Here is a 54,979-nt window from a genome sequence, read left to right as displayed (position 1 = left end):
GCCCCCGCCACGCGGGGGCGCCCCTCGGCTGTTCCGGTTAAGGTGAGAACCTGACGCGCTAACAACGCGTCAAGATCACAGGGCGCGCCGGGAAGTCTGGTCGGCACACGGCACACGTGTGTCCGCACCCGCCCGACGACCCAGGAGGCCCCACCCGTGGCCGCGCCCACCAGCCGCAAGTTCCTCGGCCGCCTTTCCCTCCCCGAGCGGACGTTCATCACCGACGCGCTGCGCACCGAGACCGTCGGCGGCATGATCCTTCTCGTCGCCGCGATCGCCGCGCTGATTCTGGCGAACACCCCGCTCAGCGGCGTCTACGGCGACATCAAGGACTTCTCCTTCGGCCCTCAGGCGCTGCATCTCCATCTGTCCGTCGAGTCCTGGGCCACCGACGGCCTGCTCACCGTCTTCTTCTTCGTCGCCGGCATCGAGCTGAAGCGCGAGCTGGTCGCGGGCGAGCTGCGCGATCCGAAGGCCGCCGCGCTACCCGTGATCGCCGCGCTGTGCGGCATGGCCGCCCCCGCGCTCGTCTACGTCGTCGTCAACGCGACCGGCGGCGGCAGCCTGAAGGGCTGGGCCGTACCGACCGCCACCGACATCGCCTTCGCGCTCGCCGTCCTCGCCGTCATCGGCACCGCACTGCCCGCCGCCCTGCGCGCGTTCCTGCTCACCCTCGCGGTCGTCGACGACCTCGGGGCGATCCTGATCATCGCGATCTTCTTCACCAAGGACATCAACGTCATCGCCCTCGGCCTGTCCTTCGCCGGGCTCGCCCTCTTCCGGCTGCTGCACCACAAGGGCGTACGCGGCGCGTACATCTACCTCCCGCTGGGCCTGGTCATCTGGGCGCTGATGCACGCGAGCGGGGTGCATGCCACCGTCGCGGGCGTCGCGATGGGCCTGATGCTGCGCTGCACGGTGCGCGAGGGCGAGGACCGTTCCCCCGCCGAGCGCATCGAGCACCGGGTGCGCCCCCTGTCGGCCGGGCTCGCCGTGCCGGTGTTCGCCCTGTTCGCCGCCGGTGTCCCGATATCCGGCAGCGCCGTCGCGGACGTCTTCACCCGCCCCGAGACGCTCGGCGTCGTCCTCGGCCTGGTGGTGGGCAAGGCCGTCGGGGTCTTCGGGGGTTCGTGGTGCGCCGCCCGGTTCACCAGGGCCGAGCTGAACGAGGACCTGGCGTGGGCGGACGTGTTCGCCGTCGCGACGCTCGCCGGCATAGGTTTCACCGTCTCGCTCCTCATCGGCGAACTGGCCTTCCCCGACGATCCGGCGCTCGCCGAGGAGGTGAAGTCGGCGGTCCTCATCGGCTCGCTGTGCGCCGCGCTGCTCGCGGGCATCCTCCTCAAGCTGCGCAACAACCGCTACCAGCGGCTGTACCAGGACGAGGAACGGGACGAGGACATGGACGGCATTCCCGACGTCTATGAACGCGACACTCCCGAATACCACCTCCGCATGGCCGCGATCCATGAGGCGAAGGCTGCCGAGCACCGGCGGCTTGCCGAAGTGGCCGCCGGGGGCGGCTCGGACGACGATGGTCCGGCATGATCTGAGACGCCATGATCTGAGAGGCTTGAAAGCCGCGGAACAGCGCAGAAGACCTGCACGCGCGGAAGACACGCGAAGACGACCGGAAGACGTACAAGAGCAGAGGGAGATGGCGATGAGCGCAGCCGACGACGGCGGCAACCGCAGCCTCGGCCAGCTGGTGGCCACGGCGACCACCGAGCTGTCCGCGCTGATGCACGACGAGATCGCGCTGGCCAAGGCCGAGCTCCGGGTGGGTGCCAAGAAGGCCGCGTTCGGCAGCGGCGCCGGTGTGGCGGCCGGGGTGCTGATCCTCTTCTCGCTTCCCGTGCTGAGCTTCGCCCTCGCCTACGGACTGCGTTCCTGGACCGGCCTCGGCCTCGCCTGGTGCTTCCTGATCGTGGGCGGCATCTACTGGCTGATCGCCGGGATCCTGGGCCTGGTCGCGCTGGTGAAGTTCAAGAAGGTCAAGGCGCCGAAGCGGTCCATCGCCTCGTCCAAGGAGACGGCGGCCGTCCTCGGGAACGTCAAGCCGCATCCGCGGGCCGCGGGGAACGGCGGCCGCTCCGTACGGGATGTGACACGCTCGTCGGCATGAGCGTCCCTGATATCTCCGCGTCGGTCGTTCGGCTGGACGGCCCCTGGACCCACCGGGACGTCGCGGCCAACGGCGCGCGCTTCCACATCGCCGAGCTGGGCGACGGCCCGCTGGTGCTGCTGCTCCACGGGTTTCCGCAGTTCTGGTGGACCTGGCGGCACCAGCTGACCGCGCTCGCCGACGCCGGCTACCGGGCGGTCGCGATGGACCTGCGCGGAGTGGGCGGCAGCGACCGTACGCCGCGGGGGTACGACCCGGCGAACCTCGCCCTCGACATCACCGGTGTGATCCGCTCGCTCGGTGAGCCGGACGCCGCCCTGGTCGGCCATGACCTGGGCGGATATCTGGCGTGGACGGCCGCGGTGATGCGGCCGAAGCTGCTGCGGCGGCTCGCGGTGACCTCCATGCCGCATCCGCGGCGCTGGCGGTCGGCGATGCTCGGGGACGTCCGGCAGAGCGCCGCAGGCTCCCACATCTGGGGATTCCAGCGGCCGTGGCTGCCCGAACGTCAGCTGGTCGCGGACGACGCGGAGGCCGTGGGGCGGCTGATCCGGGAGTGGTCCGGGCCGCAGCTGCCCGAGGACGAGGCGGTGGACGTCTACCGGCGGGCGATGGCCATCCCCTCGACCGCGCACTGCTCGATCGAGCCGTACCGCTGGATGGTGCGGTCGCTGGCGCGGCCGGACGGTATCCAGTTCAACCGCCGGATGAAGCGGCCGGTACGGGTGCCGACCCTGCATCTGCACGGGTCACTCGACCCGGTGATGCGGACCCGCAGCGCGGCGGGGTCGGGGCAGTACGTGGAGGCGCCGTACCGCTGGCGGCTCTTCGACGGCCTCGGCCACTTTCCGCACGAGGAGGACCCGCACGCCTTCTCCACGGAGCTGATCAACTGGCTCAAGGACCCGGAACCGGACCGCTGAGCCGACGCCGGACCGTGCGCCGGGCCGAGCCCCGAAACGCCTCCGGAACGGCCGCCGGGCCGGCCTCATGCGAACAGGTGTTTCTCGAACAGCCACTTGCCTGGCGCATAGGCCAATTGCCGCAGCCACCGGCGATTACCGACCTTGGGCCACGGGCAAAGTGCGGAGTATGGGCTGGACGCACGACTACCGTGACGCACCAAGCGGCCGCGGCTCCGAAGCCGCCGCTGCTGCCAATGCCGCACTGAGCGTTTCCGAGCGGAGCGGCTCCGGGCCTGTCCAAGGCCATGACCCCAATATCGTCGGGATTCCCCGCATCATCCGGCGCCGTGCCCGCTGGGTCTCGGCGCGGCTGCGCCATCCACGCAGCCGGTAGGCAACACCTACCGGCTCGCGTCTCCGTCACCCAGGAGCACCGGAACCGCCCGACACACCGGGATCACCGGCAATTCCTGGAACACCGGGAACGTGGGGCTAGAGGGCACACCCCTGGCTGTCCACCGGCTGATCGGCCGTACGCCCCTTCTCGGCATCCTTGCGCACCTCGTCCGCCGTCAGCGCGTACCCCGTGTCCGCGTCGTCGAGCGACTTGGCGAAGACCACGCCGTACACCCTGCCCTGCGGGGTGAGCAGCGGGCCGCCGGAGTTGCCCTGGCGCACGGTCGCGTACAGCGAGTAGACGTCGCGCTGCACGGTGCCACGGTGGTAGATGTCCGGGCCGTTGGCCGTGATGCGGCCGCGGACGCGGGCCGCGCGCACGTCGAACGCGCCGTTCTCCGGGAACCCGGCCACGATCGCGTCGTCGCCGCTGTTCGCGTCGCCCTGCGTGAACTGGAGCGCGGGCGCTTGCAGCGAGGGCACATCGAGGACCGCGATGTCGCGCTTCCAGTCGTAGAGCACGACCTTCGCGTCGTACAGCCGGCCCTCGCCGCCTATCTGCACGGTCGGGTCGTCGACGCCGCCGACCACATGGGCATTGGTCATGACCCGGTTCTGCGCGTAGACGAAGCCGGTGCCCTCCAGGACCTTGCCGCAGCTCGGGGCGGTGCCGACGACCTTCACGATGCTCTTCTGGGCCTGGCTGGCCACCGGGGACTGCGCGAGCGCCGGATCGGGCTGCGGAACCGAGGTGATCGGCTCGTTCGAGAACGGCGAGAAGACCTGCGGGAAGCCGCCCTGCGCGAGCACGGTGGAGAAGTCGGAGAACCAGGTGTTGGCCTGCTCCGGGACCACGCGCGAGACCCCGAACATCACCTTGGACTCGCGGACCTCCTTGCTCACGGTGGGCAGCGAGGTCCCGGCCACCAGGGAGCCGAGCAGCCAGGCGACCATCAGCATCGCCAGGACGTTCACCAGCGCGCCGCCGGTCGCGTCCAGGGCGCGCGCGGGTGACCAGGTGATGTACCGGCGCAGCTTGTTTCCCAGATGGGTCGTGGCCGCCTGGCCGACCGACGCGCACACGATCACCAGCACGATCGCCACGATGGCACCGAAGGTGCCGGGCGATGCCCGGTCGGTGGTGCCGTCCCAGATGACCGGCAGCAGATAGACCGCGACCAGGCCACCGCCGATGAATCCGATCACCGACAGCACGCCGACGACGAAGCCCTGGCGATAGCCGATGATCGCGAACCATACGGCGGCGAGCAGCAGCAGGATGTCCAGCACATTCACCGGGACACCGTCTCACGCGCGCCAGTCGAGTGGGACGTGCTTCGCCCGGTCCCATGGTCGTTCCCAGGCGGAGTAGTGCAGTATGCGATCGATCACTCCCGCGGTGAAACCCCAGACCAGGGCGCCTCCGACCAGGAAGGCCGGGCCCTGGTGACCACTGGGGTGCACGGTCGTCGCCCGGTTCGCCGGATCCGTGAGATCCGCCACGGGAACCGTGAAGACCCGGGCCGTCTCGGCGGGGTCCACCGGCCCGACCGGGCTCGGCCGCCGCCACCAGCCCAGGACGGGCGTCACGACGAAGCCGCTCACCGGGATGTACAGGCGCGGCAGGACGGCGAAGACCTGGACACCCGCGGGGTCGAGCCCCGTCTCCTCCTCGGCCTCGCGCAGCGCCGCATGCAGCGGACCGGCCCCGTCCGGATCACCGTCCTCGGGGTCGAGGGCGCCGCCGGGGAAGGACGGCTGGCCCGCGTGCGAGCGCAGCGAGCCCGACCGCTCCATCAGCAGCAGCTCGGGGCCGCCGGGGCCCTCCCCGAAGAGCACCAGCACGGCGGAGGGGCGGCCGCCGCCCTGCGGTGGCGGCAGGAACCGGCTCAGCTGGTGCGGCTCGATCGTCTCGGCCGCCCGTGCCACGGGGAGCAGCCACTCGGGCAGCCCCTGTGAGCTGACCCCCACGCCTCCGCCGTACGTGCTCGTCATCCGGCGGCTCCCAGCGGGGCGGCAGGGCTCCCCGGGTAGTCGGCGGGTGGGCGCAGCCGCTGCCCCGGCTGGCCGCCCATCTCGTACTTCAGCAGCTTCTTCGCCTTGTCCGGGTCGATCTCGCCCTCCCCGTACGCCGGGCAGAGCGGGGCGATCGGGCAGGCGCCGCAGGCGGGCTTGCGGGCGTGGCAGACGCGGCGGCCGTGGAAGATGATGCGGTGCGAGAGCATCGTCCACTCGCTCTTCGGGAAGAGCGCGGCGATCTCCGCCTCGACCTTCTCCGGGTCCTCCTGGTCGGTCCACTTCCAGCGCCGCACCAGCCGCCCGAAGTGGGTGTCCACGGTGAGCCCGGGCACCCCGAACGCGTTACCGAGGACCACATTGGCCGTCTTGCGGCCGACGCCGGGCAGCGTGACCAGGTCCTTCAGCCGCCCCGGCACCTCGCCGTCGAAGCGGTCGCGCAGCGCGGCGGAGAGGCCCAGCAGGGACTTGGCCTTGGCGCGGAAGAAACCGGTGGGCCTGATCAGCTGCTCCAGCGCCTCGGGGTCGGCGGCCGCCATGTCCTCGGGGGTCGGGTAGGCGGCGAAGAGCGCGGGGGTGGTCTGGTTGACCCGCAGGTCGGTGGTCTGGGCGGACAGGACCGTGGCGACCAACAGCTGGAACGGGTTCTCGAAATCCAGCTCGGGGTGGGCATACGGGTAGACATCGGCCAGCTCGCGGTTGATGCGCCGGGCGCGGCGGACGAGCGCGAGCTGGGATTCCGGCCGGGAGGGCTTCGCGGGCTTGGCCGATTTTGCGGTCTTGGCGGTCTTGGCGGTCTTGGCGGTCTTGGCGGTCTTGGCGGTCTTGGCGGTCTTCGTGGGCTGCGCGGATTTGGGTGCCTTCGCCGCATTCGCCGGCTCGGCACGCGCTTGTTCGCCCACAGCAGAATTACGTGATGCGGTCACCCGTTCGGCCCCCTTGCCCCGTGCTCTCACCGGCGTATTGGACACCCGGCCAGCCTAAGCCCCGCCACCGACATCCGGCCGGGCCACCGACGAGACCGCGCCCAATCGGACCCCTGCCGCACGGTCCGGCAGGCCAGTGCGTCAAACTTGTGATTGATCGCACTGTTTTACCGTCCGGCATCATGGGGACGACGGTCCCCTGTGCATGTCGACAAGGAGAGACTCGTGGACGACGTTCTGCGGCGCGCCCCGCTCTTCGCGGCGCTCGATGACGAGCAGGCCGCTGAGCTGCGCGCCTCCATGGGAGAGGCAACCCTCGCGCGGGGTGACGCCCTCTTCCACGAAGGGGACCCGGGCGACCGCCTGTACGTGGTCACCGAGGGCAAGGTGAAGCTCCACCGCACCTCTCCCGACGGCCGCGAAAACATGCTGGCCGTACTCGGCCCCGGCGAGCTGATCGGCGAGCTGTCGCTCTTCGACCCCGGCCCGCGCACCGCCACCGCCAGCGCCCTCACCGAGGTCAAGCTGCTCGGCCTCGGCCACGGCGACCTCCAGCCGTGGCTCAACGCCCGCCCCGAGGTCGCCTCCGCGCTGCTGCGCGCCGTGGCCCGGCGCCTGCGCAAGACCAACGACCAGATGTCCGACCTCGTCTTCTCCGACGTGCCCGGCCGGGTCGCCCGGGCCCTGCTCGACCTGTCGCGCCGCTTCGGCGTGCAGTCGGAGGAGGGCATCCACGTCGTCCACGACCTGACCCAGGAGGAGCTGGCCCAGCTGGTCGGCGCCTCCCGCGAGACCGTCAACAAGGCGCTCGCCGACTTCGCGGGCCGCGGCTGGCTGCGGCTGGAGGCGCGCGCCGTGATCCTGCTGGACGTCGAGCGGCTGGCCAAGCGCTCCCGCTGACGCAAGACGCCGCGAGGGCCCCTGCCGGAATCCCCGGCCGGGGCCCTTCGTCGTTCGGTTCCCGGACCATCCGCGCCTTCGGATCAGCCCACGCGGCGTTCTCAGATCAGCCCGTGCTCGCCCAGATAGTCCAGCTGAGCCCGCACCGACAGCTCCGCCGCGGGCCACAGCGACCGGTCCACGTCCGCGTACACGTGCGCCACGACCTCCGAGGGCGTGCGGTGACCGCTCTCGACCGCCGTCTCCACCTGCGCGAGGCGGTTGGCGCGGTGCGCGAGGTAGTACTCCACCACGCCCTGCGCGTCGTTCAGCACCGGGCCGTGGCCCGGCAGCACCGTGCCGACCCCGTCGTCCACGGTGAGCGACCGCAGCCGCCGCAGGGAGTCCAGGTAGTCGCCGAGCCGCCCGTCCGGATGCGCGACGACCGTCGTACCGCGCCCGAGCACGGTGTCGCCCGTCAGGACGGCGGCGTCGGCGGGGAGGTGGAAGGACAGCGAGTCGGCGGTGTGGCCGGGCGTGGGCACCACCCGCAGCTCCAGACCGCCGGTGGTTATGACGTCCCCCTGCTCCAGCCCCTCGTCGCCCAGCCGCAGCTCCGGGTCCAGCGCCCGGACCCGCGTACGGGTCAGCTCGGCGAAGCGGACCGCGCCCTCCGCGTGGTCGGGGTGGCCGTGGGTCAGCAGCGTCAGCCCGATCTGCTTCCCGGCCCGCTCCGCCGTCGCGATCACGTTCCGGAGGTGGCCGTCGTCCAGCGGGCCGGGGTCGATGACGACGGCGAGATCGGAGTCCGGTTCGGCGACGATCCAGGTGTTGGTGCCGTCCAGCGTCATGGGCGACGGATTCGGCGCGAGGACGCACACGGCGCGGTCGGTCGCCGGGCCGCCGATCGCGCCCCCGCGCGGCTGCCCGGGCAGGGAGGCTGCGTACGTCATGCTTCGGACTCCCCCGCGGTACCCGGGATGTGCTTGGTGAACTCGTCGTGGCCCGGCCAGCTCAGCACCAGGTCGTCGCCCTCCAGGCGGGCCTGTGCGAGCACGGGGGTCAGGTCCTGGTCCACGGCGGCCACCAGCGCGTCGTGGACCGTGCCGTACGGCCGCAGCTGGCGCAGCGTCGCGATGGTCGGCGGCATCATCAGCAGCTCGCCCCGGTCGTAGCCGTCGGCCGCGTCCCCGGGGCGGATCCAGACCGTACGGTCCGCCTCCGTGGAGGCGTTGCGCGTACGCTGCCCCCGCGGCAGCGCAGCCACAAAGAACCAGGTGTCGTAGCGGCGCGGTTCGAACTCCGGCGTGATCCAGCGGGCCCAGCCGCCCAGCAGGTCCGAACGGAGCACCAGCCCGCGCCGGTCGAGGAATTCGGCGAACGACAGGTCCCGGGCGACCAGCGACAGCCGGTCCGTCTCCCAGTCGTCGCCCGTGGTGTCCGCGACGACCGTGTGCGGGGTCGGGCCCGCGAGGAGCACGCCGGCCTCCTCGAAGGTCTCCCGGACCGCCGCGCACACGATGGCCTGCGCCTGCGTCGCGTCGCTCTCGTCGAGGCCCAGCCGCCGCGCCCACTGGGCGCGCGAGGGCCCGGCCCAGGCGACCATCCGCTCGTCGCGCGGGTCCACCGAGCCACCCGGATAGGCGTACGCGCCTCCGGCGAAGGCCATGGAGGCGCGTCTGCGCAGCATGTACACGGCGGGCCCGGCCGCATCGCCGCCGCGGTCGCCGCCCTCACCGTTGGTTCCGAACTGTTCCCCGTGCTCCCCGTCCTGCCCGCCCGGCGCACCGTCCGGTCCGTCCCGCAGCAGCAGCACGGTGGCGGCCCGGCGCGGCGTCACCGGCGTCAGCTCACCGGCCGACAACAACCGGATGCGCTCTGGCCACTCGGGTGGATACCACTGGCCATTCGTAGTGGACATGGCCGGATGCTATGCGTTTGCGGGCGGATGTTCGAGGGGCCCCGGCCGGGGCCCGGACCCCGCCAGGGGCCCTGACCAGGTACTAGTCCGCGACCTCGACCTGGATCTCGACCTCGACCGGCGCGTCCAGCGGCAGCACCGCCACGCCGACCGCGCTGCGCGCGTGCACGCCCGCGTCGCCCAGCGCCTCGCCCAGCAGCTCGCTCGCGCCGTTGACGACGCCCGGCTGCCCGGTGAAGTCCTGGGCCGAGGCGACGAAGCCGACGACCTTCACCACGCGCACGACCTTGTCGAGGTCGCCGACCACCGACTTCACGGCGGCCAGCGCGTTCAGCGCACAGGTGCGCGCCAGCTCCTTGGCCTCCTCCGGCGTCACCTCCGCGCCGACCTTGCCGGTCACGCCCAGCTTCCCGTCGACCAGCGGCAGCTGGCCCGCGGTGTACACGTACGGCCCGGTGCGGACCGCGGGGACGTAACTGGCGAGCGGCGCCGCGACCTCGGGCAGCGTCAGACCGAGCCCGGCGAGCTTCTCCTCGACGGCGGTCACGCCTTCTCCCGCTTCAGGTAGGCCACCAGCTGCTCGGGGTTGTTCGGCCCGGGCACGACCTGGACGAGCTCCCAGCCGTCCTCGCCCCAGGTGTCCAGAATCTGCTTCGTGGCGTGTACGAGCAGCGGCACGGTCGCGTATTCCCACTTCGTCATGCAGCCGACTGTAATGCCTCACTCCCGGGGCCTGGTGCGTAGGCCGTGGGGGGACTGGTTAGGCTCCCCAGTGTGAGCAGGCTCCATGTCGTCAGTGGCAAGGGCGGAACCGGCAAGACCACGGTCGCCGCCGCACTCGCGCTGGCCCTCGCGGCCGATGGCAGGCGCACGCTGCTGGTCGAGGTCGAAGGCCGCCAGGGCATCGCGCAGCTCTTCGAAACGGAAGCGCTGCCCTATGAAGAACGCAAGATCGCGACCGCGCCGGGCGGCGGGGAAGTCCACGCCCTCGCGATCGATCCGGAGTTCGCACTCCTGGACTACCTCCACATGTTCTACAAGCTGGGTTCGGCGGGGCGCGCCCTGAAGAAGCTCGGCGCGATCGACTTCGCGACCACGATCGCGCCCGGGCTGCGGGACGTCCTGCTGACCGGCAAGGCGTGCGAGGCGGTGCGCCGCAAGGGCAAGGACGGCCGCTTCGCCTACGACTCCGTGATCATGGACGCCCCGCCGACCGGCCGGATCACCCGCTTCCTGAACGTCAACCACGAGGTGGCGGGGCTGGCCCGGACCGGCCCGATACACAACCAGGCCCAGGCCGTGATGCGCGTCCTGAAGTCGCCCCAGACGGCCGTCCACATGGTGACGTTGCTGGAGGAGATGCCGGTCCAGGAGACCGCGGACGGCATCGCGGAGCTGCGCTCGGACGGCCTTCCGACGGGCGCGGTCATCGTCAACATGGTGCGGCCCGCGATCCTCGACCACGAGGCCGTCGACGCCGCCGCCAACGGCCGCCGCACCGCCGTCGCCAAGGCGCTCTCGCAGGCCGGGCTGGGCGGCGCGCGCCGCGGCGGCCTCGCCGAGCGGCTGGTCGACCCGCTGCTGGAGCAGGCGCGGGAGCACGCGGAGCGCGTCGCCCTGGAGCGGGCGCAGCGCTCCGAGCTGGCCGGTCTTGACCTGCCGCTGCACGAGCTGGAGCTGCTGACGGACGGCGTCGACCTGGCCGGGCTGTACCGGCTGGCGGCGGATCTGCGCAAGCAGTGGCCGTCGTGAGCGGCACGGGCACGGCGCGCGTCCCCGGCGGCGCGCCCCGTACGGGCGGCACCAACGGCACGAACCGCCGTACCCGCCGCATGAGCGGCACAAGTGGCACACGCCGTACGCAGGAGGCGGCATGAGCATGGACGTGGCACCCAGGCTGGAGACCGACGCGCTGCTGGACGACCCGCAGACCCGCATCGTGGTGTGCTGCGGCTCCGGCGGCGTGGGCAAGACCACCACGGCCGCCGCCCTGGGCGTACGGGCCGCCGAGCGCGGCCGCAAGGTCGTCGTCCTGACCATCGACCCGGCCCGCCGACTCGCGCAGTCCATGGGCATCGACGCGCTCGACAACGTCCCGCGGCGGGTGGAGGGCGTCGGGGACGAGGCGGGCGGCGAACTGCACGCCATGATGCTGGACATGAAGCGGACCTTCGACGAGTTCGTCGAGGCGCACGCCGACCCCGAGCGCGCCCGCGCGATCCTGTCGAACCCCTTCTACCAATCGCTGTCGGCCGGGTTCGCGGGCACGCAGGAGTACATGGCCATGGAGAAGCTCGGCCAGCTGCGGGCCCGCGAGGAATGGGACCTGATCATCGTCGACACGCCGCCCAGCCGGTCGGCGCTGGACTTCCTGGACGCCCCGAAGCGGCTCGGCTCGTTTCTGGACGGGAAGTTCATCCGGGTGCTGATGGCTCCGGCGAAGGTCGGCGGCCGGGCCGGGATGAAGTTCCTGAACGTGGGCGTATCGATGATGACGGGCACGGTCAGCAAGGTCCTCGGCGGGCAGCTGATGCGCGATGTGCAAACGTTCGCGGCTGCGATGGACACCATGTTCGGCGGGTTCCGCACCCGCGCCGAGGCCACCTACCGGCTCCTCCAGGCTCCCGGTACGGCCTTCCTGGTGGTGGCCGCCCCGGAGCGGGACGCCCTGCGGGAGGCCGCCTACTTCGTGGAGCGGCTGGCCGCGGATCAGATGCCGCTGGCCGGTCTCGTACTGAACCGGGTGCACGGCAGCGGCGCCGAACAACTGTCGGCGGAACGGGCCCTGGCTGCGGCGGAGACGCTGTCCCTGAAGAGCGCCACCGTTCCGGATCCGCCGGGGGAGGGTAGCGTTCCGGCCAACCCCGGCGAGGGCGCAGAAAATCTTGGTGCCGACGGATTTGTCGATCCCGACTCAGGGAATGCTCAAGCCCGGAACGCCTCAGCGGCGGACAATTCCTCGGTAGCGGACCCCGACGTCTCCCCCACGTCGGCGGAGCGGCTTGCCGCGGGACTGCTCCGGCTGCATGCGGAGCGTATGCAGGTGCTCGGACGCGAGCAGCGCACACACGACCGCTTCACGGCGTTGCACCCCGAAGTTCCGGTGGCCCAAGTGGCCGCGCTCCCTGGAGACGTACACGACCTGGCAGGGCTACGGGCGATCGGCGATCGCCTCGCGGCGACCCCGGCGGACCGACCCAAGCGCACGGCAGGCTGACGCCCGGCCCGCGACCGTGAGGACGGCCGACGCGAGAGCCGTCAGGGCAGGCTGACGCCTACCCAAGTGCCCAGGGCGCGCGTACGCATGGCGGCGCGTAGCCGCCGCGTGCCCATGGCAACAGGGCGCGACACCCAGCGCGGGCGTGACCCGGCATGGGTGCGGCATGGCGCGCGTACCCAAGCCGTGGCGTACCCCGTGCGTAGTCCTACGCAGGTGCGCCCGGCACGGCACACGGCCGGGACGGTCACAGCGCCCGCCGCGGATCCCCAATCGTCCGCGCCGTCGCGCTCCGCACGTCGTCGCCCATGCACGTCGTCGTCCATGGCGTGGCGGGCTGCCCCAAGGTCCGCAGGCCCCCATGCCCGTGAACCACCTCGCCCGGCCACGACCGGCCGCGACCACTGTCGCGGCCGTACTCGTGTCGTAACACCCTTCCTCGTCCCGTCGCAGATGAGAGAACAAGCTCGTGACGAGGGGTGGGTGAGATGAAGTTGTGATGCGATGCGATGCGATGCGACGTCGTCGTCACGAACCGGCCTGCCGGCCGACCGCTATCCGACGGCAGCGAAGCGCTCGTACTCTTCGTCGTCGAAGGGCAGAATGCCCGCGCTGCGCTCGTACTCGGTGCGTGCGGTCTCCAGCAGCCTTCGCCAGGAGGTCACGGTCGGGCGGCGGCGCAGCAGCGCCCTCCGCTCGCGCTCGGTCATCCCTCCCCACACACCAAACTCGACACGGTTGTCCAAGGCATCCGCAAGGCACTCGGTGCGCACCGGGCATCCGGTGCAGACCGCTTTGGCCCTGTTCTGTGCCGCGCCCTGGACGAACAGTTCATCTGGATCAGTAGTGCGGCAGGCGGCCTGCGCACTCCAGTCGGTTACCCAGCCCATGCTGGCGCCGTCCTCTCCCGAATCGGAGCTCCCCCACGGCGACAAACGGCATATTCACCGTCGCCAGTTGAGGACGTTACGGAAGGCAAGCAGGGCGCACCACACCCTCCGGGCCCAATCTTGGATGGCCCGAACGGACTATGGGTACGCGGCAGATCACCCAACGGAGTGAGCTGACGACATTTGCGATTACTGGTGCAAACCAGGGCAGTTCACCCGGCGAACAGCGGGCAGCTCATGACACGGGGCCACAATCCGGGCACGTCTCAACACTCACTCGAGTGAGGGCGGGGATGTGGTGCGATGCGGTGCGATGTGGCGCAGCAGCACATGCGTGACTGGCGTGAAACAGCGTATGCGAACACGCGGTCCCCTGTCCGGCGATTCGCCACGTAGGCTGCCTCTTATGGGTTACACGCGCTCGGGCGGAGGGCTGTCCACCGCTCAACAGGCCGCCAAGTTCCTCGGCGTCAGCGCGCTGGCCGGCGCCGTGATGGCCGGGCTCGCGCTTCCCGCCGTCGGGGCCTTCGGCCTCACCGCCAAGGAAACGGTCCAGGAATTCGACGATATTCCGGCCAATCTCAAAACGCCGCCGCTCAGCGAGCGGACGACGATCCTGGACGCGAAGGGCGGGGAGATCGCGAAGGTCTACTCGCGCGACCGCACCATCGTGAAGCTGGGCGACGTCTCCCCGTACATGCGCAAGGCGATCGTCGCGATCGAGGACGCGCGCTTCTACAAGCACGGGGCGGTCGACCTCAAGGGCATCCTGCGCGCCGCCAACCGGAACGCGCAGAGCGGCGGGGTCTCACAGGGCGCCTCCACCCTCACCCAGCAGTACGTGAAGAACGTCTTCGTCGAGGAGGCGGGCAACAGCAAGGAGAAGTTCGCCGAGGCCACCCAGCAGTCCATCGGCCGCAAGATCAAGGAACTGAAGTACGCGATCCAGGTCGAGAAGGAACTGGGCAAGAAGCGGATCCTGGAGAACTACCTCAACATCACGTACTTCGGGCAGCAGGCCTACGGCATCGAGGCCGCCTCCCAGCGCTACTTCAGCAAGTCCGCCAAGGACCTGAAGGTGGAGCAGGCCGCGCTGCTGGCCGGTCTCGTCCAGTCGCCGAGCCGCTACGACCCGGTCACCAACCCGGACACCGCGAAGGCCCGCCGCAACACCGTGCTCCAGCGCATGGCCGACATGAAGGACATCACCCCGGCCCAGGCCGCCGCCGCCAAGAAGAAGCCGCTCGGCCTCGACGTCAGCATGCCCCGCAGCGGCTGCATCACGGCCGTCAAGGGCGCGGGCTTCTACTGCGACTACGTCCGCCAGATCTTCCTCAACGACCCGGTCTTCGGGAAGACGGCGGCGACGCGCGCCAAGCGCTGGAACCAGGGCGGCCTGACGATCCGTACGACGCTGGACCCGCAGGCGCAGGATTCGGTCCAGAAGTCGATCAAGTCCCACGTCTACCAGTCCGACAAGGCCGCCACCGCCGTCTCGCTCGTCGAGCCGGGCACCGGCAAGGTCCTGGGCATGGGCCAGTCCAAGCCGTACGGCTTCGGCAGGGACCAGACCCAGATCAACCTCTCCGCGGACCACTCCATGGGCGGCTCGAACTACGGCTTCCAGGTGGGGTCCACGTTCAAGCCGATCACCGCAGCGGCCGCCCTGGAGCGGGGCACCAAGCCGTACAAGAGCTACTCCTCGCCGTACAAGATGGAGTACCCGAGCCCGGTCAGCACCTGCAAGGGCACCTGGAGCAACAACGAGGGCGCGACGGTCGAGAACGAGAACGAGTCCGAGCGCGGCCCGTACGGGATGAAGGAGGCGACCGCGAAGTCGGTCAACACCTACTTCGTCCAGCTGATCAGCGACATCGGCGTCTGCCCGGTGACCGAGCTGGCCGACAAGATGGGCGTGGAGCGGGCCGACGGCAAGGAACACCAGCAGGTGCCCTCCCTCACCCTCGGCACCGAGGGCTTCTCCCCGCTGACCATGGCCAACGCGTACGCGACCTTCGCCAACCGCGGTGTCTACTGCTCCCCGGTCTTCATCGACTCGATCACCGGCCCCGGCGGCAAGAAGCTGAAGGTGCCGCAGTCGAAGTGCTCGCGCGCGATGTCCGAGAAGACCGCGGACACGATCAACACCCTGCTGCGCGGTGTGGTCGAGGACGGCACCGGCAAGAAGGCCGGTCTCCAGAGCCGGGCGAGCGCGGGCAAGACGGGTACGACGGACGAGCGCAGGGCCGCCTGGTTCGTCGGCTACACCCCGAACCTCGCGGGCGCGGTGTGGGTCGGCGGCGGCCCCGGCGCCAACGACCTCAAGATGGAGAACATCACCATCGGCGGTGCCTACCACGACAAGGTCTACGGCGCGGACACCCCCGGCCCCATCTGGAAGGACGCGATGAGCGGCGCGCTGGACGGCAAGCCCGCGCCGAACTTCGTCAGCGTGCCGATCAAGGACCCCAACGCGCGCAAGCCCACCCCGCCCAAGAATCCGGGCCGCGAGAAGCCCGGCCGTGAGAAGCCCGGGAACGGCGGCGGCGGGGACAACCCCTGGCCGGACATCTCCCTCCCGCCGGGCGTGATCGGCGGCAACGGGAACGGCGGCGGCAATGGGAACGGTGGCTTCGAGTGGCCGCGGTAGCGGTGCCCGCGGCCCGGGCGCGGTAGCGGTGCCCGCGGTCGACTGAGCGCGGTCGACTGAGCGCGGAAGCGGAAGGGGCCCGGACGAGAGATCGTCCGGGCCCCTTTTCCGTGTCTCCCCTACCTTCGGGTCTCCCCTGGTACCTCCGTGTCGCCCCTACCCGCCCGCGAGCTGCCGCTTCACCGCGGCGGCGACCCGGCCGCCCTCGGCCCGGCCCGCGATCTTCGGGTTCACGATCTTCATCACCGCGCCCATCGCCCGCGGCCCCTCGGCGCCGCCCGCTGCGGCCTCCCGGACCGCCTCTGCGACCAGCGCGTCCAGCTCGTCGTCCGTCAGCGGCTGCGGCAGGTACCCGGCGAGCACCTCGCCCTCGGCCCGCTCCCGCTCCGCCTGCGCCGCCCGGCCGCCCTTGTCGAACGCCTCGGCTGCCTCGCGGCGCTTCTTCGCCTCGCGCGCGATGATCTTCTCCACCTCGGCATCGGACAGCTCCCGGGAGCTCTCCCCCGAGACCTCTTCCTTCGAGATCGCGGTGATCGTGAGCCGGAGCGTGGAGGAGCGCAGCTCGTCGCGCGCCTTGATCGCTGCGGTGAGATCGTCATGCAGCCTGGACTTGAGCGTGGTGGTCATGGCGTCGAGTCTGCCAGCACTGGCCTGGAATCACCCGAAGATTTCTCCCCCGGCGGCGTTCTGCGACCATGGAGACCATGCGCGCGCGATACGGAGTACCCCTGGGAATCACGGCGGTCGGCGCAGCCGGTCTCGCCTACGCCGTCGGCTTCGAAGTGCGGTCCTTCAGGCTCCGCCGCATCACCGTACCCGTGCTGCCGCGCGGCATGCGGCCGCTGCGCGTCCTCCAGGTCTCCGACATCCACATGGTGAGCGGGCAGCGCAAGAAGCAGCGCTGGCTCCAGTCGCTCGCCGGTCTCCGCCCCGACTTCGTCGTGAACACCGGCGACAACCTCTCCGACCCGGAAGGCGTCCCCGAGGTCCTCGACGCGCTCGGCCCGCTGATGGAGTTCCCCGGCGCGTACGTCTTCGGCTCCAACGACTACTACGGGCCGAAGCTGCGCAACCCCGCCCGCTACCTGATGGAAAAGGCCAGCGGCCGCCACGGTCTGAACGGCAACGCCCCGGCCGTCGGCGTTGTCCACAACCCGTGGACGGAGATCCGCGACGCCTTCGACGCGGCCGGCTGGGTCGGCCTGTCCAACACCCGCGGCCGGCTCAAGCTGGACGACATCGAGATCGCCCTCACCGGCCTCGACGACCCGCACATCAAGCGCGACCGCTACGCCGAGGTCGCCGGCGGCCCCGAATCCGGCGCGGACCTCTCCCTCGCCGTCGTCCACGCCCCGTACCTCCGCGTCCTCGACGCCTTCACCGCCGACCGCTACCCCCTGATCCTCGCGGGCCACACCCACGGCGGCCAGCTGTGCATCCCCTTCTACGGCGCCCTGGTCACCAACTGCGACCTGGACACCCGCCGGGTCAAGGGCCTCTCCACCCACGAGGCCGGGGACCACACCTCCTACCTCCATGTCTCCGCAGGCTGCGGCACCAACCGCTACACCCCCGTCCGCTTCGCCTGCCCCCCGGAGGCCACCCTCCTCACCCTCACCCCGCAGGCCCCCTGACCCACCTCCCCGCCCCGACCTGCGAGACCCCGGAAACCGGATTTCGTGTCTGGCCACAGGTCCGCTAAAGTAGAGCTCGTTGCTTCGGGGTGTAGCGCAGCTTGGCAGCGCGCTTCGTTCGGGACGAAGAGGTCGTGGGTTCAAATCCCGCCACCCCGACAGAGGCCAGAGGGCCCGGTGTGTAAGTTGCACCGGGCCCTCTGGCGTTCGTACAGCAGCGGAGTACAGCAACCGCTACGACTCTCCCTGATCTTTCTTCTTCGGCTTCCCCTTGCGGTTGCCGTCGAGCGCCTTGCCCAGCTTGCGCAGCGCCCGGCGAGTGCCGTCGGACGGCACGTGGGTGTAGACCTCCATCGTCACCGCGATCTCCGAGTGCCGGAGGATCTGCATCGCGATGCGCGGGTGCACGTCCATGGCCGCCAGCAGCGAGGCGCAGGTGTGACGTGTGTCATGCACTCGGATCGTCCGCACGCCGGCCCGGTCGCAGCGCCGGTTGAACTCGCGGTTGAAGTTCCTCGGCTCGACGGGTGTGCCGTAGCGGGTGGTGAAGACGAAATCTGACTCGGTCCACAGATCCCCGGCGGCGGCCTTCGCGGATGCCTGGTCCTTCTGGCGAAGGCGAAGAGCGGCCACGCAGATATCCGGCAGCGGAAGCACCGCCTCAGACGCTTCCGTCTTGGCCGTATCCGAGTGCAGAAGCCGCCGCCGGACGCGCTGGAGCTGATGCTGAATACGCAGTTCGCCCGCGTCGAGGTTCACGTCCGCCCAAGTAAGGCCGAGGACCTCCCCCTTGCGCAGGCCGAGCACCAACACCAGGACGTACGCCCCGTAAAGGTAATCCCGCATGGCACGGGCGTTCTCCAGGAACGAGCAAGCTTCCTCGACCGACCACGGGTCGGGCCGCTTCCTCCGGGCCCGCTGCACCTTGATCAACTGAGCGACGTTCTTCGACACGAGTTCTTCGACCACCGCATTGCCCAGCGCACTCCGCAGCACCGTGCGGGCATCGTTGACCGAGCGCTTCGAGAGGGTCTGTCGGCAGCACTGACCCTTCGCACAGCAGCGACGCTTGTTCTCCGGCCGGGCGGCATCCTTGCCCTGAGCGCAGCACTGACAGGTGTCGGCGAGCTTGTTCATCCACGTCCGGATGTCCCGCACGCTGAGCCGGTCGAGCCGCTTGGAACCGATGAGCGGCACGATGTACCGGCGGACGGTGGTCTCGTAGGTGGCAGCGGTGAGCGGCCGGAGATTCGGCTCCACCACCTCCCGCAGCCAGTAGGCGAGGTACTGCTCAAGGGACGGCACCCTGGTGGCGACCGGCCCCTTCTTGGCTTCCACCTGGAGCTTGATCCACTTGTCGTGGACGTCGGTCCGTGTCTTGCCATAGACGTACTTCCTCTTCTTCCTGCCGTCCGGAGTGGTGACCCAGGCGTACGCGGCGAAGCCGTTCTTGTAGGGGTAGATGGACCCCTCACCGTTTCCGCGCTTGCCGCTCATGCGGACCACCTCTCGGACTCGTCCTGGACGCAACGGTTGACGTACTCGTCCACCCAGGCCGGGAGGATGCGGCGGTTACGGCCGATCTTGACCGAACGGATCTCANGGAGGATGCGGCGGTTACGGCCGATCTTGACCGAACGGATCTCACCGGTCAGGACGAGCATCTTGGTCTTGGACAGGCCGAAGCCGAGCATGGCGGCGACCTCGGCCGTGGTGTGCCACTTACGCGTGATCGCGTCCGTGGTCATCGGGTGGGTTCTCCTTCCGTTCCAGAGGCGGGGGTGAGGGTGGCGGCCAACCACTCCTCGGCGGGGGTGAGGCCGGTTCCGGCGTAGGCCCAGTGGGCGAGGACGAGGGTGGTCTCGTCCTGCTCCAGCTCGGCGGCGGTTTGGGCGCGTCGCCAGGCGGCGCGGGCGTCGCGGAGGGCGCCGAGGGTGGTGGAGTAGCGGCGGGACTTGGTGGAGAAGTGGCCCCGGAAGCCGAGCATGTGAGCCCAGGCGCGGAGCCGGAGGTGTTCCAGGTCCTTGCGAGCGCCGAGGGCCCATGCGGTGCGGACGAGACGGCGGGCATGCTCGGTGATGTCGAGGTAGGCCACTTCGGCAATGAGCCGTATCGGCCGGTCCAGAGCCCCGGTCGCGGTCTCGGCGCCCTTGGTGGCGTACTTGGCGATGTACGCGGCCACGGCCCGGTCGGTCAGCTCTTGCTCGCCGTTGAGGTCGGCGCCCCGGATGGGCCTCACGTCGAGTTCGTCACCGAAGGCAAATATGTGGGCTCGTCCGTCGATGACCGGTCCGGCAACCTGTGCCTTGGGCGTGGCCGCCTGGATGGCGTCGGTCAGCAGCTCGACCGTGGCCCAGGACGGAGGCGGGCTGTCACCACCGCCGGGACCGTCGATGCGGATCACGGCATGGAAGTGGACGGCTCCGCGCTTCTGGTACTCGGCGACCTTGGCGAAGGACAGCCGGGCGTGGTCGCGGAGGGCTCGCTGACTGAGTCCGGCCCTCTTGGCGACTTCCCGCCGCAGGTAGATCGAGAAGCGCCGCCAGAGCATGCCCGCGTGGGCGTTCCAGAGCACCGCGGATTCGTAGTCGTACCTGTGCGGGGCGAGCGGCGTGCCAAGGGCGTCGTCGTCCTGGTCGTGGCGGACGCCGCACCGGCACCGACGGACCGTTCCAGCCGGACCGGTGAGCCGGTTGTGGACGGGTCCGAAGCTGGGCGCGGTGAAGGTGGCGAAGACGCGCGGGTGCGTGGCGACGTCTTCCGGGGTGCCTTTGCCGCCGCGCAGTCCTGCGGTGATCAGGTGGAAGGTGTCGCGGCGGTAGGTCTCGGCGCAGGCCGCACAGCGGGTGGTGCGGCGGTTGTTGCAGCGGACCAGGAGTTGCCCGGCGGGCAGTTCGGTGGAGTCCAGGTGACGGAGGACGCGGCCGATCTCGCCGGTGTCGCGGTCGACGTGGTGTTCGGTGCGGTGGCCGTCCAGGCGGATCGGGGTGGTGCAGCCGCCGAGGCCGGAGAGCTGACCAAGTAGCGCGGGCATGGTGCCGAGCGCCGCCAGGTTGCCGAGTTGGGGCAGCGGCGGCGGGGTGGTGCGGGTGATGATGGGTGTCACCTCTTTCGAGGGGTGGGGCTGCCGGGGCGGCGGATGCTTGGCGGTATCGAGGCCGCCCTGGCAGCCGTGTTCGTCGTGGGTCAGCGGTGGCGCTGGCTGGTGAGCAGCGAGCGCATGACGACGGCGGCCACGGCGACGGATACGGCCGTGACGACGACGGCCGCCAGGAGCGCGGTCACGACGACGCCGACCGCGAGCACGACACCGACCGTCCGGGCACTGGGCCCGAGCCACGGCGCAGCCGCAGGAGCGTGCTGGCAGGAGCAGGCCGGAGCGTGGCTGTGCTGGACCGCTGGGGCGGTCGGAGCGGGCGTGTGGACAGTCGATGGGGTGGGGGCTTCGGGGTACTTCGGTCGGAACAGGGCGATCTCCTCTTGCCTACTCGTCTAGTCGTGTTCGGGATTGACTGTGTCGACGCCAGAGCGCGTACCGGACTCCACGAAGGGCGCGAGGCCGGTGTGGGCGAGCCAGAAGCCGAACAGCGCGATGACGACGGCGACCCACATGCGGACGCCCAGGAACTTGATCGCGAACCAGGCGATGACGCCGAGGACGAAGACCAGGGGCAGACTGATGGTCACGGGCGATCTCCTTTCAGCGGACGGGGCAACGGTGGGTACGGGCGGCCAACTCGGCGGCGGCCCGAGTGTCGTAGTCGGCGGAGAAGTCGCAGCGCGGAGCGGTGCACACGGCGGTGTGCTTCTCACGGCCCCGCTGGTCGTTGGCGGTGCCGACCCGGACCGGGCCGATACGGACGACGCTGCGGAAGCGGCGAGGCGCGGGCATCAGCCGTTCTCCTTCCGGTCGGCGAAGTCGTCGCGGTGGTCGGCCAGCCAACGCCTGATCTCCGCGCATTCCTTGGAGTCGGCGGCGAGGATGGCCGGTTCGGCGATGCTCACTGCTTCGATGAACCGGCCCTGACGGTTGAGTTCGGCAGCGCGCTGGAGGGCGTGCAGGGTGGAGGGGCGCACAGGTGTCGTCTCCTTGATCACTTGAGGTGGGTGGCGATGGCGTCGGCCAGCGGCGCGGGAACGCCGAGGCGGGCGCGCAGGGTGTCGGTGTCGATAGGTGAGCCAGTACGGGTGTGGTGTTCGTCGGCGAGCTTGCGTGCATGGGTGACGAGCGCGGCCGGGACGTGCGGCGCGGGAGCCTTCGGCTTCTCGGGCTCCGGTTCGGCGGGTGGAGCCGCGGTTTTTGGTTCGGCCCGGGCCGACGCGGTTTCGGCCGTTGGTGCGGTGTGGGCGAGGAGCGTTCCGCCGAGGAAGGCCACGGCTGGCCATCCGGCGACGAGGATGCGCAGCCAGGCCGGTACGTCGGTCAGGTCGAGCAGCCCGGCGGTGGCGACGTTCGCCCCGAGCGACGCGGCCAGCGCGACCACGAACCAGCACCAGCCCGACGCCTTGGACGACCCGGACCGCAGCCGCCGCCAGGCCGCCACAAGCAGCAGGTCCACCGAGACCGGATAGGCCCACGCCTTCCACCCGTCCTGCCCGGCCGCCGAGGCCAGGTCATGCAGGTGGGCGAAGGACAGCGCAGCGGCGATGACCGCTTGCACCAGTACCGCGTCAACGCGGCCCAGGTAGGCACGCATGTCTACGCCCCCTCGCGGGTGTCGTCAGTCGGTGGGATGGCGCGTGGGCCGAGTACGGCCAGCAGTTCGGAACGCTCAGCTTCGGTACGGGCATCCCGGTAGAGGCGGTGCGCGTCGGCCAGGGCGGTTGCGTAGTCGCCAGCTCGTACGGCGGTCTCGATCTGGCGAATCGCCTGCCACATCTCGTCGTGCATGACGGACCTCCTTTCAGGCATGGCAGGGGTAGGGACTTGGCGCGATGCGGTCGCGCCGACCGATGGTCGGAGACGGGTTACTCGGTGACCGGCGACGGTTTGAGGAGCGAGGTCGAAGCACTCACCGGAACGGCCGGCACGTCGAGCCGGAACGGTTCGAGCGGGGGCAACACCGGCACCAGGTGAGCCTGTTCATGGCAGACAGCCGCAGCGTCGCCCAGCGACAGAAACGGCGGACGGATGCGGGACCAGCCGCCCGAGGAGTCCCCGGCGACGGCCAGGCCGGGCCGTTCGGGAGCGATGGCGCAGGCCGCGCCCACCGCTTCGGGCGCGATGTCGCCCAAGGCCATCTTGGCGGAGGCTTCATCGTTCACGCGGTGGCAGACCCGTCCGGTCAACTGAGCCCGAAGCATCGTCGCGCCCTTGCCCAGCTCGGCGCCGAACCGCTGCCCGCACACCTCCAGGTAGATGCCTGCCGCGCGGCCGAGTTGGGCGAGCCGGATGAGCTGGGTAACCATCTCATCCCGCCGCTCCTCATCCTTCCGTGTGGCGACGAGGAACAGCTCGGCGACCTCGTCCACGAGCAGCACCACCGGCACGGGCCGTTCCTCGTCCGGCAGGCCCCAGATGTCAGAAGTGATCTCTTCATTTGGCGTGCTGGGGGTGATGCCCTGCCGCTTCTTGATCAGGTCGTATCGGTCCTCCATCAGTTCAATCAGCACGGGCAGCAGCTCAGCCGCTTGCACAGGGTCGGTGGCCAGCGCCGACAGTCGCGGGGCGAACGGCGCCAGCTCCACACCTTGCTTGCAGTCGATCCCGACCAGCGCGACCGGCTGCCGGGCCAGCCCGGATATCAGGTGTCGCAGGAACATGGACTTCCCCGAGAGCGTCGCGCCCAGGGTCAGCTGATGCGGAACGGCCCGGTAGTCCCGTACGAACGGCGTCGCGTCCTCCCGCAGCGCCACCGGCACCTTGAGGAAGTCGCCCGCCGCCTTCCGGGGCATCCGTACCTTCCGCAGCACGTCGAAGCCGATCAGCCGCAGCTCGACCACACCCGGCTTGACCACGTCCACGTACACGCCGTGAACGCCCCAGGCATGCCGCAGCCGTTCAGCCGAAGCCGCCACGTCCGCAGGCTCCTGCCCCGGCGCCAGCCGAAGCCGCACCCGCAGCCCGGTCGATGTCGGACGGATCAGGCCCCGGCGAGGAGGCACCGGCCGCACCTCCCGATGAGTGAGCGCCTGCGTCGCCCAGGCCCGCAGCCGGGACGGCGGAACGGTCAGCCCGCACGCATCCATCACGGACCCGTACGAGCCCAGCAGCCGGGCCGTGGAGACCGGCAACCCGACCGTGGACCAGTACGCGGCCGGGTGCCGGGCCCGGAGGTAGGCGGCCCCGCCGACCATTCCGGCGACCGGACCACCCACCTCCATCAACGTCATCACGTCGGACATCAGCCTCAGGCCCCCGCACCAACCGGCATGGCGGCCGGAGCGATGGCGTCAGCACGGAAGGCGATGCCGTGCCGCTGCTGCCCGTTGAAGACGGTCTCCCACGGCCGGGCGATCAGCCCGAACAGCGTGACCGACGACCCGAGCGCCAGCCCCTCCGTCACGCCGCCTTCCGGCACGGTGACCTGGAGCAGGGAGGACTCCCCGCCGTCGATGTAGACCACGCCGAGCCGCATCAGGGTCTCGCCGCTCTGCGCGTCCTTGGCGATCTCGCCAGTCTGCCGGTCCCTGACCTTGGGCTCCGGCGCCTCAGTCAGCAGGACCGTGGCACCGGAGGTCTCGACACGGATGGAACGCAATTACTTCTCCTTCTCTCGCAACATTGCCCACCTAGTTGTCTAGATGAGTACTAGTGGTCGAACCCGAATGCGCCGGGAACGATCACCACCATGCCACATCACTCAGCCACTCGTCTATACGAGTATGCATCTGCGTGCGTACGAGTTGAGAGAAGCGGCCCGCGGCGGCTGCACAGCGCGCCATCCGGCACGCCCGTCAGGTGGCGGGAAGCTGGTAAGCCAAGACGTAGGCGTCAGCGGCCATCACGGTGTCGCAGACCTCGACCGCGCGCCCCTCGGAGTCGAAGGCGGTACGGATCAGCGAGATCACCGGGACACCGGAGGCGAGCTGGAGCGTGCGCACCTCGGCGGGCGAGGGCATCCGGGCGCGGATCTCCTCATCGAAGTGATCCAGGCGGTGCCCCAGCTCTTCCAGCCGGGCGTAGATGCCGCCGGGGCCGGGGTTGGGCTGCGCGATTGGAGTGTTCCGGGCCAGGTCCAGCGGCAGGTAGGAGGTGGCGAACTCCACCGGGTGCCCGTCCAGCAGATACCGGCGCCGCCGGGCCAGCACCTTGCGCGGCGAACCGAGCCGGGCCGAGATGTCCGGCGACGGCCGCTCTTCCTTCACCTCCAGGCCGTCGACCTCCGGACGGCTCCCCGCAGCTTCGGCCTCCACGGTGAAGGCCGCCTTCCCCTGATCACGATGCCGCCGGGCGAACCGGTCCGAGGCCAGCCGTCGCACGGGAGGTCGCGGCCGGACGAAGACCCCCTTGCCGTGCTCGGAGACCACCAGCCCCTCTTGCTGGAGGATCGACAACGAGTTGCGCACGGTCATCCGGGACACCGCGAAGTGCTCGACCAGCTCGGTCTCGGAGGGCAGCTTGTCACCCTCCCTGAACCGCCCTTTGTCGATCGCTTCCCGCAGCGCGTCGGCGATCTGCCGGAACACCGCCCGGTCGCTCGTGGGGTCCAATACACCCAGAACAGAGGTCAGGGAAGGCATATGCACATACTCCTTTAGGTATCTAGACGAGCGGCTAAGCGGTGTTGCTACGGTGGAAAGCCTAGCCAGCCGAGAGGGGCGTGGAACGTGAGCGCTGAGCGCCCGCACTCCGTGAGCGTCGCCGGAGTCATCGTCGACGACGCTGGCCGTGCGTTGCTGATCAAGCGACGGGACAACGGTAAGTGGGAACCGCCCGGCGGTGTGCTCGAACGCGAGGAAACCATTCCCGACGCCTTGCAGCGGGAAGTCCTCGAAGAGACCGGCATCAAGATCGCGCTTCCCGCGACCCTCACCGGCGTCTACAAGAACATGACCGGCCTGATCGTCTCCATGGTCTTCCGCTGCGAGGCCATCGACGGCGTCCCGACCACCGGAGCGGAAACCCGCGCCCTGCGCTGGGTCACCCGCGACGAGGTCACCGACCTTGCCGACGAGGCATACGCGATCCGCGTCCTGGACGCACTCGACAACACCAGCCCGCCGGCCGTCCGCGCCCACGACGGCGTGCGACTCGTCTAGCACTAACCCACGGTCCATAGCCCCTACCAGCACGAAGGAACTTGTATGGACGAGTATACGAGCAGTCCGCGAGTCTGGGGGCTGATGTGCCCAGGTTTCCGAGAAGAGGTGACCCGCGCCCGCCGCTGGACCCGCGACATCCTCAGCGGACACCCCTGCGCGGACGACGCCGAGCTGATCGTCAGCGAACTCGGGAGCAACGCCCTCAACCACACCGCCAGCGGCACGGACTTCGGCACCTTCCACCTCACGCTGACCCTGTCACCTCAGACCGTCGCGATCGCCGTCAGCGATTCGGGCGGAAGCCCCGAACCCCATCCCACCGAGGCTGACCCGTACGACACCCACGGCCGCGGATTAAGCATCGTCATGGCCCTGGCCTGCCGAGTCGACATCACCGGCAACCAGCACGGCCGCACCGTCACCGCCCAGCTCGTAGCTCACCAGAAGGCGGACCAATGACACACCTCCCTGAACGCAACGACGGCTGGGACCTGGACCAGCTCCACCGCGACGAGATAACCGTGGCGATGAACTGGGTGATCCGCACGTGCCAAGACATCATCCGCGAGCACAGCCACAAGACGTTCTGGACCCCCACCGGAACCAGCACCGGCACCGCCCCGACGACGGACCACCTCATCCAGTCGGCCCGCACCGACGTGCTCAACAAGCTTCGCCACCAGATCGCCGGAGCGGAGACCATCATCAGCATTGCCGAGCACGAACGAGCCAAGCACCGGCAGTGAGTTACAACCTTCTTTACGGGTTCAAGTCGGCTCGCTCCGCTCGCCGAGCGCGTCCCGGCCCCCGGCCGGGCCTGCGCTCCTAATGGCGTCGTAAGGCGTTGTTGCTGATCTAGTCGGCCGGACGTCTTTGAGTGAGCCGACAGGCGGTGATCCGTAGCCGCTCCTGAGGCCTGACCTCCCGAGACAGAGTCGGCCCCGCATGTCGGCTCACTTGTCGTTCTTCATCGTGCGGGGGTGGCGGGGGCAGCCCGCGCTCCTGCCTTCGTCCCGCACGGACTGCCCCCGCCACCCCCACCGAAGGACACAACAGCGGCATCGTTGGCTCGTGGTCCAAGCCGCCGCCAGGGAACACCTCTCAACGCTCGGCGAACCCTCAGTTCCGCAGCTGACCGAGACCCCTGACGACCGCTGGGATTGCGAACGGCTGATCGGATGACGGGCCCTTGAGCCCTGCCATTAGGAAGACGCGCAACCCCTGCCCGGCGAGGACCAGCACACCACCGCCAACCAGAGGACTCCCCTATGACCAGCGTGTTCTGCGGTATCGACTGGGCCAGCGACCACCACGACATCGCCCTGCTGGACGAGACCGGCGCCCTCCTCGCGAAGCTGCGCATCGATGACAGCCCCCAGGGCCTGACCCAACTCCTCGACCTCATGGCCCGCCACGGCGACGCCCCCGACAACCCGATCCCCGTCGCCATCGAGACCTCCCACGGGCTCCTGGTCGCCTGCCTGCGCGCAACCCGCCGACCGGTCTACGTCATCAACCCACTCACCGCCGCCCGCTACCGCGACCGCTACGCACTCAGCCGCAAGAAGTCCGATCACCTCGACGCCAAAGTCCTCGCCCAGATCCTTCGCACCGACCCCGCCGAACACCGCCCCCTGCCCGCCGATAGCCACCTCGCCCAGGCCATCACAGTCCTGGCCCGAGCCCAGCAGGACGCCGTCTGGGACCGCGTCCAGACCGGCAACCGGCTGCGCTCTCACCTACGCGAGTACTTCCCCGCGTTCCTCACCGTCTTCAGGCACTTCCGCGAAGGCCTCGCCTCGACCGTCAGCCGCACCCTCCTGGCCGCAGCCCCCACACCCACACAGGCCGCCCAGCTCACCCGCCCCCAGCTCCGGTCCATCCTCAAAAGGGCCGGCCGCCAACGCGAGATCACCAGCGAAGTCGAACGCCTCCACACCTTGCTGCGGGAACCCCAGATGCACCAACCACCACTGGTCGAACAGGCGATGGGAACCAAAACCCTCGCCCTGCTGCGGCAGTTCGACGCCGCCTGCACCAGCGCCGACGACCTGGAAGCCGCGGTCGTCGACGCCTTCACCGCCCACGAAGACGCCGAGCTCATCACCAGCTTCCCCGGCCTCGGCCACCTCACCGGCGCCCGCGTCCTGGCCGAACTCGGCGACGACCACACACGCTTCGCCAACGCCCGCGCACTCAAGGCCTACGCCGGATCCGCCCCCATCACAAGATCCTCCGGACGCAAGACCACGGTCTTGGCCAGGCACATCAAAAACCAGCGTCTCGCCTCAGCCGGCTACATCTGGGCTTTCGCCGCGCTCACAGCATCAGCCGGAGCAAGAGCCCACTACGACCGCCGCCGCACAGCCGAAGAACGCCACATCGCAGCACAACGCAACCTCTTCAACCGCCTACTCGGCTGCCTCCACCACTGCCTCACCCACCACATCCCCTACGACGAACAGACCGCCTTCCCCGACACCGCTTGACTGATCAACCGCATCGGATGTCTGTCTCCGCCCCGCTCCAGCCCGGCCGCGGGCCGGGCCACGCTCAGCGGAGAAGCCGAGAAGCAGGAACGGGGGTACTGCTCGGCGTGCAGTTGAGGTCACAACAGCGCCTCCGGCGGGGGATCGGCCGACTCCGGGATGGAGGGGGCACCAATGCCGGCCGCGGGTCCGTGAGTGGCTGAGGCGGGAGCTCCCATCCCGTCCGCCGTCGACCCAGGCAGAGCCGAGCAGACGCGGCCCATGGCGTCCAGGTCGTTCGTACAGTGGCGCGCTCCACCTGGACGCCATGAACCACGCCCGCTCCACAGACGTGTGGGTCGACGGCGGACGGGATGGGAGCTGGGTGGTATGTGGTGACGCGAGTTAGATATGCGTCACTCTACGGGACGGGAAAATTTCATGATTGCCAGGAGAGGGGCAAACCCTTTCGTGCTTTATTTTTAAGTATCTTCTGCATCCCTGGCTTATCTGCAACACGCCACATTCTTTCCCATGCGCGCACGTCCGTCAGGTAGCCGGGGATCTTAATTTCTTTCTCGCATGCACACTCGATGAGCGCTTCAACGATTGCGACAACTCGACCCCTGCTCGGGTGAGTGACTCCCTTGAGATAAGAAGAGAGCTTCGCAACTTCATACCCTGTCTTCATTGACACGATATCGAGATCGGGCGCTCCAGCGCGGCGATGCAGTGCGCGCAGCTGAGAAGCAAAGGCGAAGCGGAAATCCCGCGGGGTCGCTTCTTCTATCGTCTTACCCAGAGCCGACACCAGCAGGTCGATGGCTCCCGCTAGCTCGTAGTCCGCTTGCCGCACAGATGTGCCCCGCGTAGGCCTCGCCATGGCGATCCCGCCGCTGGTCTGACGTCGGGCCGGAACGGCGAGCTCATCTCTGTGGGATTCGCTCAGCTTATTCTTCAACGGGACGAGCACTTTATGGCCGTGCCCGGCAACAATGACCGTCTCATCGTTAACGTGCTGCCAGTAAATTTGCTCGGATTCCGGCTCGAACAACATGAGAGTGACTGGCAGTGAGTGATTCATCCAATAGGCTACATGTTTTGCGTCGCAATAGAACCACCACCCAAGATCCGTCGGTTTGGTGAATTGACTAGCGCCGGACTTGATCTGCACAGCCAACAGTCGGCCAGTTCCTAGTCCAGATGCACCGCCAGGAGCGCCGACCCCATCGACCACCTCGATGTGGGCATCAATTCCGATATCGCTAGTCTCTTGTTCACGGAAAAGCCAACCTAATTGGGTGGTAACCAAGTATGCGGCCCGAGACACTCCAGCACGATCCACCAGGTGGGTGGCAGGGACGACTGTCAAAGTTGCATCTCCTCACACCGGCTCCGGCCAACCGATGAGTCCAGCCTAGAGGGAGGGACTGACAGCTGGCCCGTAACTCGCCCTCGGCCGTCCCGGGTTGGCGTCGTTACCGAAGGTCAGACAGTTGAACGCCCCGTGCCAGATCCGTGCCAGGTTGAGCGGGGAACCACGAGGAACAGCAGTCGCTCGATCAGCCCCGTCGAAGAGCTTTCCTGCTCTCCCTCACAGGTCAACGGCCAGATCGCCCCTAGATCACCCGAGCTTCCCAAGCTCAGGTTCTGTCCAGTGCCACGCAAGGCCCAGGCCGCGCAGTGTCTAGAGCTGACGGTTGCCGAGGGGTTCGAGCAGACTGTCCATGTGGACTCGGGAATCGCAGCGATCTTGGGGGCAGTAGTTGGGGCATTGGGTACCGGCGGTGCAGCTGTTGTTACAGGGGTGTGGGCGGCCAAGACCGCGCAGCACCAAGCGGCGGCCCAAGACGCGCAGGCAAGGCGTCAGCTGCGTGCCGAACATGTCCGAGAGCGTCGCGGGCCGCGCAGCAAGGCGTACGCGGACTTCGTCGCACAGGCGCGTGTCATCGAGAGGGCGCTAGGCAGGTACCAGGACTCGCACATCCTTGAGATGGGGCAATTCAATCAAGAAGTTGACAAACTCGACTACTTGGGGGTGCAGGTGTTGCTAGAGGGGCCGCCATCCGTCATCCGTCCCTCACAAGACTTGATCAGCTGCGCCCATCGATGTATGAGGCCGCTTCGAGTCTCCATTGCGGCGCTTCATGAGTTCGGCGATGAGTCAAGCGAGTACGCTGCAGCGAAGAGCGCGGTGGGCGATGTCGGCTTCGAGCTCATCGCGGAAGTGAAGGATTTCGCTGAGGCCGCGCGGCGCGTCCTCGACGACGATGGGGCCGGACAGGCCGACGCTTCGGTCGGCGCGCAGGTCGCTACGACGGCTACCGTCGCTCGGGACGCCGTGGCCGACTCGGGCTGACATCCACGGTCGACATCAAAGGCAGCAGACAACGGCGCAATTGCGCAGATGTTGACGGAAGATCGTCGGCCAATCAGGCCCTGTCCAACTCGGAGTGACCCAGCCTGCGATGGAACTCCAAGGCGGTGGTCAGCGAGTGCTGTACAGCAGGCAAGTACAGCAACCACCCCAACCACCGTCGATCGACACCGGCCCCAGCCGACCGACTGACCAGCCGGGCAGACCTTAGCGACCACCCCGCCCGTAGTTCGGGACGAAGAGGTCGTGGGTTCAAATCCCGCCACCCCGACTGAAGGAACAGAGGTCAGGCCCGGTGCTGAGAAATCAGCACCGGGCCTGACTCGTTGTGCTTGCCCCTCGTGGCCGTCTGTGACTGTCCTACACTGTGGAAACCGCGACATCACACTTGTGGGGGGACTGATGTTTCGACGAGCGGTGCCGACACCCGGGATGTCCGAGGCGGGGACGGTGCCGACCAGTCCCCCGCGGGCGCGTCGGTTGTGTGCTTGGGCGCTGGATTTCGCCGTCGTCGTGGCAGTGGCCGTGCTGCTCGGCTGGTTCACCTTCCATCGAATCAGTTCCGAGGTGACCGACGCCACGAGCCTTGCTGGGACGAGCGCTTGGGAGGTCATCACCTCGAAGGGCGATCTGGCGGAGGCGGGTCAGGACGTCGGACGGTCGCTTTGGCGGTCTGCGGTGAGTGACATCCAGCAAGCCTTCGCCGCGCTGGTCGTGTTCACCTTCGTCTACCACTTCCTCTCGCTGGCCGTGATGAGCCGCACGCCGGGGCAGGCGTTGACGGCCCTGTGCGTCGTACGGCGCGGTGGCGCGGGGCGGCCTGGGCGGAGCCGGGTTGCGGTGCGCGCCGCGGTCACCACGCTGGTCGATGTCGGCTGGTATGCGCTGGCCTGCTACCTGCTGGCCGAGGGCGAGGTCGTCCTCTCGGTGTTGTGCTGGGTCGTCGCCATATCGTTCTTCGCCTTCAATGCGGGGCTGGCGCTGATGGGCTCCCGGAGGTCGCTGGCCGACCGGCTGGCCGGTGTGACGGTCGTTGGCGCGCACGTCCGTGCCGCGCTCGCCCGGATCGGCGGGACGGTCCGGTGGGGCGGCCGGACGGGCCCCTGACGCCTTTCCCTGGGCCGTCGTTAGCGATCATCCGCGTCCGGGGCGGCAATGCTCAGCACCGACGATGTTGTCGGCACAGCTGAACGGGGTCGGCCAACGTCCGGCGGGTGCCGTGTGAGAAGGCGATCACCTATCGGGAAGGACGTGCCCGGACCGACCCAGGCGCGGGTCTCGAAGGGTGGTCGGGCCGACCCCGTACATCTTCAGCTTGATGCAGGGCAGAAGTTATTGCAAGTAATTTGCAATAACGGTTCAGAGCGTGGAGCGGACCTCCTGGGCCGCTGCGACCAGGTGGTCCAGGGAGGCGCGGACCTCGGGCCAGGCGCGGGTCTTCAGGCCGCAGTCGGGGTTGGCCCAGAGGCGGTCGGCGGGGATGGCGGCGAGGGCCGTGCGGAGGAGGGTGGCGGTTTCGGCGGGGCCGGGGACGCGGGGGGAGTGGATGTCGTAGACGCCGGGGCCGACCTCGCGGGGGTAGTGGGCGTCGGCGAGTTCGGTGGCGACCTGCATGTGGGAGCGGGCGGCTTCCAGGCTGATGACGTCGGCGTCGAGGTCGTCGATGGCCGGGAGGATGTCCCCGAACTCGGCGTAGCACATGTGGGTGTGGATCTGGGTGTCCGCGCGCACGCCGCCGGTGGTGAGGCGGAACGCCTCGGTGGCCCAGGCCAGGTAGGACGGGCGGTCGGCGGTGCGCAGGGGCAGGGTTTCGCGCAGGGCGGGTTCGTCGACCTGGATGACCGCAGTGCCCGCGGCCTCCAGGTCGGACACCTCGTCGCGCAGGGCGAGGGCGACGTGGCGTGCGGTGTCGGCGAGGGGCTGGTCGTCGCGGACGAAGGACCAGGCCAGCATGGTGACGGGGCCGGTGAGCATGCCCTTGACCGGGCGGTCGGTGAGGGACTGGGCGTACGTCGTCCAGCGCACCGTCATCGGCTCGGGCCGGGAGATGTCGCCGGCCAGGATCGGCGGGCGGACGTAGCGGGTGCCGTAGGACTGCACCCAGCCGTGCCGGGTGGCGAGGTAGCCGGTGAGCTGTTCGGCGAAGTACTGGACCATGTCGTTGCGTTCGGGCTCGCCGTGCACCAGGACGTCGATGCCCGTCTTCTCCTGGAAGGAGATCACGTCCTGGATCTCGGCCGCGATGCGCTGCTCGTATCCGGCGGTGTCGATGCGTCCGGCGCGCAGGTCGGCGCGGGCGGTGCGCAGCTCGCTGGTCTGCGGGAACGAGCCGATGGTGGTCGTCGGCAACGCGGGCAGCCGCAGCCGGGCACGCTGGGCGGGGGCGCGCTCGGCATACGGCTCGGGGCGGCGGGTGTCGGCGTCGGTGACGGCCTCGGCTCGGGCGCGTACGGCCGGGTCGCGGGTGAGCGTGGAGGTGGACCGGGAGGCCAGGTCGGCGCGGTTGGCGGCGAGTTGTGCGGCGATGGTGCCGGTGCCCTGGGCGATGCCGCGGGCGAGGGTCGCGACCTCGGTGGCCTTCTGACGGGCGAAGGCCAGCCAGCGGGCGATCTGGGGGTCGATGTCGCGTTCGGCTGCCGTGTCGAGGGGGACGTGGAGGAGGGAGCAGGACGCCGAGACGTCGACCCGGTCGGCGAAGCCGAGCAGGGTGCCGAGCCTGGACAGGGAGGCGGCGAGGTCGTTGATCCACACGTTGCGGCCGTCCACGACGCCCGCGACCAGGCGCTTGCCGGGCAGTCCGCCGACGGCGGCGAGGTCGTCGAGGTTGGGGGCGGCGGGCCCGGTGAAGTCGAGTGCCAGCCCGTCCACGGGGGCCTTGGCCAGGACGGACAGGGACTCGCCGAGGCGGTCGAAGTACGACGCGACCAGCAGCCGGGGGCGGTCGGTGAGGGCGCCCAGTTCGCGGTACGCGCGGGCGGCGGCGTTCAGTTCGGCGGCGGTGCGGTCCTGGACGAGCACGGGTTCGTCCAGCTGGACCCATGCGGCGCCGGCCGCCCGCAGATCGGCCAGCACCTCCGCGTACACGGGCAGCAGCCGGTCCAGCAGGGTGAGCGGCTCGAAGTCCGGCGCGACGCCGGGTGCGGGCTTGGCGAGCAGGAGGTAGGTGACGGGGCCGACCAGCACCGGCCGGGCGGTGTGACCGAGTGCGACCGCTTCTGACAGCTCGGCGACCTGCTTCGCCGAGTTGGCGGCGAAGACGGTGTCGGGGCCGAGTTCGGGCACCAGGTAGTGGTAGTTGGTGTCGAACCACTTGGTCATCTCCAGCGGCGCGGCCTCCTGGGTGCCGCGCGCCATGGCGAAGTAGCCGTCCAGCGCGTCGGCTTCGACGGCGGCGCGGTGGCGGTCCGGTACGGCACCGACCATGACGCTGGTGTCCAGCACATGGTCGTAGAACGAGAAGTCGCCGGTCGGCACCTCGTCGATACCGGCGTCGGCCAGCTGCCGCCAGTTCGCCGCGCGCAGCATCGCGGCGGTCTCCCGAAGGGCGCCGGCGCCGACCCGGCCCTTCCAGTAGCCCTCGACGGCCTTCTTCAGTTCGCGGTGGTGCCCCTGACGGGGGTAGCCGTACACGGTGGCCCGTGCCGCCGCGGCGGCCGCGGATGTCGCTGTCACGTAGCTCTCCTTCGCGAGCGTGTCCCTTGGGGATCCCGGCCGGATTCGGGGGCGCGAAGGAGTGACGAACCGGGCGGATCGACCGCGCGTCCGATACGCGCGCGTCCGCCTGCTTGGTACGCCGACCCGCCCTCGAGGTCACCGGGATCTCCGCGCGCGATCGGTCGCGCACGGGCAACGGGCAGGTCTTCGGACTCGCGGGCACACCTCGTGACGTCGTGCACGTCGAGGCACCTACTGGCCGTCGCTTCCCGGGCCCGTCTCCCGGACCCAGTGCGTATGACGGCGGTCGTTCCCGCTCACCGCTGCGGGGCAGTCCCGGATTTCCACCGGGTTCCCTCTTACGACGCGCCTGCCTGGCGGGCAGGGCGAACCAGCTGCGGGGCCCAGCCTAGGCGGTGGTGCCGGATCGGGGCACCCCCTCCACAGGGGCAGGGGGTAGAAAGGGCGTATGGCGCGCCGTTCCTTAGCATCCGATGTGGTTTCCACAGCCTCCGAGGCCGGAATGGCCTCCGCGGCCCCCGAGGCCGGAGTCCCCGAGTCCGACGCCGAGGCGATGGTCACTGCCGTGCTGACCGCGTCCCGGCTGCTCGTCGCCGTCTCCGCCCGGTCGCTGGCAGCGGTGGAGGAGTCCCTGACACTGCCGCAGTTCCGGATGCTGGTCGTCCTGGACGCCGGAGGTCCGCTGAGCCTGTCCGGGCTGGCCGGGGAGCTGGGCGTCCAGCCGTCGACCGCGATGCGCATGATCGACCGCCTGGTCACGACGGGCGTGGTCGCGCGCGGCGTCTCCGCCGAGGACCGGCGTACCAGCATGATCTCGCTCACTCGGGCCGGTCGGCGGATCGTGGCCGAGGTCACCGAGCGGCGCCGCCAGGAGATCGCGCGCATCGTGGACGTCATGCCCGCCGGACAGCGCCGCCATCTGATCGAGGCGCTCCAGGCGTTCGCCGAGGCGGGCGGCGAACCGACCGTCGAGACCGGGAGCCCGCAGGCCCACGCCGCCTGGTGAGCGCGTGGGCGACCCCGGCGCCCGGCAGCCGCACCCCCGTAACCCTGCGAGAATGATCAACTGCTCTGGGAGACCGTGAGACCGGTGGGTGGCCGGGGGGACAGGGGACGTGCGATGAGGCTGCGGGACCGGCTGCGGTACTGGTTCGACGGCACGATGGACCGGGGGACGCCCGCCCTGATCGGCTGGCTCGGCCTCGCCTCCCTCGCGTTGATCGCCGTGGTCTCCACGCTGGTGGTCGCCCTCTCCCACGAGGACACCCGGAAGAGCGGCGGCTGGACGGGCGTGGTGTGGATGAGCCTGCTGCGCACGCTCGATCCGGGCACCATGGGCGGGGACACCGGCCGCCCGCTGTTCCTGGTGCTGATGCTCACGGTCACGATCGGCGGCATCTTCATCGTCAGCGCGCTCATCGGTGTCCTCACCACGGGCCTGGAGAACCGGATCCAAATGCTCCGCAAGGGCCGGTCGCGGCTGATCGAGCGCGGCCACACGATCGTGCTGGGCTGGTCGGACCAGGTGTTCACGGTGATCGCCGAGCTGGTGGAGGCCAACCAGAGCGCCCGCCGCTCCTGTGTGGTGATCCTCGCCGACCACGACAAGGTCGACATGGAGGACCAGATCCGCGACCGGATCCCCGCGACCGGCCGCACCCGCGTGATCTGCCGCTCCGGAAGTCCGCTGGAGCGGCGCGACCTGGAGCTGGTGAGCCCCGACACCGCCAAGTCGATCATGGTGTTGCCGCCGGTCGGGGACGACACCGACACGGACGTCATCAAGGTGCTCCTGCTGCTCAACAGCCGGAAGTGGAAGGGCGCGCGGCCGAACGTCGTGGCGGCCGTGGAGAGTTCGGACAACCTGCCCGCCGCCCGCCTCGCCGCCGGTACGAACGCACTGATCATCGACGCCGACGACATCGCCGTACGGCTCATCGCCCAGGCGCACCGGCAGTCGGGGCTGTCCAGCGTCTTCAACGAACTGCTCAGCTTCGAAGGCAACGAGTTCTACTTCCACGAGCAGCCCGTGCTGGCGGGTGGGACGTACGCGGACACCCTGGCCCACTACGCGCAGGGCATGGCCGCCGGGCTGCGCCGCAGCGACGGTGAGGTGCTGCTCAACCCGCCGATGGACACCGTCGTCCGCGACGACGACCAGCTGCTGGTGATGGCCGAGGACGATCTGCTGATACGGCCCGCCGAGGCCCGGCCCGAGATCGTCCCGTCGGCGATCACCACCGCGCCCGGGCGGCCGCCGGTGCCGGACCGCACCCTGGTGATCGGCTGGAACTCCCGGGCGTCGAAGCTCATCACGCTGCTGGACAGCTTCGTCGAACCCGGCTCGGCCGTGGACATCGCGGCACCGCGGCGGCCGCGGAAGGGGGTGCCGGAGGGACTGAAGAACCTGACGGTGGGCCACAAGCGGTGCGAGCCGACCCGCAGGTCGTCCCTGGAGGCCCTCGACCTCGGCCGCTACCAGCACATCGTGGTGCTGTCCGACGACACCATCGACCCCCGGCGCTCCGACGACCGGACGCTGGTGACGCTGCTGCACCTGCGCGACATCGAGGTGCGGCTCGGTGACCCGTACTCGATCGTCACGGAGATGAACGACGACAGCAACCGGGAGATCGCCCAGGTCACCAAGGCCGACGACTTCATCGTCAGCACCAAGGTGATCAGCCTGCTGCTGACCCAGCTGACCGAGAACCGCGAGTTGTACACGGTGTTCATCGACCTCTTCGACCCGGAGGGCTCGGAGATCTACCTCAAACCGGCCACCAACTACCTGGTGCCCGGGGCCGAGGCCAACTTCGCGACGGTCATCGAGGCCGCACGGCGGCGCGGCGAGACGGCCCTCGGCTACCGGCTGGCACGCCACGCCGACGTACCGCCCACCTACGGCGTCCGCCTCAACCCCGACAAGGCCGCGCCGCTGGTCCTGGACGAGGGCGACGCGATCGTCGTCCTGGCCGAGGAGTAACGCTTCTGCGGACCCGGTCTGCGGGCCCGGCTCCTACTGGCGGCTCAGGGAGCGGCTGACGCCCGCCGCGGTGGTGGTGGCCAGGATCCAGCCGGTGACGATCAGCAGGTACGAGAGCCACTGGTACCCGCCGCGCGGGGCGAACGCGGCCTCCTGCCCGAAGCCGATGATGGGGAGGAGCAGGTCGAGGGTGTAGAAGACCGGGTTGAAGTCGGGGGCCTCGCCGGATTTCAGCGGCCGCGGGTGGTGGAGCGCGAAGGCCAGGGTGCCGGTGAGGAGCAGCGCGAAGAGCCAGCCCGCGGCGCGCAGCGGGCGGAAGCCGTAGCCGACGGTGACGTCCTGGAGGTGGCCCCAGGCGCGGGCGTAGCGCGGGAGGGTACGGCGGTGGCGGCGGAGCTTGGCGAGCTGGACGGTGCGGGCGGCGGCCTCGTCGCCCGCGGCGCGGTACACGGTGGTCAACTGCTCGTAGGAGGCGGGGAGATAGCCCTCCTTCTCACGTTCCAGGAGCGGCAGCCGATCCTCGGCGGGGAGGTGCGGGGCGAGGCTGCGGTAGCTGAGGCCGTCGATCCTGACGCGATCGGGCCAGACCTCGGGGCGGATGTGCAGCAGGTCGATCTGGGAGCGGCGCAGGTTCACATCGCCCTCGATGGGGGCGGCCTCGCGTAGCCACAGCTCACCGATGACGCAGCTGCTGGCGCGCAGGGCCTGGTCACCGGGGTGGGACAGCCGGGCGTAGGTGAGGTTGAGGTGGCGGGGCACCCGGGCCCCGCTGAGGTTGACGCGTCCGCGGGCGCGCAGCCGCATGGCGCGCAGATCGTTGCCGACGGACAGGTTCTCGGCGTGCAGGGCGGTGCCGCCGGGGGCGTGGAGTTCGCTGTCGTCGAGGTTCACCTGGCCGGTGACGGTGGCCTCGTTGAGCCGTATCGTTCCGTGGGCGACGAGGTCCGCGGCCTGGACGTCGGCTCCGATGACCGCGTGGTTGAGCTGGAGCAACGGCTGTTCGCAGCGGGTGTCCGGAGTGCCCAGGCGCGCCCCGTCGAGGAAGAGCCCTCCGGTGATCTGCGCCCCCGCGAGCCGCACCGGGCCCGTCGTACGACACCTGCTCATCCGCAGGACACCCTCGGTGTGCAGGGCCCCGGCCGTGAGCTCGGGAAGGGTGGAGTCGCTGAGCACCAGGACGTGCAGCCGCGCCCCGTACAGCTGCGGGGTCCGCTCGAAGTGGCAGGACCGCAGCCGTACGGCGTGCTCGACCACCCCGTACTTCAGGCGCAGCTCCCCGGTGATGCGCGCGCCGATCAGCTTCAGGCCCGCCACCTCGCCGTCACGCGTGGGCCCGCCGAGCAGCAGCGCGCGCAGCACCTCGGCTCGTACGGTCCGCTCGGGTCCCCAGGAGCCGCCGTGTTCGGGATCGTCGTCGGCGCCTTCGCGGAAATCGACACCCTCATCGAGCGGGAAGGCCCGCCAGACGCGCCGCTCCGCCGGTGTCAGGTCCGTGATCTCCACCGGCGGGATCGTGTCGCGGGGGTGTTCGGGGTGTCAACCGCGCTGTGATTCACGGGCCTTCGGCTCGGTGGGGGCGGTGTCGGCTGCGGGGGCCGCGGCGGGCTTGGGACGGATGAGGCGGCGCGCCAGGGGCTCGGTGTAGCGGGCGGTGAGGGGGCCGATGATGACCAGGATCAGGACGTACGCCGTGGCCAGGGGGCCCAGCGACGGTTCGATGCCCGCGGTGACGGCGAGTCCGGCGATGACGATGGAGAACTCGCCGCGCGCGACCAGCGTGCCGCCCGCCCGCCAGCGGCCCTTGACGGAGATCCCGGCGCGCCGCGCGGCCCAGTAGCCCGTGGCGACCTTGGTGCAGGCGGTGACGACGGCCAGCGCGAGGGCGGGCAGCAGGACCGGCGGGATGCTGGCGGGGTCGGTGTGCAGGCCGAAGAAGACGAAGAAGACGGCGGCGAACAGGTCGCGCAGCGGGCTGAGCAGGTTGTGGGTGCCCTCGGCGACCGAGCCGGTGAGGGCGATGCCGACCAGGAAGGCGCCCACGGCGGCGGAGACCTGGAGCTGCTGGGCTATCCCGGCGACCAGCAGGGTCAGACCCAGCACCACCAGCAGCAGCTTCTCGGGGTCGTCGCTGGAGACGAAGCGGGAGATGTGGCGGCCGAAGCGGACGGCGACGAAGAGGACGAGGCCCGCGACGCCGAGCGCGATGGCCAGCGTGACGCTGCCCGCGGCCAGCCCGACACCGGCCAGCAGGGCGGTGACGATCGGCAGGTAGATGGCCATCGCCAGGTCTTCGAGGACCAGGATGGACAGGATGACCGGGGTTTCGCGGTTGCCGAGCCGGCCGAGGTCGCGGAGGACCTTGGCGATGACGCCGGACGAGGAGATCCAGGTGACCCCGGCCAGCACCACGGCTTCCACCGGGCCCCATCCCAGCAGCAGCGCCATGACGGCGCCGGGCAGGGCGTTGAGCGTGGCGTCGACCAGCCCGGCCGGGTACTGGGTCTTGAGGTTGCTGACCAGGTCGCTGGCCGTGTACTCCAGGCCGAGCATCAACAGCAGCAGAACGACGCCGATTTCGGCGCCGATCGCGACGAACTCCTCACTGGCCCCGAGCGGCAGCAGCCCGCCCTCGCCGAAGGCCAGCCCGGCGAGCAGATAGAGGGGTATGGGCGAGAACTGGAAGCGTCCGGCGAGGCGGCCCAGCAGTCCGAGGCCGAGGATGACCGCACCGAACTCGATCAGGAAGACGGCAGAAGAGTGCATCCGTCTGTCACTCCCGCCCCAATATCGCCGCGGCGGCTTCCACGCCCTCGCGCGTGCCGATCACGATCAGGATGTCCCCACCGGCCAGCCGGAAGTCCGGGGTTGGGGACGGGATGGCGTCCGCCCGGCGCAGCACGGCCACGATGGAGGTGCCGGTCTCGGTGCGGGTCCGCGTCTCGCCCAGCACCCGCCCGTTCCAGTACGAGGACGGGGACAGCTCGATCCGCTCGGCGACCAGCCCCAGCTCGGTGGTGGACAGCAGCGTGGGGCTGTGGTGCGCGGGCATCAGCGCGCTGATGAGCGCCTCCGCCTCGCCCGGGGTGAGCCGGGTGGACAGGGCGCACTCGTCGGGATCGTCCCTCCGGTACGCGCTCAGCGTCCGTTCGCCGTCGCGGTGGGCGACCACCGACATCCGGCCCTGGTCCCGCGTCGTCAGGTCGTAACGGACTCCAATGCCCGGCAACGGCGTACTGCTCAACCGCGGAACACCCACAGCCATCCCCTCGTTCGTGCGCGACTTCCCGCTGGTCGCGCGGGTCGAAGTGTCGTCCGGCCACCGTAACAAATGGTAAAGAGTAAGTAATGGGGGGAAGTGCTCCGGGGCCCGGTGGAACAATCCGCGTTCGGGTGTCCGTACCCCGGGAGACGCACGAGAAAGACGGTGATCATGATCGAGTGGCGGCAGCTCAGCGTCGGCATGAGGCCCGTTCCCGAACCCGTCGCCACTCCGGTCATCTGGTCCGCGGCCTTTGCCGGGGCGCTGCTGCTGGTGGCCGTCCTCAACTCGCTCGGCGGCCATGGGCGGCCGACGCTCGCCCTGATCGCCCTGTCCCTGTTCGCCGCCGTGCTCGGGCTGTGCGCACGGTTCGTGGCGGCGCCGGGGACGGCGGTGCTGTGCTGGCTGTTCCTCAACGGCTTCGCCATCCCGCCCGCCGGCGTGCTGACCTGGGCGGGCGGCCGCGACGGCACCTGGCTCGCGTGCCTGCTCGGCGCGACCGTCGTCGGCACGGCCTGCGCCCGCGTGGTCAACGCCCGGGCGGGCTACCGGCGCATCACGCCGCGCGACCACGGCTGACGGGAGGCTCTGGAAGCGGGGCGGGCGTCACTCTTCCGCGAAGCGGGGCCGGGCGTCACTGTTCCGCGGCCCTCGGCTCGGAGGAACAATGGCACCATGACCGAGCGCAAGCCACCGGGCATCAGCTTCGAGACATGGGCCGACCGGCAGATCCGGGAGGCGGAGGAGCGCGGAGCCTTCGCCGACCTGCCGGGCATCGGCAAACCGCTCCCCCACCTGAACAGGCCGTATGACGAACTGTGGTGGGTCAAGGAGAAGATGAGCCGCGAGGGCCTGTCGTTCCTGCCCCCGACGCTCGTGCTGCGCAAGGAAGCGGAAGACGCGCTCGCGGCCGCGGCGGAGGCACCGTCGGAGCGGGCGGTACGGGAGATCATCGCGGACGTCAACGACAAGATCCGCGAAGCGATCCGGCGCCCTCCCCCGGGTCCGCCGCTCCATCTGGCGCCCTTCGACGCCGACGAGATCGTCCGGGAGTGGCGGGCGCGGCGACCAGAAGACCAGGGCTGACCTGCGCTGACGGGTCCGGTGTAGCCGGGGCGCGGGGCCCCCGCCACACCGGACCGCCCTCGGGAGGGCTACTCCTCGTTGTCGTAAGGCCGGGTGATGATCTCCATGCCATGACCGGCCGGGTCCATGAAGTACAGCCCGCGGCCGCCGTAGTGGTGGTTGATCTCGCCCGGCTGCTTACCGTGCGGATCGGCGTAATACGTGATGCCCTGCTCCCGTATCCGCTGGAATGCCGCGTCGAATTCCTCGTCGGAGATGAGGAACGCGTAGTGCTGCATGGTGATCGACTCGGCAGGGATACTGGCGAAGTCCAGGGTGACCCCATTGCTGGTGGAGACCGGTATGAACGGGCCCCAGGCGTCCCCCACCTCCAGGCCCAGAATATTGGCCAGGAATTCGGCGGATTCCCGGTTGTCCCGGGAGTGGACGATGGTGTGATTCAGCTCGACTGACACTGTGGAATGCCTCCAATTAAGGCAATCTCACGGGCACCTCCATGCCTCACCCAGCCGGTGACCGACACGCGATGCCGTATCTCCGATCCTAGGCGTCGTCCCGCTCGCCCGTCGAGCCTCTTTGGACGGCCGCCACGCTGAAGATTCCGCCCTCCGCGTCGCGGAGCGCCGCGACGCGGCCATAGGGGGTGTCGACCGGCGGGGAAACGACGCTTCCGCCCAGCGCCACGGTGTGTTCGGCGACCCGGTCGACGTCCTCGACCCGGAAATAGGCATGCCAGCGGGGCCGCACGTTCGGGTCGGGGGCGGCCTCCAGGGCGCCGCCGCGCAGCCCGGCCACCGCCTTCCCGTCGATGTGCAGGACCACCCGGTCATGCTCGAAGCGCACGTCGCACCGCTCCCGCGCCTGGGCGTCCCAGCCGAAGACATGGCCGTAGAAGAGCGCGGCGTCGAACGCGTCGCGCGTACGCAATTCCAGCCACACGGGGGCGCCCGGTCTGCGCTCGCCCCACCAGGCGGAGGTGAGATCGCCCTCCCAGATGCCGAAGACGGCGCCGTCCGGATCGGCCGCCCACGCCACCCGGCCGTTGCCGAATTCCAGCGGCCCGACCGCGACCGTGCCCCCGCGCTCCTGGACGCGCCAGGCCACCTCGTCCGCGCTGTCCGCGGCGAAGTACGTCGTCCAGGTGACGGGCAGCGTCACCCCCACCGTCGGGGCCGACGCACCGATGCCGACCGTGGGTACGCCATCCTCGGTGCAGGCGATGGTGTAACGGCCGTGCCCGTACCGCGTGGACCGGAACGTCCAGCCGAAGAGCTCTCCGTAGAAGGTGTGCGCGCGGTCCAGATCGGCTGCCATCAGGCTCACCCAGCACGGTGCTCCCTGGACAGCGCGGAACCTCTCCCGCAAGCCGCTCACCTCACTCCGCTCACTCCGCATCCATCGCGACGCACGGCCAGGCGCTTCCCTTCCGCGCGCAGCCCTCATCGCTCGCGCGTGACGCCCGATATCTTCACTTTCCTCCGATCCCCCGCTCCGCGCCACCGCACTGCTCATGAGGCGGACCGGAGAGCGGCCGCGGCGCATCTGTGGTACATCACACCGGGACGCGTCTGCCAACGTGTGACGGACGACCCTCCGCGGCAGGGCAGTATTGCGCCCATGTCGAATCTCCGCTCGAACATCGTCACGTGGCTGGGCCGCAAGTACTTCACGAAGATTCAGAAGAACGGGTTCGATCTGTCCAAGATGTCGTTTCTCCCGGATGCCACGCTGGCACCGCTGAAGCGCGACGGACTCGACCCCGTGGCCGATCTCTCCAAAACCCGGGCAAAGGAACCCATCAGCAAGATTTGGCTCCCTTTCGGGATCAACGGCTGGCTCGTCACCGGGTATGACGAGACCAAGGCGGTGCTCGGAAAGGCGAAGGGATTCAGCTCCGACTTCACCAACCTGGCCGAGAAGGCCATCGGCGTCGCCGAACAGCAGCATCCCGGCGGCCTCGGCTTCAGCGATCCACCGACGCATACGAGACTGCGACGGCTGCTGACGCCCGAATTCACCATGCGGCGGCTCAGCAGGCTCACCCCGCGCATCCACGCCATCGTGGAGGAGCGGCTGGACGAGATGGCCGCGGCCGAGGGGCCGGTCGACCTGGTGGAGATGTTCGCGCTCCCCATTCCGGCCCTCGTCATCTGCGAACTGCTCGGCGTTCCGTACGAGGACCGCGATGACTTCCAGCGGTACAGCACGGCGCGGTTCGATCTGTTCGGCGGCGCGAACGCGTCCCTCGGCGCCATGTCGGACTCGCTGACGTATCTCCATGGAATCGTCCGCAAGCAGCGTGAATCACCGGGTGACGGGCTGCTCGGCATGCTGGTGAAGGAGCACGGCGACGAAATCGACGACCAGGAGCTCGCGGGGCTGGCCGACGGGGTGCTGACCGGCGGTCTGGAAACCACCGCGAGCATGCTGGCGCTGGGCACGCTCGTACTGCTCCAGGCCCCCGAACAGTTCGCGGCGATACGCGACCAGGAAGACGTCGTCGACCGTTACGTGGATGAGCTGCTGCGCTATCTCTCCGTCGTCCAGGTGGCGTTCCCGCGGTTCGCCCGCGAGGACATGGAGATAGCGGGCACGAAGATATCCGCGGGCGATCTGGTGCTGTGCTCGCTGAGCGGAGCGAATCGCGACGAGAAGCTGGGTCCGGACATGGAGCGGGTCGACCCGCACCGGCAGACGCCGTCCCATCTGGCCTTCGGCCACGGCATTCACCGCTGCATCGGCGCAGAACTGGCCAAAATGGAACTCCGGGCGGCCTATCCTGCGCTGGTCCGGCGATTCCCTGAGATGCGGCTGGCCGTGGATGCCGACAAGCTCAAGTACCGGAAGCTGTCCATCGTTTACGGCGTCGATGCGCTGCCGGTGACGCTGCGCTAGGCGAGCGCCGGAGGGGCATACCGGAGGGGTGGCGGGACGGGGAGAGAAGGGGGCGAGGGCGGGGAATCTCGGGGTGGATACGGGGAGATGGGGGCCGGTCAGGTGGGGACCTGACGGGGCGGGACCTGCTGCGTGGAGTTCCGCTGGGCGGGGTTCTGCCAGGAGGGATTCTGCTGGGAGGGGATCTGCTGGGAGGGGATCTGCTGGGAGGGGATCTGCTGGGTGGGGTTTCTGCTGGTGGGGGTTTCTGCTGGTGGGGATCCGTCAGAAGCGCTCGGTCAGTTGCTCACGCCCGGCCGGCGGCTCGTCCGCACGGGGCCAGAAGTCGGTGATGGTCTGGATCCTGCCGTCCGGAGCCGAGGTGAAGAAGCTGATGCCCTGCGTCTCCTCCTCCTCGTCGCTGAACCGGACCCAGGAGACCGCCTGGGTGGCGTCGGCGACCACGCGCTCGACCTCCAGGCTCCACTCGCCGAGCTGCTCGGCGTTGAAGCGGACCACGCCGTCCCGGCCGACCACCCGCTCCCGGGTCTGCGGAAGCTCGTAGCGGACGTCGTCGGCGAGGGTCGCGCCGAACGCCCTCCAGTCCCTGGCCTGGGCCGTGGCCCAATATGTCTCCACGGTCGCGGCTATGTCGCCCATCGTCGCCCCCTCCGTTACGGCTCATCTGTCCATGCCCGCCGGGAACGTTATCCACAGGCGCGAGGGGACGCCAGCGCGGATGTCGGGGTGCGGCGCAGAATGGGGTCATGACTGAGAGCACGGAGTCCATGCCGGACTGGGAAAAGCGGTTTCGGGCACCGCGAGTGGGGTTGCCGGAGTGGGCGGAGGACGCCCCCGACCGGTCGCTGTTCGTCTCGAACGCCACGGGCACATACGAGCTGTACGCATGGGATCGCGCGACCGGCGCGCAGCGGCAGGTGACGGACCGGCCGAACGGGACGACGGACGGGGTGCTGACCCCGGACGGCCGGTGGGTCTGGTGGTTCTCGGATACCGATGGTGACGAGTTCGGGGTGTGGCTGCGCCAGCCCTTCGACGGCGGCGACGGGACAGGCGGCGACGGCGGCGAGTCCGGGGAAGCGGCGGGGGTGGACGAGCCCGCGGCGCCCGGTCTCGAACCCTCCTATCCGGCGGGTCTCGCGCTCGGCCGGGACGGCACGGCGATCGTCGGCCGGTCCACTGACGAGGAGGGCTCGACGATCCATGTGGTGGCGCCGGGGGCCGAGCCCCGGGAGATCTACCGCCACCGGGAGTCGGCCGGAGTGGGCGACCTGTCGCACGACGGGACGCTGATCGCGGTCGAGCACACCGAGCACGGCGACGCCATGCACTCGGCGATCCGGGTCGTCCGGCTGGACGGGACGGCGGTCGCGGAGCTGGACGACACCAAGGGCGGCACCGAGGAGCTGGGCCTGTCCGTCATGGGCTTCGCACCGGTCCCCGGGGACACCCGCCTGCTGGTCGGGCACCAGCGGCGGGGCCGGTGGGAGCCGATGGTGTGGGATCCGCTGACCGGAGTGGAGACGGCCCTGGCCATCGACCTGCCGGGCGATGTCGGCGCGGACTGGTTCCCGGACGGCTCGGCGCTGCTGATCGCCCACGACCACCAGGCGCGCGGCGAGCTGTGGCGGTATGAGCTGGCCTCCGGTGAGCTGACCCGCGTCGAGACCCCGGCCGGGTCGATCGGGGGCGCCTCCGCGCGGCCGGACGGCACGATCGAGTTCCTGTGGTCCTCGGCGGAGCAGCCGCCGCAGGTGCGGTCGACGAGCGGGCGGACCGTGCTCGACCCGCCGGGGTTCAAAGCCCCCGTGTCGGTGCCGGTGAGCGACGCCTGGGTGGACGGACCGGGCGGGCGGGTGCACGCGCTGGTGCAGAAGCCCGAGGGCGAGGGCCCCTTCCCCACCGTCTTCGACATCCACGGCGGGCCGACCTGGCACGACAGCGACGCGTTCGCGGCGGGCCCGGCGGCCTGGGTCGACCACGGTTTCGCCGTCGTCCGGGTCAACTACCGCGGCTCGACCGGGTACGGGCGGGCGTGGACGGACGCGCTCAAGCACCGGGTCGGGCTGATCGAGCTGGAGGACATCGCGGCGGTCCGGGAGTGGGCGGTGGCCTCGGGGCTGGCCGACCCCGAGCGGCTGGTGCTGTCCGGCGGCTCCTGGGGCGGCTATCTGACGCTCCTGGGCCTGGGCACCCAGCCCGGGGCCTGGGCGCTGGGTCTGGCCGCGGTCCCGGTCGCGGACTATGTGACGGCCTACCACGACGAGATGGAGGCCCTGAAGGCGATGGACCGCACGCTCCTCGGGGGCACCCCGGAGGAGGTGCCGGAGCGCTTCGAGGCGTCCTCCCCGCTGACCTACGTGGACCAGGTGCGGGCGCCGGTCTACATCTCGGCCGGGGTGAACGACCCGCGCTGCCCGATACGGCAGATCGACAACTACGTGGAACGGCTACAGCAGCGCGGTGCCCCGCACGAGGTGTACCGCTACGACGCGGGGCACGGCTCGCTCGTGGTCGAGGAGCGGATCAAGCAGTTGCGCTTGGAGATCGATTTCGCTCAGCGTCATCTGAGTCTTCCGGGCCCGGGGCGCGGTCCGGCCGCGGACCGGGCGGAGGAGCCGCAAGCCCGTCCGGAGTGAGGCCCAGCGCGAGGTCGCGGGCGGCCTCGACCTCGCGCCGGAAGAGCCGGAACCACATGAAGACCACGAAGCCCGCGAAGACGAACCACTCACCGGTGTAGCCGAGGTTCTGGAACGCCTTGAGGTCCAGCCCGGTGCCCTCCGCCACGACGGGGGGCACCGGCCGCAGGGCCCCGGGCGCCTGGGAGGAGGTGATCCACGCGTCGTACACCGAGTACGGCACCAGGTTGACCAGCGAGGCATCGCTGATCATGCCCAGCTGACCGCGCGGCAGGGCGCCGCTCGCGGTCACCCCGCCGCTGCCCTCGTGCTCGGTCGCCTGGAGCGCTCCGGTGACCGTCACCCGGCCGGACGGCGGCGCGGGCACCTTGGCGGTGTCGGCCTTGGAGGAGGCGTCCCCGGGCAGCCAGCCGCGGACGACGGGCAGTGCCTTGCCCCCATCGGTGCGCAGCAGCGTCAGTACGTAGAAGCCGGTCCGGTCGCCGAGCCGCCGGTCGGGAACGAGGAGTTGGTGTTCGGTGTCATACCGGCCGGTGGCGGTCGCCCGCCGCCCGGAGGTCTCCGTGGTGACCGGCAGCAGGTCGCGCAGCGGCTTCGCCGCGGCCTTCTCGGCGCCGGACGCGTCCTCCTGCTGCTGCTCGTGCGTGTCGATGCGCGTCTCGAAGCGGCTGAGCTGCCAGCTGCCCATGAAGAGACAGAACGGGATCGCCACCACGGTGAACACGTTGATCACCCACCAGCGGGGTGTCAGCAGAAACCGATACACACCCCCACGGTACGGGCCCCACGGCGGGCCCCCGGCGGCGGGCCCCGGCATCACGCCGCCGCGAGGACGGGGACGGGCACCGGCACGAGGGCCGGGACGGCGCCCAGAAGAGGGCCCGCGAGCGGGTCCGGCAGAGGGCCCGCGAGGGTGCTCAGGAGGAGGGCAGCAGGCCGGTGCCGTAGACCGTCCCCGCGCAGGCACCGCTCAGGGTCACGCTGCCGACCGCGGGCTCGCCCGCCTCCGGCGTATAGCTGACCTGGACGCTCGCGGCGGGCTGCTCGCCACCACCGTTGCCCGGGGAGCCGCTCGGGTCGCCCGAGCCGGGCTGGTCCGCCGGGCCACCGGCGGCATCCGGGGTGGGAGTGGCGGTCGGGGTGTCGTCGCCGGAGCTGGGGCATCCGCTGGGGCCGCCGCCCGACGCCGGGATCCATGCGAACCGGACCTCGTACGCCTGGCCCGGCTGGAGGATCAGCGTGCCCGGCTCGGTGGCCGGGTCGGGCAGCCCGCCGGCCGCGTCCCCCGCCGTGTGATCGACGAAGAAGACCTTCCCGGGGTCCGCCGAGCCCTGCGCGGCCACGCCGAACCTGCCGTCGCCCTCGACCATGCAGGCCTGACCGGAGGTGTTCACGACGCGGAAGGAGCCGTAGATCCGGCCCTCGGCGTCCGGCGCTCCGGCCGACCCGCCGTTGCCGCCGAGCTGGGTGCGGGAGCAGGTGGGCGAGGTGGCGTTCAGCGTGCTGGAGGGGTCGGGGGCGGTGCCGCCCGAGTCGCCGCCCTGGGCATCCTTGGACGGCTTGTCCTCGTCCTTCTTGCCGTCCTTGCCCTTGTCGCCGTGGTCATCCGTCCGGGCCTTGTCGGAGGGCCCGTCGGGGTCCTTGCCGCCGCTGCCCTCGCCGCGCCCGCTGCTGTCGCCCCCCTGAGGGGTGCGGTGGCTGCTGGCCGCGTTGGCCGGGTGGTCGTTCGAGGTGTTGCTCGCGGAGGTGACGTGCACCAGGGCGGGCAGTGCGGCACCGCCGAGCACCACCGCCGCCACGGCCCCGACCAGGGCCTGGCGGCGCCGCGCCCGGCGGGCGGGCACGGCGCGCCGCAGATACTCCAGGGAGTGCGGGGGCGGCTCCAGGTCGTCCACCGCGTGGTGCAGCATCCGCCGTAGCGCCTGCTCGTCCATGTCGCCCGCGCCGCGTATGTCCCCCGCGTCGTCCGCGCCGGTGCCGTCCGCGCCCGCGACGTCCGCGCCCGTGCCGTCGGGCGCCGCTCCGTCGGGAGCGGCCTCCAGCGGCTCGCGGTCGCCCTGGCGGTCGGGGTCCTCCGGGCCCGGCGTGTCGTTCTCGTGGTTCATGCGGGAGCCTCCATGGCGACGCGGAGCGCCGCGATGCCGCGCGAGCCGTACGCCTTGACCGAGCCGAGCGATATGCCCAGCGTCTCGGCCACCTGGGCCTCGGTCATGTCGGCGAAGTAGCGCAGCACGAGGACCTCGCGCTGGCGGCGCTGGAGGCCCTTCATCGCCTTGATCAATTGGTCGCGCTCCAGCTGGTCGTACGCGCCTTCCTCGGCACTGGCCATGTCGGGCATCGGCTTGGAGAGCAGCTTCAGCCCCAGGATGCGGCGGCGCAGCGCCGAGCGGGAGAGGTTGACGACCGTCTGCCGCAGATAGGCGAGGGTTTTCTCCGGGTCGCGGACTCTTTTGCGCGCCGAGTGCACGCGGATGAACGCCTCCTGCACCACGTCCTCGCAGGACGCGGTGTCGTCGAGGAGGAGCGCCGCGAGCCCGAGCAGCGACCGGTAGTGGGCGCGGTAGGTCTCGGTGAGGTGATCGACTGTGGTCCCCGCTGCCATCGCCATCGCGTCGTCAGCGTCCTCGCGCCCTGTCGCGAGGGGTGCAGGGCGGGCGGTCGACCATGGCGCGATCACCGGCATGCCGCCTGATGTGCGCGGACGCGGGGGCCGCACTGCCGCGCCGCCGTGCCCTGGAACCGTTGCGATGCCGAATACCTCTGCCACGTCTGTTGGACACGCTGTCCCCCGTCAGGGTTGTACGCGCGAGGCACCGCTTTTGACGCTGCACCAGATCCCCCCATGCGCCCCAACTCTCCCCAATGCCCAGTTTTCACAGCGCCCACGGGTGGGCGACCAGAAAGACGCTCCCCACTCGCTGTCGGTTGCAGCAAGCAGGGAGCGGTTCGTCGGACGGGCCGTCGACCCGGACCAACTGGTCCAGGCCATTGGCCAGCTCACAGGATATTCACATTATCCGGGGCGTGCACCTCGTACGGTGCACTCTTCGCGGGGCACTACGCGGCGGTCAGCTCCGCCGCGATGACCTCCCCGATCTGCGCGGTGTTGAGCGCCGCGCCCTTGCGGAGGTTGTCGCCGCACACGAAGAGTTCGAGCGCGTTCGGGTCGTCCAGCGAGCGCCGCACCCGGCCGACCCACGTCGGATCGGTGCCCACGACATCGGCGGGCGTCGGGAACTCGCCCTCCGCCGGGTTGTCGCACAGCACCACGCCCGGCGCACCGGCCAGGATCTCGTGGGCCGCCTCCACCGTCACCTCGTTCTCGAACCGCGCGTGCACGGCCAGCGAGTGCGTGGTGATCACGGGCACGCGCACACAGGTCGCGGTGACCCGCAGGTCCGGCAGCCCCAGGATCTTGCGGGACTCGTTCCGTACCTTCAGCTCCTCCGAGGACCAGCCGTCCTCCTTGAGCGAGCCCGCGAACGGCACCACGTTGAGCGCCATCGGCGCCGGGAACGGCCCGGTCTCGCCGACCGCCCGCCGTACGTCGCCCGGGTGCGTACCCAGCTCCGTACCGGCCACCAGCGCGATCTGCTCGCGCAGGGCGTCGATGCCTTCCTTGCCCGCGCCGGAGACCGCCTGGTACGAGGAGACGATCAGTTCGCTCAGCCCGAACTCGGCGTGCAGCGCGCCCATCGCGACGATCATCGACAGCGTGGTGCAGTTCGGGTTGGCGATGATGCCGCGCGGCCGGACGCGCGCCGCGTGCGCGTTCACCTCGGGCACGACCAGCGGCACATCCGGGTCCATCCGGAAGGCGCCGGAGTTGTCCACCACGACCGCGCCCTTGCTCGCCGCGACCGGCGCCCACTGGGCCGAGACCTCGTCGGGTACGTCGAACATCGCGACGTCGACGCCCTCGAAGGCCTCCTCGCACAGCGCGACGACCTCGACCTGCTCGCCCCGGACGGTCAGCTTCCGCCCGGCCGAGCGCGGGGAGGCGATCAGCCGGATCTCGCCCCACACGTCGGCCCGCTCGGACAGGATCGAGAGCATGACAGTGCCGACGGCACCGGTCGCGCCGACGACGGCAAGCGTCGGCTTCCGGCCACCGGCGCCGCCGGCCCGGGTCATCGGCCGGTCCCTCCGTACACGACCGCCTCGACGCTGTCGCTGTCCAGCCCGAACGCGCTGTGCACGGCGCGGACCGCGTCCTTCACGTCGTCGGCGCGGGTGACGACCGAGATGCGGATCTCGGAGGTCGAGATCAGCTCGATGTTGACCCCGGCGTTCGACAGCGCCTCGAAGAAGGTCGCGGTCACGCCCGGGTTGGTCCGCATCCCGGCGCCGATCAGCGAGATCTTGGCGATCTGGTCGTCGTAGCGCAGCGAGTCGAAGCCGATCTGCGGCTTGGCCTTGGTCAGCGCCTCCATCGCCCGGTGACCGTCCGTCTTGGGCAGCGTGACGGAGATGTCGGTCAGCCCGGTCGACGCGGCGGAGACGTTCTGCACCACCATGTCGATGTTGATCTCGGCGTCCGAGATCGTGCGGAAGATGGCCGCGGCCTCACCCGGCTTGTCCGGCACCCCGACGACCGTGACCTTGGCCTCGGACGTGTCGTGTGCGACCCCGGAGATGATCGCCTGCTCCATGCCTTCTTCTCCTTCTCCCGCTTCCTGCCGATTGCGCACCCAGGTGCCCTGATGGCCGGAGAACGACGACCGTACGTGGATGGGGATGTTGTAGCGGCGCGCGTACTCCACGCAGCGCAGATGCAGCACCTTGGAGCCGCTCGCGGCCAGCTCCAGCATGTCCTCGTACGGGATTTCGTTGATCTTGCGAGCCTTCTTCACCACGCGCGGGTCGGAGGTGAACACTCCGTCCACGTCGGTGTAGATCTCGCACACCTCGGCCTCCAGGGCCGCCGCCAGGGCCACCGCGGTGGTGTCCGAGCCGCCCCGGCCGAGGGTGGTGATGTCCTTGCTCTCCTGGGACACGCCCTGGAAGCCCGCGACGATCGCGACGGCGCCCAGTTCGAGCGCATCGCGGATGCGCCCCGGCGTGACATCGATGATCCGCGCTTTGTTGTGGACCGCGTCGGTGATGACTCCTGCCTGGCTGCCGGTGAACGACAGCGCCTCGTGACCGAGGTCTTTGATCGCCATGGCCAGCAACGCCATGGAGATTCGCTCTCCCGCGGTCAGCAGCATGTCGAACTCGCGCCCAGTAGGAATCGGGGATACCTGCTCGGCGAGATCGATCAGCTCGTCCGTCGTGTCGCCCATCGCAGAAACCACGACGACCACCTGGTGGCCGTTCTTCTTGGCTTCGACGATTCGCTTGGCGACCCGCTTGATGCCCTCGGCATCGGCAACGGAGGAGCCTCCGTACTTCTGCACGACAAGGCCCACGTGCGCTCCTCGCAGATCTCAATAATGCGGTCGGCTCAGTTTACCGAGCGGCCGGAAAGTGCCCTCCCAATATCAGATAGCGAGACACACACCTCACCACCCGACCAGGACGGACCAGACGGACCCGGGCGGACCAGGGGGATCATGCGGCACAACGTCCCCGTACCGCGGATACTCCCGGCATCCCGTACCACTCGTTCAGCGACGAACCCTGCCCGCTTCCGGGCGAAGCACACGGGAACGTAACCCAGCTCACAGGGCGCACGGGTGCCCTGCGGGCCTCCGGGTGGGCTCTCAGGGGCGCAGGGAGCGCAGTCCCAGCGGCTCCGCGATCTCCGCCGCCATGACCCGGCCGGCCTCCTCCGCCAGCGCCTCGTCACCGCCCGCGCTACTGTCCGTGTCCAGCCCGTCCAGCTCGTCCAGCGGGCTGTCCAGCCGTACGTGCGCGACGAGCGACTGGAGCGCGCGCAGGGCGGCGGAAGCGGTCGTACCCCAGTTGGAGAGGTACGAGAACTGCCACCACCACAGCGCCTCGTTGATCCGGCCCTCGCGGTAGTGAGCCATGCCGTGCCGCAGATCCGTGATGATCAGGGCGAGGTCGTCGGAGATACGGCAGGGGACGGGCTCACTGCGCGGTACGTACGGGTCGAACACCTCCGAGTAGACGTCGACCGGCTCCAGCAGCCGGGCGAACCGTTCCCGCAGCTCGTCGACGTCCGGCTCGGGACCGGCGTCCGGCTCGTACCGCTCGTCCGGTACGAAGTCCTCGTGGGCGCCGAGCCGCCCGCCGGCGAGGATCAGCTGGGAGAGCTCGAGCAGCAGGAACGGCACGGCGCTGTTCGGTTCGTCGCCCTTGGCGACCTCGGTGACCGCGACGATGAAACTCTCGATCTGATCGGCGATCTGAACCGAGAAGTCGTCCGGGTCCGGGTGGGCGTCGTGCAACGTTGCGTCAGACATCGAGAAGTCTTCTCCCTTCGAAGGCACGACCCAGCGTGACCTCGTCGGCATACTCCAGGTCTCCCCCGACGGGAAGACCACTGGCCAGGCGCGTGACCTTCAGCCCCATGGGCTTGATCATGCGCGCGAGGTACGTGGCGGTGGCTTCACCCTCCAGATTCGGATCGGTGGCCAGGATCAGCTCCGTGACCGTACCGTCCGCGAGCCGGGCCAGCAGCTCCCTGATCCGCAGATCGTCCGGGCCCACGCCCTCGATGGGGCTGATCGCCCCGCCGAGCACGTGATAGCGGCCGCGGAACTCGCGGGTCCGCTCGATCGCGACAACGTCCTTCGGCTCCTCGACCACGCAGATGACCGCGGGGTCGCGGCGCGGGTCCTGGCAGACCCGGCACTGCTCGGCCTCGGCGACGTTTCCGCACACCGCGCAGAACCGCACCTTCTCCTTGACCTCGGTCAGCGCGTGAGCGAGGCGGCGGACGTCGGTGGGCTCGGACTGGAGGATGTGGAAGGCGATCCGCTGCGCGCTCTTGGGACCGACGCCGGGCAGCCTGCCCAACTCGTCGATGAGGTCCTGGACCACGCCCTCGTACACGCCTGCATCCAATCTCGCGCCGCCGCGCGGTGGCTGTACTTCATCTGAATATTCGGTTGCGTCGCTCGAAACGGGACACAGGGTCCGTCGAACGGTCTTCAGTCTCGGGCCTACGGCCTCAGAAAGGCAGCCCCGGCATCCCACCCAGCCCCTGCGCCAGCGGGCCGAGCTTCGTCTGCTGAAGCTCCTGCGCCGCGTGGTTCGCGTCGCGGACGGCCGCGACGACCAGGTCCGCGAGGGTCTCGGTGTCCTCCGGATCCACCGCCTTCGGGTCGATCACCAGACCCTGAAGCTCACCGGCACCGGTCACGGTCGCCTTCACCAGCCCACCACCCGAGGACCCCTCGACGGGGGTACGGGCCAGCTCCTCCTGGGCCGCGGCGAGGTCCTGCTGCATCTTCTGCGCCTGCTGCAACAACTGCTGCATGTCAGGCTGGCCACCACCGGGAATCACGAGTTCGCTCCTGGCTGTCGACTGCGGTTCTCTTCGATAGCCCGAGCCTACGTGCTCCCACGGCGCCTTGCCCTACGCCGTACGGAGGAGACGGCCGCACCCGTCACCGGGCCCGCCCCCTACGCCGTACGACCTACGCGCTCTCCTCGATCTACCCGCTCTGCTCGCTCTGCGCGCTCTACCCGCTCTGCTCGCTCTACTCGTTCGCGATCTCTTCGATGACCGTGGCGCCCAGCTCGCGCACGATCAGGTCGTGCCCGCTCAGCGCGGTCTCGTCCAGATCCGGGTCGTCCTCGGCCGGCATGTCGTCCTCCGGCGAGATGGGCGGAGGCTCGGGCTCCCGGTACGCGGACGCCTCGGGGGGCGGCCCCGCGTCGGCGGGCGCGGGGGCCGGGGCCGACGGCGCGGGGGCG

At 70.0% G+C, this 54,979-nt stretch carries 57 protein-coding genes, 1 tRNA gene, 1 pseudogene and 1 riboswitch; of the genes and pseudogenes, 22 read left to right on the top strand and 37 right to left on the bottom strand.

Annotated features, from left to right (window positions below):
- The first annotated feature begins 156 nt into the window (after positions 1–156).
- The 4 genes from nhaA to EEJ42_RS52215 all read left to right on the top strand — a co-directional run bounded on the left by nhaA (position 157) and on the right by EEJ42_RS52215 (position 3,424).
- Positions 157–1,548, top strand: coding sequence for a Na+/H+ antiporter NhaA (gene nhaA, locus EEJ42_RS01845; protein WP_123098279.1), 1,392 nt, complete (start codon positions 157–159; stop codon positions 1,546–1,548).
- 115 nt (positions 1,549–1,663) lie between these two features.
- Entirely contained in the window at positions 1,664–2,125 is a 462-nt protein-coding gene (locus EEJ42_RS01840) for a phage holin family protein (RefSeq protein WP_123098278.1), read from the top strand.
- On the top strand, positions 2,122–3,048 hold the full coding sequence (locus EEJ42_RS01835; RefSeq protein WP_123098277.1) for an alpha/beta fold hydrolase: 927 nt from the start codon (positions 2,122–2,124) through the stop codon (positions 3,046–3,048). Before EEJ42_RS01840 ends, EEJ42_RS01835 begins: the two co-directional genes overlap by 4 nt.
- A 169-nt stretch (positions 3,049–3,217) precedes the next feature.
- Entirely contained in the window at positions 3,218–3,424 is a 207-nt protein-coding gene (locus EEJ42_RS52215) for a hypothetical protein (protein WP_123098276.1), read from the top strand.
- Positions 3,425–3,522: 98 nt separating this feature from the next.
- Here the strand turns inward: EEJ42_RS52215 and EEJ42_RS01825 are convergent, their stop codons facing one another.
- The 3 genes from EEJ42_RS01825 to nth are packed head-to-tail and all read right to left on the bottom strand — an operon-like array spanning position 3,523 to position 6,344.
- Positions 3,523–4,722 carry a MarP family serine protease gene (locus EEJ42_RS01825; protein WP_123098275.1) on the bottom strand — a complete coding sequence of 400 codons (1,200 nt, stop codon included), beginning with the start codon at positions 4,720–4,722 and terminating at the stop codon, positions 3,523–3,525.
- A 12-nt stretch (positions 4,723–4,734) separates the two neighbouring features.
- A complete protein-coding gene (locus EEJ42_RS01820; RefSeq protein ID WP_123098274.1) occupies positions 4,735–5,421 on the bottom strand; it encodes an NUDIX hydrolase in 687 nt (228 codons plus the stop codon).
- A complete protein-coding gene (nth, locus tag EEJ42_RS01815; protein WP_123098273.1) occupies positions 5,418–6,344 on the bottom strand; it encodes an endonuclease III in 927 nt (308 codons plus the stop codon). The genes EEJ42_RS01820 and nth overlap by 4 nt, the downstream gene beginning before the upstream one ends.
- 249 nt (positions 6,345–6,593) lie before the next feature.
- On the opposite strand from nth, the gene EEJ42_RS01810 reads away from it, so the two are divergent.
- Positions 6,594–7,268 (top strand): Crp/Fnr family transcriptional regulator, encoded by a 675-nt coding sequence (locus EEJ42_RS01810; protein WP_009716739.1) that lies wholly within the window; start codon positions 6,594–6,596, stop codon positions 7,266–7,268.
- A 101-nt stretch (positions 7,269–7,369) separates the two neighbouring features.
- Here EEJ42_RS01810 and EEJ42_RS01805 read toward each other — a convergent pair whose 3' ends face one another.
- The 4 genes from EEJ42_RS01805 to sp36 form a co-directional block, all read right to left on the bottom strand.
- Entirely contained in the window at positions 7,370–8,200 is an 831-nt protein-coding gene (locus EEJ42_RS01805; protein ID WP_123098272.1) for an MBL fold metallo-hydrolase, read from the bottom strand.
- A complete protein-coding gene (locus EEJ42_RS01800) occupies positions 8,197–9,168 on the bottom strand; it encodes an NUDIX hydrolase (RefSeq protein ID WP_123098271.1) in 972 nt (323 codons plus the stop codon). The genes EEJ42_RS01805 and EEJ42_RS01800 overlap by 4 nt, the downstream gene beginning before the upstream one ends.
- An 82-nt stretch (positions 9,169–9,250) precedes the next feature.
- Positions 9,251–9,715: a RidA family protein gene (locus tag EEJ42_RS01795; RefSeq protein ID WP_123098270.1), complete on the bottom strand. Its 465-nt coding sequence runs from the start codon at positions 9,713–9,715 to the stop codon at positions 9,251–9,253.
- A complete protein-coding gene (gene sp36 / locus EEJ42_RS01790) occupies positions 9,712–9,870 on the bottom strand; it encodes a Sp36 family protein (RefSeq protein WP_003967454.1) in 159 nt (52 codons plus the stop codon). The genes EEJ42_RS01795 and sp36 overlap by 4 nt, the downstream gene beginning before the upstream one ends.
- A 72-nt stretch (positions 9,871–9,942) precedes the next feature.
- Between sp36 and bagA the strand changes: the two genes are divergently transcribed.
- A complete protein-coding gene (gene bagA / locus EEJ42_RS01785) occupies positions 9,943–10,920 on the top strand; it encodes an ATPase BagA (protein ID WP_123098269.1) in 978 nt (325 codons plus the stop codon).
- A 121-nt stretch (positions 10,921–11,041) separates the two neighbouring features.
- Positions 11,042–12,385, top strand: coding sequence for an ATPase BagB (gene bagB / locus EEJ42_RS01780; RefSeq protein ID WP_123098268.1), 1,344 nt, complete (start codon positions 11,042–11,044; stop codon positions 12,383–12,385).
- Positions 12,386–12,939: 554 nt separating this feature from the next.
- Here bagB and EEJ42_RS01775 read toward each other — a convergent pair.
- Positions 12,940–13,275 (bottom strand): WhiB family transcriptional regulator, encoded by a 336-nt coding sequence (locus EEJ42_RS01775; RefSeq protein ID WP_030829787.1) that lies wholly within the window; start codon positions 13,273–13,275, stop codon positions 12,940–12,942.
- 406 nt (positions 13,276–13,681) lie between these two features.
- Between EEJ42_RS01775 and EEJ42_RS01765 the strand changes: the two genes are divergently transcribed.
- Positions 13,682–15,925 (top strand): transglycosylase domain-containing protein, encoded by a 2,244-nt coding sequence (locus tag EEJ42_RS01765; RefSeq protein WP_123098267.1) that lies wholly within the window; start codon positions 13,682–13,684, stop codon positions 15,923–15,925.
- 156 nt (positions 15,926–16,081) lie between these two features.
- On the opposite strand, the gene EEJ42_RS01760 is transcribed toward EEJ42_RS01765, so the two are convergent.
- Positions 16,082–16,552, bottom strand: coding sequence for a GatB/YqeY domain-containing protein (locus tag EEJ42_RS01760; protein WP_009716731.1), 471 nt, complete (start codon positions 16,550–16,552; stop codon positions 16,082–16,084).
- Positions 16,553–16,629: 77 nt separating this feature from the next.
- Here EEJ42_RS01760 and EEJ42_RS01755 point away from each other — a divergent pair, with 77 nt between their 5' ends.
- Together EEJ42_RS01755 and EEJ42_RS01750 are read left to right on the top strand one after the other, a co-directional pair.
- Positions 16,630–17,559: a metallophosphoesterase gene (locus tag EEJ42_RS01755; protein ID WP_009716730.1), complete on the top strand. Its 930-nt coding sequence runs from the start codon at positions 16,630–16,632 to the stop codon at positions 17,557–17,559.
- An 85-nt stretch (positions 17,560–17,644) separates the two neighbouring features.
- Positions 17,645–17,718, top strand: a tRNA-Pro gene (locus tag EEJ42_RS01750).
- Positions 17,719–17,793: 75 nt separating this feature from the next.
- On the opposite strand, the gene EEJ42_RS01745 is transcribed toward EEJ42_RS01750, so the two are convergent.
- From EEJ42_RS01745 to EEJ42_RS01690, 11 genes are all read right to left on the bottom strand, one after another.
- Complete coding sequence (locus tag EEJ42_RS01745) at positions 17,794–19,056, bottom strand: tyrosine-type recombinase/integrase (protein WP_123098283.1); 1,263 nt, start codon at positions 19,054–19,056, stop codon at positions 17,794–17,796.
- The gene (locus EEJ42_RS01740; RefSeq protein WP_123098265.1) at positions 19,053–19,307 is read right to left on the bottom strand and encodes an excisionase family DNA-binding protein; all 255 of its coding nucleotides are present in this window, start codon (positions 19,305–19,307) and stop codon (positions 19,053–19,055) included. Before EEJ42_RS01740 ends, EEJ42_RS01745 begins: the two co-directional genes overlap by 4 nt.
- Positions 19,304–20,593: a replication initiator gene (locus EEJ42_RS01735; RefSeq protein ID WP_123098282.1), complete on the bottom strand. Its 1,290-nt coding sequence runs from the start codon at positions 20,591–20,593 to the stop codon at positions 19,304–19,306. Before EEJ42_RS01735 ends, EEJ42_RS01740 begins: the two co-directional genes overlap by 4 nt.
- 458 nt (positions 20,594–21,051) lie before the next feature.
- A complete protein-coding gene (locus EEJ42_RS01725; protein ID WP_123098263.1) occupies positions 21,052–21,246 on the bottom strand; it encodes a hypothetical protein in 195 nt (64 codons plus the stop codon).
- Positions 21,247–21,259: 13 nt separating this feature from the next.
- Positions 21,260–21,451 (bottom strand): mobile element transfer protein, encoded by a 192-nt coding sequence (locus tag EEJ42_RS01720; RefSeq protein WP_123098262.1) that lies wholly within the window; start codon positions 21,449–21,451, stop codon positions 21,260–21,262.
- Positions 21,451–21,636: a hypothetical protein gene (locus tag EEJ42_RS01715; protein WP_123098261.1), complete on the bottom strand. Its 186-nt coding sequence runs from the start codon at positions 21,634–21,636 to the stop codon at positions 21,451–21,453. Before EEJ42_RS01715 ends, EEJ42_RS01720 begins: the two co-directional genes overlap by 1 nt.
- Before the next feature lie 17 nt (positions 21,637–21,653).
- Positions 21,654–22,256: a DUF2637 domain-containing protein gene (locus tag EEJ42_RS01710; protein ID WP_123098260.1), complete on the bottom strand. Its 603-nt coding sequence runs from the start codon at positions 22,254–22,256 to the stop codon at positions 21,654–21,656.
- Positions 22,257–22,258: 2 nt separating this feature from the next.
- Positions 22,259–22,450 (bottom strand): hypothetical protein, encoded by a 192-nt coding sequence (locus EEJ42_RS01705; RefSeq protein ID WP_123098259.1) that lies wholly within the window; start codon positions 22,448–22,450, stop codon positions 22,259–22,261.
- A gap of 77 nt (positions 22,451–22,527) precedes the next feature.
- Positions 22,528–23,904: an FtsK/SpoIIIE domain-containing protein gene (locus EEJ42_RS01700; protein WP_123098258.1), complete on the bottom strand. Its 1,377-nt coding sequence runs from the start codon at positions 23,902–23,904 to the stop codon at positions 22,528–22,530.
- A gap of 5 nt (positions 23,905–23,909) precedes the next feature.
- Complete coding sequence (locus EEJ42_RS01695) at positions 23,910–24,260, bottom strand: SCO3933 family regulatory protein (protein ID WP_123098257.1); 351 nt, start codon at positions 24,258–24,260, stop codon at positions 23,910–23,912.
- Between the two features lie 196 nt (positions 24,261–24,456).
- A complete protein-coding gene (locus EEJ42_RS01690; protein WP_123098256.1) occupies positions 24,457–25,242 on the bottom strand; it encodes a GntR family transcriptional regulator in 786 nt (261 codons plus the stop codon).
- Between the two features lie 111 nt (positions 25,243–25,353).
- Between EEJ42_RS01690 and EEJ42_RS01685 the strand changes: the two genes are divergently transcribed.
- From EEJ42_RS01685 to EEJ42_RS01670, 4 genes are all read left to right on the top strand, one after another.
- Positions 25,354–25,761, top strand: coding sequence for an NUDIX hydrolase (locus EEJ42_RS01685; RefSeq protein ID WP_123098255.1), 408 nt, complete (start codon positions 25,354–25,356; stop codon positions 25,759–25,761).
- Between the two features lie 45 nt (positions 25,762–25,806).
- A complete protein-coding gene (locus tag EEJ42_RS01680) occupies positions 25,807–26,223 on the top strand; it encodes an ATP-binding protein (protein ID WP_123098254.1) in 417 nt (138 codons plus the stop codon).
- A complete protein-coding gene (locus tag EEJ42_RS01675; RefSeq protein WP_123098253.1) occupies positions 26,220–26,510 on the top strand; it encodes a hypothetical protein in 291 nt (96 codons plus the stop codon). The genes EEJ42_RS01680 and EEJ42_RS01675 overlap by 4 nt, the downstream gene beginning before the upstream one ends.
- Before the next feature lie 522 nt (positions 26,511–27,032).
- Complete coding sequence (locus EEJ42_RS01670) at positions 27,033–28,253, top strand: IS110 family RNA-guided transposase (protein ID WP_123098252.1); 1,221 nt, start codon at positions 27,033–27,035, stop codon at positions 28,251–28,253.
- A 418-nt stretch (positions 28,254–28,671) separates the two neighbouring features.
- On the opposite strand, the gene EEJ42_RS01665 is transcribed toward EEJ42_RS01670, so the two are convergent.
- On the bottom strand, positions 28,672–29,562 hold the full coding sequence (locus EEJ42_RS01665; protein ID WP_281291385.1) for a DUF4365 domain-containing protein: 891 nt from the start codon (positions 29,560–29,562) through the stop codon (positions 28,672–28,674).
- Between the two features lie 327 nt (positions 29,563–29,889).
- Here EEJ42_RS01665 and EEJ42_RS01660 point away from each other — a divergent pair, with 327 nt between their 5' ends.
- Entirely contained in the window at positions 29,890–30,591 is a 702-nt protein-coding gene (locus EEJ42_RS01660; protein ID WP_148081808.1) for a hypothetical protein, read from the top strand.
- Between the two features lie 537 nt (positions 30,592–31,128).
- Positions 31,129–31,716 carry an RDD family protein gene (locus EEJ42_RS01655; protein WP_246095957.1) on the top strand — a complete coding sequence of 196 codons (588 nt, stop codon included), beginning with the start codon at positions 31,129–31,131 and terminating at the stop codon, positions 31,714–31,716.
- Positions 31,717–31,968: 252 nt separating this feature from the next.
- Here the strand turns inward: EEJ42_RS01655 and metE are convergent, their stop codons facing one another.
- Positions 31,969–34,281: a 5-methyltetrahydropteroyltriglutamate--homocysteine S-methyltransferase gene (gene metE, locus EEJ42_RS01650; protein WP_123098248.1), complete on the bottom strand. Its 2,313-nt coding sequence runs from the start codon at positions 34,279–34,281 to the stop codon at positions 31,969–31,971.
- A 163-nt stretch (positions 34,282–34,444) separates the two neighbouring features.
- Positions 34,445–34,674: riboswitch (cobalamin riboswitch) on the bottom strand.
- Between the two features lie 112 nt (positions 34,675–34,786).
- On the opposite strand from metE, the gene EEJ42_RS01645 reads away from it, so the two are divergent.
- Together EEJ42_RS01645 and EEJ42_RS01640 are read left to right on the top strand one after the other, a co-directional pair.
- Positions 34,787–35,290, top strand: a complete 504-nt coding sequence (locus EEJ42_RS01645) for a MarR family winged helix-turn-helix transcriptional regulator (protein ID WP_123098247.1) — start codon at positions 34,787–34,789, stop codon at positions 35,288–35,290.
- 114 nt (positions 35,291–35,404) lie between these two features.
- A complete protein-coding gene (locus tag EEJ42_RS01640) occupies positions 35,405–37,270 on the top strand; it encodes a CASTOR/POLLUX-related putative ion channel (protein WP_123098246.1) in 1,866 nt (621 codons plus the stop codon).
- 33 nt (positions 37,271–37,303) lie between these two features.
- Here the strand turns inward: EEJ42_RS01640 and EEJ42_RS01635 are convergent, their stop codons facing one another.
- The 3 genes from EEJ42_RS01635 to EEJ42_RS01625 are packed head-to-tail and all read right to left on the bottom strand — an operon-like array spanning position 37,304 to position 40,532.
- The gene (locus tag EEJ42_RS01635) at positions 37,304–38,773 is read right to left on the bottom strand and encodes a membrane-associated oxidoreductase (protein ID WP_123098245.1); all 1,470 of its coding nucleotides are present in this window, start codon (positions 38,771–38,773) and stop codon (positions 37,304–37,306) included.
- Between the two features lie 33 nt (positions 38,774–38,806).
- Positions 38,807–40,033: a cation:proton antiporter gene (locus tag EEJ42_RS01630; protein WP_123098244.1), complete on the bottom strand. Its 1,227-nt coding sequence runs from the start codon at positions 40,031–40,033 to the stop codon at positions 38,807–38,809.
- Between the two features lie 7 nt (positions 40,034–40,040).
- Positions 40,041–40,532: a cation:proton antiporter regulatory subunit gene (locus EEJ42_RS01625; protein WP_184502882.1), complete on the bottom strand. Its 492-nt coding sequence runs from the start codon at positions 40,530–40,532 to the stop codon at positions 40,041–40,043.
- A gap of 168 nt (positions 40,533–40,700) precedes the next feature.
- Here EEJ42_RS01625 and EEJ42_RS01620 point away from each other — a divergent pair, with 168 nt between their 5' ends.
- Together EEJ42_RS01620 and EEJ42_RS01615 are read left to right on the top strand one after the other, a co-directional pair.
- Positions 40,701–41,108, top strand: coding sequence for a hypothetical protein (locus tag EEJ42_RS01620; RefSeq protein ID WP_123098281.1), 408 nt, complete (start codon positions 40,701–40,703; stop codon positions 41,106–41,108).
- Positions 41,109–41,204: 96 nt separating this feature from the next.
- Positions 41,205–41,615, top strand: coding sequence for a DnaJ family domain-containing protein (locus EEJ42_RS01615; RefSeq protein WP_123098242.1), 411 nt, complete (start codon positions 41,205–41,207; stop codon positions 41,613–41,615).
- Between the two features lie 68 nt (positions 41,616–41,683).
- Here EEJ42_RS01615 and EEJ42_RS01610 read toward each other — a convergent pair whose 3' ends face one another.
- On the bottom strand, positions 41,684–42,070 hold the full coding sequence (locus tag EEJ42_RS01610) for a VOC family protein (protein ID WP_063730316.1): 387 nt from the start codon (positions 42,068–42,070) through the stop codon (positions 41,684–41,686).
- A gap of 88 nt (positions 42,071–42,158) precedes the next feature.
- Positions 42,159–42,929: a VOC family protein gene (locus tag EEJ42_RS01605; protein WP_184502885.1), complete on the bottom strand. Its 771-nt coding sequence runs from the start codon at positions 42,927–42,929 to the stop codon at positions 42,159–42,161.
- Between the two features lie 303 nt (positions 42,930–43,232).
- Here EEJ42_RS01605 and EEJ42_RS01600 point away from each other — a divergent pair, with 303 nt between their 5' ends.
- Complete coding sequence (locus EEJ42_RS01600) at positions 43,233–44,510, top strand: cytochrome P450 (protein ID WP_123098240.1); 1,278 nt, start codon at positions 43,233–43,235, stop codon at positions 44,508–44,510.
- 264 nt (positions 44,511–44,774) lie between these two features.
- Here EEJ42_RS01600 and EEJ42_RS01590 read toward each other — a convergent pair whose 3' ends face one another.
- Complete coding sequence (locus EEJ42_RS01590) at positions 44,775–45,149, bottom strand: nuclear transport factor 2 family protein (protein WP_123098239.1); 375 nt, start codon at positions 45,147–45,149, stop codon at positions 44,775–44,777.
- 128 nt (positions 45,150–45,277) lie between these two features.
- On the opposite strand from EEJ42_RS01590, the gene EEJ42_RS01585 reads away from it, so the two are divergent.
- Positions 45,278–47,149 (top strand): S9 family peptidase, encoded by a 1,872-nt coding sequence (locus tag EEJ42_RS01585; protein ID WP_123098238.1) that lies wholly within the window; start codon positions 45,278–45,280, stop codon positions 47,147–47,149.
- Here EEJ42_RS01585 and EEJ42_RS01580 read toward each other — a convergent pair.
- The 9 genes and pseudogenes from EEJ42_RS01580 to EEJ42_RS52210 all read right to left on the bottom strand — a co-directional run.
- A complete protein-coding gene (locus EEJ42_RS01580; RefSeq protein ID WP_123098237.1) occupies positions 47,037–47,915 on the bottom strand; it encodes an SURF1 family protein in 879 nt (292 codons plus the stop codon). The two genes, EEJ42_RS01585 and EEJ42_RS01580, sit on opposite strands and share 113 nt — an antisense overlap.
- 151 nt (positions 47,916–48,066) lie before the next feature.
- Positions 48,067–49,254, bottom strand: coding sequence for a hypothetical protein (locus tag EEJ42_RS01575; RefSeq protein ID WP_123098236.1), 1,188 nt, complete (start codon positions 49,252–49,254; stop codon positions 48,067–48,069).
- On the bottom strand, positions 49,251–49,832 hold the full coding sequence (locus EEJ42_RS01570; protein WP_184502881.1) for a SigE family RNA polymerase sigma factor: 582 nt from the start codon (positions 49,830–49,832) through the stop codon (positions 49,251–49,253). The genes EEJ42_RS01575 and EEJ42_RS01570 overlap by 4 nt, the downstream gene beginning before the upstream one ends.
- A gap of 374 nt (positions 49,833–50,206) precedes the next feature.
- Positions 50,207–51,283 carry an aspartate-semialdehyde dehydrogenase gene (locus EEJ42_RS01565; RefSeq protein WP_123098235.1) on the bottom strand — a complete coding sequence of 359 codons (1,077 nt, stop codon included), beginning with the start codon at positions 51,281–51,283 and terminating at the stop codon, positions 50,207–50,209.
- Complete coding sequence (locus EEJ42_RS01560) at positions 51,280–52,560, bottom strand: aspartate kinase (RefSeq protein WP_009716710.1); 1,281 nt, start codon at positions 52,558–52,560, stop codon at positions 51,280–51,282. Before EEJ42_RS01560 ends, EEJ42_RS01565 begins: the two co-directional genes overlap by 4 nt.
- A 294-nt stretch (positions 52,561–52,854) precedes the next feature.
- Positions 52,855–53,520: a DUF5063 domain-containing protein gene (locus tag EEJ42_RS01555; RefSeq protein ID WP_009716709.1), complete on the bottom strand. Its 666-nt coding sequence runs from the start codon at positions 53,518–53,520 to the stop codon at positions 52,855–52,857.
- Positions 53,513–54,112 carry a recombination mediator RecR gene (gene recR, locus EEJ42_RS01550; protein WP_009716708.1) on the bottom strand — a complete coding sequence of 200 codons (600 nt, stop codon included), beginning with the start codon at positions 54,110–54,112 and terminating at the stop codon, positions 53,513–53,515. Before recR ends, EEJ42_RS01555 begins: the two co-directional genes overlap by 8 nt.
- Before the next feature lie 118 nt (positions 54,113–54,230).
- Positions 54,231–54,566 carry a YbaB/EbfC family nucleoid-associated protein gene (locus EEJ42_RS01545; protein WP_123098234.1) on the bottom strand — a complete coding sequence of 112 codons (336 nt, stop codon included), beginning with the start codon at positions 54,564–54,566 and terminating at the stop codon, positions 54,231–54,233.
- Between the two features lie 196 nt (positions 54,567–54,762).
- A pseudogene (locus tag EEJ42_RS52210) lies at positions 54,763–54,979 on the bottom strand (DNA polymerase III subunit gamma/tau); the annotation flags it as partial.

Origin of the sequence: Streptomyces botrytidirepellens, assembly GCF_003721215.1 — a bacterium.
GTDB classification, from domain to species: domain Bacteria; phylum Actinomycetota; class Actinomycetes; order Streptomycetales; family Streptomycetaceae; genus Streptomyces; species Streptomyces himastatinicus.
Note: the sequence above shows the minus strand (reverse complement) of the source record. Positions and strands in the feature narration are given on the sequence as shown.

What these genes read in the sequence shown, in the direction of transcription:
- EEJ42_RS01840 (WP_123098278.1), top strand. Translation starts at nt 1,664, where the DNA reads ATGAGCGCAGCCGACGACGGCGGCAACCGCAGCCTCGGCCAGCTGGTG.
- EEJ42_RS01835 (WP_123098277.1), top strand. Translation starts at nt 2,122, where the DNA reads ATGAGCGTCCCTGATATCTCCGCGTCGGTCGTTCGGCTGGACGGCCCC.
- EEJ42_RS52215 (WP_123098276.1), top strand. Translation starts at nt 3,218, where the DNA reads ATGGGCTGGACGCACGACTACCGTGACGCACCAAGCGGCCGCGGCTCC.
- EEJ42_RS01820 (WP_123098274.1), bottom strand. Translation starts at nt 5,421, where the DNA reads ATGACGAGCACGTACGGCGGAGGCGTGGGGGTCAGCTCACAGGGGCTG.
- EEJ42_RS01805 (WP_123098272.1), bottom strand. Translation starts at nt 8,200, where the DNA reads ATGACGTACGCAGCCTCCCTGCCCGGGCAGCCGCGCGGGGGCGCGATC.
- EEJ42_RS01800 (WP_123098271.1), bottom strand. Translation starts at nt 9,168, where the DNA reads ATGTCCACTACGAATGGCCAGTGGTATCCACCCGAGTGGCCAGAGCGC.
- sp36 (WP_003967454.1), bottom strand. Translation starts at nt 9,870, where the DNA reads ATGACGAAGTGGGAATACGCGACCGTGCCGCTGCTCGTACACGCCACG.
- bagB (WP_123098268.1), top strand. Translation starts at nt 11,042, where the DNA reads ATGAGCATGGACGTGGCACCCAGGCTGGAGACCGACGCGCTGCTGGAC.
- EEJ42_RS01775 (WP_030829787.1), bottom strand. Translation starts at nt 13,275, where the DNA reads ATGGGCTGGGTAACCGACTGGAGTGCGCAGGCCGCCTGCCGCACTACT.
- EEJ42_RS01765 (WP_123098267.1), top strand. Translation starts at nt 13,682, where the DNA reads ATGGGTTACACGCGCTCGGGCGGAGGGCTGTCCACCGCTCAACAGGCC.
- EEJ42_RS01760 (WP_009716731.1), bottom strand. Translation starts at nt 16,552, where the DNA reads ATGACCACCACGCTCAAGTCCAGGCTGCATGACGATCTCACCGCAGCG.
- EEJ42_RS01755 (WP_009716730.1), top strand. Translation starts at nt 16,630, where the DNA reads ATGCGCGCGCGATACGGAGTACCCCTGGGAATCACGGCGGTCGGCGCA.
- EEJ42_RS01745 (WP_123098283.1), bottom strand. Translation starts at nt 19,056, where the DNA reads ATGAGCGGCAAGCGCGGAAACGGTGAGGGGTCCATCTACCCCTACAAG.
- EEJ42_RS01735 (WP_123098282.1), bottom strand. Translation starts at nt 20,593, where the DNA reads ATGCCCGCGCTACTTGGTCAGCTCTCCGGCCTCGGCGGCTGCACCACC.
- EEJ42_RS01720 (WP_123098262.1), bottom strand. Translation starts at nt 21,451, where the DNA reads ATGCCCGCGCCTCGCCGCTTCCGCAGCGTCGTCCGTATCGGCCCGGTC.
- EEJ42_RS01710 (WP_123098260.1), bottom strand. Translation starts at nt 22,256, where the DNA reads ATGCGTGCCTACCTGGGCCGCGTTGACGCGGTACTGGTGCAAGCGGTC.
- EEJ42_RS01705 (WP_123098259.1), bottom strand. Translation starts at nt 22,450, where the DNA reads ATGCACGACGAGATGTGGCAGGCGATTCGCCAGATCGAGACCGCCGTA.
- EEJ42_RS01700 (WP_123098258.1), bottom strand. Translation starts at nt 23,904, where the DNA reads ATGTCCGACGTGATGACGTTGATGGAGGTGGGTGGTCCGGTCGCCGGA.
- EEJ42_RS01690 (WP_123098256.1), bottom strand. Translation starts at nt 25,242, where the DNA reads ATGCCTTCCCTGACCTCTGTTCTGGGTGTATTGGACCCCACGAGCGAC.
- EEJ42_RS01680 (WP_123098254.1), top strand. Translation starts at nt 25,807, where the DNA reads ATGGACGAGTATACGAGCAGTCCGCGAGTCTGGGGGCTGATGTGCCCA.
- EEJ42_RS01675 (WP_123098253.1), top strand. Translation starts at nt 26,220, where the DNA reads ATGACACACCTCCCTGAACGCAACGACGGCTGGGACCTGGACCAGCTC.
- EEJ42_RS01670 (WP_123098252.1), top strand. Translation starts at nt 27,033, where the DNA reads ATGACCAGCGTGTTCTGCGGTATCGACTGGGCCAGCGACCACCACGAC.
- EEJ42_RS01645 (WP_123098247.1), top strand. Translation starts at nt 34,787, where the DNA reads ATGGCCTCCGCGGCCCCCGAGGCCGGAGTCCCCGAGTCCGACGCCGAG.
- EEJ42_RS01640 (WP_123098246.1), top strand. Translation starts at nt 35,405, where the DNA reads ATGAGGCTGCGGGACCGGCTGCGGTACTGGTTCGACGGCACGATGGAC.
- EEJ42_RS01630 (WP_123098244.1), bottom strand. Translation starts at nt 40,033, where the DNA reads ATGCACTCTTCTGCCGTCTTCCTGATCGAGTTCGGTGCGGTCATCCTC.
- EEJ42_RS01625 (WP_184502882.1), bottom strand. Translation starts at nt 40,532, where the DNA reads ATGGCTGTGGGTGTTCCGCGGTTGAGCAGTACGCCGTTGCCGGGCATT.
- EEJ42_RS01620 (WP_123098281.1), top strand. Translation starts at nt 40,701, where the DNA reads ATGATCGAGTGGCGGCAGCTCAGCGTCGGCATGAGGCCCGTTCCCGAA.
- EEJ42_RS01615 (WP_123098242.1), top strand. Translation starts at nt 41,205, where the DNA reads ATGACCGAGCGCAAGCCACCGGGCATCAGCTTCGAGACATGGGCCGAC.
- EEJ42_RS01605 (WP_184502885.1), bottom strand. Translation starts at nt 42,929, where the DNA reads ATGGCAGCCGATCTGGACCGCGCGCACACCTTCTACGGAGAGCTCTTC.
- EEJ42_RS01600 (WP_123098240.1), top strand. Translation starts at nt 43,233, where the DNA reads ATGTCGAATCTCCGCTCGAACATCGTCACGTGGCTGGGCCGCAAGTAC.
- EEJ42_RS01590 (WP_123098239.1), bottom strand. Translation starts at nt 45,149, where the DNA reads ATGGGCGACATAGCCGCGACCGTGGAGACATATTGGGCCACGGCCCAG.
- EEJ42_RS01585 (WP_123098238.1), top strand. Translation starts at nt 45,278, where the DNA reads ATGCCGGACTGGGAAAAGCGGTTTCGGGCACCGCGAGTGGGGTTGCCG.
- EEJ42_RS01575 (WP_123098236.1), bottom strand. Translation starts at nt 49,254, where the DNA reads ATGAACCACGAGAACGACACGCCGGGCCCGGAGGACCCCGACCGCCAG.
- EEJ42_RS01570 (WP_184502881.1), bottom strand. Translation starts at nt 49,832, where the DNA reads ATGCCGGTGATCGCGCCATGGTCGACCGCCCGCCCTGCACCCCTCGCG.
- EEJ42_RS01565 (WP_123098235.1), bottom strand. Translation starts at nt 51,283, where the DNA reads ATGACCCGGGCCGGCGGCGCCGGTGGCCGGAAGCCGACGCTTGCCGTC.
- EEJ42_RS01555 (WP_009716709.1), bottom strand. Translation starts at nt 53,520, where the DNA reads ATGTCTGACGCAACGTTGCACGACGCCCACCCGGACCCGGACGACTTC.